The sequence below is a fragment of the Kineococcus aridisoli genome (genome assembly GCF_050871885.1).
Lineage (GTDB): Bacteria > Actinomycetota > Actinomycetes > Actinomycetales > Kineococcaceae > Kineococcus.
Genome location: NZ_JBJLSF010000010.1, coordinates 1 through 57671 on the forward strand (window position 1 = coordinate 1; position 57671 = coordinate 57671).

The 57671-nt window shown below is 75.9% G+C and carries 50 protein-coding genes and 6 riboswitches (1 of these 56 running past the window's edge); of the genes, 28 read left to right on the plus strand and 22 right to left on the minus strand.

The window, feature by feature from the left end; genetic code table 11:
- Positions 1-19: 19 nt before the first annotated feature.
- A complete protein-coding gene (locus tag ACRYM2_RS04620) occupies positions 20-1141 on the plus strand; it encodes an NAD(P)/FAD-dependent oxidoreductase (RefSeq protein WP_432520212.1) in 1122 nt (373 codons plus the stop codon).
- A 49-nt stretch (positions 1142-1190) separates the two neighbouring features.
- Here the strand turns inward: ACRYM2_RS04620 and ACRYM2_RS04625 are convergent, their stop codons facing one another.
- From ACRYM2_RS04625 to acs, 3 genes are all read right to left on the minus strand, one after another.
- The gene (locus tag ACRYM2_RS04625) at positions 1191-2507 is read right to left on the minus strand and encodes an RNA polymerase sigma factor (RefSeq protein ID WP_432520214.1); all 1317 of its coding nucleotides are present in this window, start codon (positions 2505-2507) and stop codon (positions 1191-1193) included.
- Between the two features lie 16 nt (positions 2508-2523).
- Entirely contained in the window at positions 2524-2853 is a 330-nt protein-coding gene (locus ACRYM2_RS04630; protein ID WP_432520216.1) for a YciI family protein, read from the minus strand.
- A 157-nt stretch (positions 2854-3010) separates the two neighbouring features.
- Entirely contained in the window at positions 3011-5005 is a 1995-nt protein-coding gene (acs, locus tag ACRYM2_RS04635; protein WP_432520218.1) for an acetate--CoA ligase, read from the minus strand.
- 284 nt (positions 5006-5289) lie between these two features.
- Between acs and ACRYM2_RS04640 the strand changes: the two genes are divergently transcribed.
- The 11 genes from ACRYM2_RS04640 (at position 5290) to ACRYM2_RS04690 (ending at position 16930) form a co-directional block, all read left to right on the plus strand.
- Positions 5290-6453, plus strand: a complete 1164-nt coding sequence (locus ACRYM2_RS04640; protein ID WP_432520220.1) for an LLM class flavin-dependent oxidoreductase — start codon at positions 5290-5292, stop codon at positions 6451-6453.
- Positions 6450-7805: an NtaA/DmoA family FMN-dependent monooxygenase gene (locus ACRYM2_RS04645; protein ID WP_432520222.1), complete on the plus strand. Its 1356-nt coding sequence runs from the start codon at positions 6450-6452 to the stop codon at positions 7803-7805. Before ACRYM2_RS04640 ends, ACRYM2_RS04645 begins: the two co-directional genes overlap by 4 nt.
- Before the next feature lie 8 nt (positions 7806-7813).
- Entirely contained in the window at positions 7814-8611 is a 798-nt protein-coding gene (locus ACRYM2_RS04650; protein ID WP_432520224.1) for a DUF1684 domain-containing protein, read from the plus strand.
- On the plus strand, positions 8608-9975 hold the full coding sequence (locus ACRYM2_RS04655) for a SufS family cysteine desulfurase (RefSeq protein WP_432520226.1): 1368 nt from the start codon (positions 8608-8610) through the stop codon (positions 9973-9975). The genes ACRYM2_RS04650 and ACRYM2_RS04655 overlap by 4 nt, the downstream gene beginning before the upstream one ends.
- An 18-nt stretch (positions 9976-9993) precedes the next feature.
- The gene (sufU, locus tag ACRYM2_RS04660; protein WP_432520343.1) at positions 9994-10434 is read left to right on the plus strand and encodes a Fe-S cluster assembly sulfur transfer protein SufU; all 441 of its coding nucleotides are present in this window, start codon (positions 9994-9996) and stop codon (positions 10432-10434) included.
- The gene (locus ACRYM2_RS04665) at positions 10428-10913 is read left to right on the plus strand and encodes a GNAT family N-acetyltransferase (protein ID WP_432520228.1); all 486 of its coding nucleotides are present in this window, start codon (positions 10428-10430) and stop codon (positions 10911-10913) included. Before sufU ends, ACRYM2_RS04665 begins: the two co-directional genes overlap by 7 nt.
- 45 nt (positions 10914-10958) lie before the next feature.
- Positions 10959-11051: riboswitch (SAM riboswitch) on the plus strand.
- Between the two features lie 177 nt (positions 11052-11228).
- Positions 11229-12830 (plus strand): ABC transporter substrate-binding protein, encoded by a 1602-nt coding sequence (locus ACRYM2_RS04670; protein ID WP_432520230.1) that lies wholly within the window; start codon positions 11229-11231, stop codon positions 12828-12830.
- Positions 12827-13846: an ABC transporter permease gene (locus ACRYM2_RS04675; RefSeq protein ID WP_432520232.1), complete on the plus strand. Its 1020-nt coding sequence runs from the start codon at positions 12827-12829 to the stop codon at positions 13844-13846. Before ACRYM2_RS04670 ends, ACRYM2_RS04675 begins: the two co-directional genes overlap by 4 nt.
- Positions 13847-13959: 113 nt before the next feature.
- On the plus strand, positions 13960-14772 hold the full coding sequence (locus ACRYM2_RS04680; RefSeq protein WP_432520345.1) for an ABC transporter permease: 813 nt from the start codon (positions 13960-13962) through the stop codon (positions 14770-14772).
- A complete protein-coding gene (locus ACRYM2_RS04685) occupies positions 14769-16436 on the plus strand; it encodes a dipeptide ABC transporter ATP-binding protein (RefSeq protein WP_432520234.1) in 1668 nt (555 codons plus the stop codon). The genes ACRYM2_RS04680 and ACRYM2_RS04685 overlap by 4 nt, the downstream gene beginning before the upstream one ends.
- On the plus strand, positions 16433-16930 hold the full coding sequence (locus tag ACRYM2_RS04690) for a GNAT family N-acetyltransferase (RefSeq protein ID WP_432520236.1): 498 nt from the start codon (positions 16433-16435) through the stop codon (positions 16928-16930). Before ACRYM2_RS04685 ends, ACRYM2_RS04690 begins: the two co-directional genes overlap by 4 nt.
- 70 nt (positions 16931-17000) lie before the next feature.
- Here ACRYM2_RS04690 and ACRYM2_RS04695 read toward each other — a convergent pair whose 3' ends face one another.
- The 10 genes from ACRYM2_RS04695 to ACRYM2_RS04740 all read right to left on the minus strand — a co-directional run bounded on the left by ACRYM2_RS04695 (position 17001) and on the right by ACRYM2_RS04740 (position 27320).
- The gene (locus tag ACRYM2_RS04695) at positions 17001-17531 is read right to left on the minus strand and encodes a riboflavin kinase (protein ID WP_432520238.1); all 531 of its coding nucleotides are present in this window, start codon (positions 17529-17531) and stop codon (positions 17001-17003) included.
- A riboswitch (SAM riboswitch) is annotated at positions 17493-17604 on the minus strand. (Overlaps the previous gene by 39 nt.)
- 81 nt (positions 17605-17685) lie before the next feature.
- The gene (locus tag ACRYM2_RS04700) at positions 17686-18657 is read right to left on the minus strand and encodes an ABC transporter substrate-binding protein (RefSeq protein WP_432520240.1); all 972 of its coding nucleotides are present in this window, start codon (positions 18655-18657) and stop codon (positions 17686-17688) included.
- Between the two features lie 95 nt (positions 18658-18752).
- A complete protein-coding gene (locus tag ACRYM2_RS04705) occupies positions 18753-19562 on the minus strand; it encodes an amino acid ABC transporter ATP-binding protein (RefSeq protein ID WP_432520242.1) in 810 nt (269 codons plus the stop codon).
- On the minus strand, positions 19559-20545 hold the full coding sequence (locus ACRYM2_RS04710) for an amino acid ABC transporter permease (RefSeq protein WP_432520244.1): 987 nt from the start codon (positions 20543-20545) through the stop codon (positions 19559-19561). The genes ACRYM2_RS04705 and ACRYM2_RS04710 overlap by 4 nt, the downstream gene beginning before the upstream one ends.
- A complete protein-coding gene (locus ACRYM2_RS04715) occupies positions 20542-22578 on the minus strand; it encodes an FAD/NAD(P)-binding protein (protein WP_432520246.1) in 2037 nt (678 codons plus the stop codon). The genes ACRYM2_RS04710 and ACRYM2_RS04715 overlap by 4 nt, the downstream gene beginning before the upstream one ends.
- An 89-nt stretch (positions 22579-22667) precedes the next feature.
- A complete protein-coding gene (locus ACRYM2_RS04720; RefSeq protein WP_432520248.1) occupies positions 22668-22757 on the minus strand; it encodes a putative leader peptide in 90 nt (29 codons plus the stop codon).
- A 6-nt stretch (positions 22758-22763) separates the two neighbouring features.
- Positions 22764-22857: riboswitch (SAM riboswitch) on the minus strand.
- A 92-nt stretch (positions 22858-22949) separates the two neighbouring features.
- Positions 22950-24281, minus strand: coding sequence for an NtaA/DmoA family FMN-dependent monooxygenase (locus ACRYM2_RS04725; protein WP_432520250.1), 1332 nt, complete (start codon positions 24279-24281; stop codon positions 22950-22952).
- On the minus strand, positions 24278-25351 hold the full coding sequence (locus ACRYM2_RS04730) for an LLM class flavin-dependent oxidoreductase (protein WP_432520252.1): 1074 nt from the start codon (positions 25349-25351) through the stop codon (positions 24278-24280). The genes ACRYM2_RS04725 and ACRYM2_RS04730 overlap by 4 nt, the downstream gene beginning before the upstream one ends.
- Positions 25352-25462: 111 nt before the next feature.
- Entirely contained in the window at positions 25463-25846 is a 384-nt protein-coding gene (locus tag ACRYM2_RS04735; protein ID WP_432520254.1) for a rhodanese-like domain-containing protein, read from the minus strand.
- An 82-nt stretch (positions 25847-25928) separates the two neighbouring features.
- Positions 25929-27320, minus strand: coding sequence for an aminotransferase class V-fold PLP-dependent enzyme (locus ACRYM2_RS04740; protein ID WP_432520257.1), 1392 nt, complete (start codon positions 27318-27320; stop codon positions 25929-25931).
- Positions 27321-27368: 48 nt separating this feature from the next.
- Positions 27369-27482: riboswitch (SAM riboswitch) on the minus strand.
- Positions 27483-27654: 172 nt separating this feature from the next.
- A riboswitch (SAM riboswitch) is annotated at positions 27655-27746 on the plus strand.
- 61 nt (positions 27747-27807) lie between these two features.
- Between ACRYM2_RS04740 and ACRYM2_RS04745 the strand changes: the two genes are divergently transcribed.
- The 6 genes from ACRYM2_RS04745 to ACRYM2_RS04770 all read left to right on the plus strand — a co-directional run bounded on the left by ACRYM2_RS04745 (position 27808) and on the right by ACRYM2_RS04770 (position 35179).
- Entirely contained in the window at positions 27808-28875 is a 1068-nt protein-coding gene (locus ACRYM2_RS04745) for a methylenetetrahydrofolate reductase (protein ID WP_432520259.1), read from the plus strand.
- Positions 28872-31229, plus strand: coding sequence for a 5-methyltetrahydropteroyltriglutamate--homocysteine S-methyltransferase (metE, locus tag ACRYM2_RS04750; protein ID WP_432520261.1), 2358 nt, complete (start codon positions 28872-28874; stop codon positions 31227-31229). The genes ACRYM2_RS04745 and metE overlap by 4 nt, the downstream gene beginning before the upstream one ends.
- A gap of 78 nt (positions 31230-31307) precedes the next feature.
- Positions 31308-31396, plus strand: a riboswitch (SAM riboswitch).
- Between the two features lie 5 nt (positions 31397-31401).
- Positions 31402-31821: a rhodanese-like domain-containing protein gene (locus tag ACRYM2_RS04755; RefSeq protein ID WP_432520263.1), complete on the plus strand. Its 420-nt coding sequence runs from the start codon at positions 31402-31404 to the stop codon at positions 31819-31821.
- Positions 31822-31916: 95 nt separating this feature from the next.
- On the plus strand, positions 31917-33071 hold the full coding sequence (locus ACRYM2_RS04760) for an O-succinylhomoserine sulfhydrylase (RefSeq protein WP_432520346.1): 1155 nt from the start codon (positions 31917-31919) through the stop codon (positions 33069-33071).
- A gap of 28 nt (positions 33072-33099) precedes the next feature.
- Complete coding sequence (locus tag ACRYM2_RS04765; RefSeq protein ID WP_432520265.1) at positions 33100-34341, plus strand: cobalamin-independent methionine synthase II family protein; 1242 nt, start codon at positions 33100-33102, stop codon at positions 34339-34341.
- Between the two features lie 4 nt (positions 34342-34345).
- Positions 34346-35179 (plus strand): class I SAM-dependent methyltransferase, encoded by an 834-nt coding sequence (locus tag ACRYM2_RS04770; protein WP_432520267.1) that lies wholly within the window; start codon positions 34346-34348, stop codon positions 35177-35179.
- On the opposite strand, the gene ACRYM2_RS04775 is transcribed toward ACRYM2_RS04770, so the two are convergent.
- On the minus strand, positions 35115-37136 hold the full coding sequence (locus ACRYM2_RS04775; RefSeq protein ID WP_432520269.1) for an FAD/NAD(P)-binding protein: 2022 nt from the start codon (positions 37134-37136) through the stop codon (positions 35115-35117). The genes ACRYM2_RS04770 and ACRYM2_RS04775 overlap by 65 nt on opposite strands.
- A 260-nt stretch (positions 37137-37396) precedes the next feature.
- On the opposite strand from ACRYM2_RS04775, the gene ACRYM2_RS04780 reads away from it, so the two are divergent.
- Positions 37397-38176, plus strand: a complete 780-nt coding sequence (locus ACRYM2_RS04780; RefSeq protein WP_432520271.1) for a sulfite exporter TauE/SafE family protein — start codon at positions 37397-37399, stop codon at positions 38174-38176.
- Between the two features lie 102 nt (positions 38177-38278).
- Here ACRYM2_RS04780 and ACRYM2_RS04785 read toward each other — a convergent pair whose 3' ends face one another.
- From ACRYM2_RS04785 to ACRYM2_RS04810, 6 genes are all read right to left on the minus strand, one after another.
- Positions 38279-39085 carry an MIP/aquaporin family protein gene (locus tag ACRYM2_RS04785; protein WP_432520273.1) on the minus strand — a complete coding sequence of 269 codons (807 nt, stop codon included), beginning with the start codon at positions 39083-39085 and terminating at the stop codon, positions 38279-38281.
- Positions 39082-39837, minus strand: coding sequence for a hypothetical protein (locus tag ACRYM2_RS04790; protein ID WP_432520275.1), 756 nt, complete (start codon positions 39835-39837; stop codon positions 39082-39084). The genes ACRYM2_RS04785 and ACRYM2_RS04790 overlap by 4 nt, the downstream gene beginning before the upstream one ends.
- 41 nt (positions 39838-39878) lie before the next feature.
- On the minus strand, positions 39879-40145 hold the full coding sequence (locus tag ACRYM2_RS04795) for a GlsB/YeaQ/YmgE family stress response membrane protein (RefSeq protein WP_432520277.1): 267 nt from the start codon (positions 40143-40145) through the stop codon (positions 39879-39881).
- Between the two features lie 161 nt (positions 40146-40306).
- Entirely contained in the window at positions 40307-40693 is a 387-nt protein-coding gene (locus tag ACRYM2_RS04800; RefSeq protein ID WP_432520279.1) for an ATP-binding protein, read from the minus strand.
- Positions 40694-40813: 120 nt separating this feature from the next.
- Positions 40814-41197: an ATP-binding protein gene (locus ACRYM2_RS04805; protein ID WP_432520281.1), complete on the minus strand. Its 384-nt coding sequence runs from the start codon at positions 41195-41197 to the stop codon at positions 40814-40816.
- Positions 41198-41258: 61 nt separating this feature from the next.
- Complete coding sequence (locus ACRYM2_RS04810) at positions 41259-42443, minus strand: ROK family protein (protein ID WP_432520283.1); 1185 nt, start codon at positions 42441-42443, stop codon at positions 41259-41261.
- Between the two features lie 162 nt (positions 42444-42605).
- Between ACRYM2_RS04810 and ACRYM2_RS04815 the strand changes: the two genes are divergently transcribed.
- The 4 genes from ACRYM2_RS04815 to ACRYM2_RS04830 all read left to right on the plus strand — a co-directional run bounded on the left by ACRYM2_RS04815 (position 42606) and on the right by ACRYM2_RS04830 (position 49784).
- The gene (locus ACRYM2_RS04815; protein ID WP_432520285.1) at positions 42606-44831 is read left to right on the plus strand and encodes an alpha-galactosidase; all 2226 of its coding nucleotides are present in this window, start codon (positions 42606-42608) and stop codon (positions 44829-44831) included.
- 102 nt (positions 44832-44933) lie between these two features.
- The gene (locus tag ACRYM2_RS04820; protein WP_432520287.1) at positions 44934-47903 is read left to right on the plus strand and encodes a glycoside hydrolase family 2 TIM barrel-domain containing protein; all 2970 of its coding nucleotides are present in this window, start codon (positions 44934-44936) and stop codon (positions 47901-47903) included.
- A 124-nt stretch (positions 47904-48027) separates the two neighbouring features.
- On the plus strand, positions 48028-48414 hold the full coding sequence (locus ACRYM2_RS04825; protein WP_432520289.1) for an ATP-binding protein: 387 nt from the start codon (positions 48028-48030) through the stop codon (positions 48412-48414).
- A gap of 23 nt (positions 48415-48437) precedes the next feature.
- Positions 48438-49784 carry an alpha/beta fold hydrolase gene (locus ACRYM2_RS04830; RefSeq protein ID WP_432520291.1) on the plus strand — a complete coding sequence of 449 codons (1347 nt, stop codon included), beginning with the start codon at positions 48438-48440 and terminating at the stop codon, positions 49782-49784.
- Between the two features lie 34 nt (positions 49785-49818).
- On the opposite strand, the gene ACRYM2_RS04835 is transcribed toward ACRYM2_RS04830, so the two are convergent.
- Positions 49819-50979, minus strand: coding sequence for an ROK family protein (locus tag ACRYM2_RS04835; protein WP_432520293.1), 1161 nt, complete (start codon positions 50977-50979; stop codon positions 49819-49821).
- 317 nt (positions 50980-51296) lie between these two features.
- Between ACRYM2_RS04835 and ACRYM2_RS04840 the strand changes: the two genes are divergently transcribed.
- Genes ACRYM2_RS04840 through ACRYM2_RS04850 form a run of 3 tightly spaced genes read left to right on the plus strand, consistent with a single transcriptional unit; the run spans position 51297 to position 54600 of the window.
- Positions 51297-52238 carry a carbohydrate ABC transporter permease gene (locus ACRYM2_RS04840; protein ID WP_432520295.1) on the plus strand — a complete coding sequence of 314 codons (942 nt, stop codon included), beginning with the start codon at positions 51297-51299 and terminating at the stop codon, positions 52236-52238.
- 35 nt (positions 52239-52273) lie between these two features.
- Positions 52274-53215 (plus strand): carbohydrate ABC transporter permease, encoded by a 942-nt coding sequence (locus tag ACRYM2_RS04845; protein ID WP_432520297.1) that lies wholly within the window; start codon positions 52274-52276, stop codon positions 53213-53215.
- An 8-nt stretch (positions 53216-53223) separates the two neighbouring features.
- Positions 53224-54600 (plus strand): ABC transporter substrate-binding protein, encoded by a 1377-nt coding sequence (locus ACRYM2_RS04850; protein WP_432520299.1) that lies wholly within the window; start codon positions 53224-53226, stop codon positions 54598-54600.
- Here the strand turns inward: ACRYM2_RS04850 and ACRYM2_RS04855 are convergent.
- Positions 54581-55420, minus strand: coding sequence for a helix-turn-helix domain-containing protein (locus ACRYM2_RS04855; RefSeq protein ID WP_432520301.1), 840 nt, complete (start codon positions 55418-55420; stop codon positions 54581-54583). The two genes, ACRYM2_RS04850 and ACRYM2_RS04855, sit on opposite strands and share 20 nt — an antisense overlap.
- 94 nt (positions 55421-55514) lie before the next feature.
- Between ACRYM2_RS04855 and ACRYM2_RS04860 the strand changes: the two genes are divergently transcribed.
- Both ACRYM2_RS04860 and ACRYM2_RS04865 read left to right on the plus strand, forming a co-directional pair.
- Positions 55515-56894, plus strand: coding sequence for an alpha-glucosidase/alpha-galactosidase (locus ACRYM2_RS04860; protein ID WP_432520303.1), 1380 nt, complete (start codon positions 55515-55517; stop codon positions 56892-56894).
- Positions 56895-56914: 20 nt separating this feature from the next.
- On the plus strand, positions 56915-57671 hold the 5' portion of the coding sequence (locus tag ACRYM2_RS04865) for an alpha-galactosidase (RefSeq protein ID WP_432520347.1). It continues 572 nt past the right edge of the window; 757 of the gene's 1329 nt are visible here — the first part of the coding sequence; the start codon lies at positions 56915-56917; its stop codon lies beyond the right edge, outside the window.

Genomic DNA, 57671 nt, shown 5'->3' on the forward strand with positions numbered 1-57671 from the left:
GGCGGTGGAGGATGGGGGCGTGCCCACCTCCACCGCCCGGGTCGTCGTCGTCGGCGCCGGCGTCCTCGGCGCCTCCGCGGCCGCGCACCTGGCCCGCGCCGGCGCGTCGGTCGACCTCGTCACCGAGGCCGGCGTCGCCTCCGGCGCCAGCGGCCGCTCGCTGTCCTGGCTGAACTCCGCCGGTGCCCGCAGCGACGCCTACCACCTGCTGCGCACGGTCGGCATCGACCGCTGGCGCACCTTCGCCGCCCGCACCGGCCTGCACGAGGGGTTGCGCTTCGACGGCGGCCTGACGTGGGCGGCGCCGGGGGAGAGCCACCGCGAGCGGCACGCCCACGAGCTGTCCATCGGCTACGACTCGGTGTGGCTGTCGCCGCAGGAGGTCGCCGCGTGGACCCCCGGGGTGGACCCCGCCGCCGTCGCCGCCGAGGGTGCGGTCTTCAACCCCGGTGAGGGCTGGGTGGACCTGCCGCTGGCCGTGGGCGCCCTGCTGGAGCGCTTCCGGGCCGCCGGCGGGCGGCTGCGCACCGGCGTCGGCCGCGCCCGCCCCGTCGTCGAGGGCGGGCGCGTCACGGGTGTGGTGACGGGCTCGGGCGCGAGCCTGCCCGCCGACGCGGTCGTGCTGGCCACCGGCCCGCGGGCCCCGCGCGACCTCGCCGAGCTCGGCGTCGTCGTCCCCGACGGCTCCCCGGTCGCGCTGCTGCTGCGCACCCGTCCCGTCGACGTCGCGCTGCGGGCCGTGCTCAACACCCCGCGCGTCGCGGTGCGCCCGGCACCCGGCGGGAGGCTGGTGCTGGACTCCGCGTGGTCGGAGCGGGAGGTCGTCGTCCACGGCGACGGCGACCACGAGGTGCGGGAGAGCACGGTGGAGGGCCTGCTGGCGGAGGCCTCGCGGGTCCTGGCCGGCAACCCCGTGCTCGAGCTCGACGGCTTCGGCGTCGGCCCCAAGCCGATCCCCGGCGACGGCGAGCCCGTCGTCGGGCCCGTCGACGGCGTCGACGGGCTGCACGTGCTGTTCACCCACAGCGGGGCCACCCTCGGGCTCGTCCTGGGCGAGTTCACCGCGCGGGAGGTCCTCACCGGGCGGCCGAACCCGCTGCTGGCCCCCTTCCGGCCCGGCCGGTTCGCCACCGGGGCCTGAGCGGCCGCTGCGCCTGCGCCCCCGGCGGCGCCGGGCCGGTCGGGGCCGGTCAGGGGCGGGTGGTGGGCGCGGTGCGGGTGCACCGGTCGGCGAGGGCCCGCTGCCGGGCGCTCAGCGCCGCGCGCTCACCCGCACCGGGAGCCAGTCCCGCGGCGCGGGCGTAGGCGCGTTCCGCCTCCGCGAGCTGCCCCGCCGCCTCCAGCAGGTCGGCGCGGGCGGCGTGGAACAGGTGCAGCCCCTCGCCGCGGCGGACGCCGTCGAGGACCTCCAGCCCTCGCAGGGGACCGTGCGCGCGACCGGCGGCGACCGCCCACGCGATGCGCTGCGCCGGCGAGCCGGCCACCCGGTCGAGCAGGCGGTGCAGCTCGGCGATGCGCACCCAGTCGGTGTCGCCGGCCTCCCGCGGCTGGGCGTGCTCGAGGGCGATGGCCGCCTGCAGCACGTAGCGGCCCACCGGCCGGCGGCGGTGCGCCGCGTGCTGGAGCACCTCGTCGAGCAGGTGCCGCGCCTCGGCGACGGCGTCCCGGTCCCACAGCGAGCGGTCCTGCCGGTCCATGAGGACCGGTTCGCCGTCGGCGTCGAAGCGGGCCCGTTGCCGCGAGCGCTGGGCGAGCATGAGCGCCAGCAGGCCGGAGGCCTCGCAGCGCTCGGGGGCGGCGGGTTCCAGCAGGTCCCGCACCAGCCGCCCCAGCCGCACCGCCTCCGCCATGAGCTCGGCGCGCCCGGCGTCGGCGTAGCCGGTGGTGAACAGCAGGTGCACCACCGCCAGGACGCCGTCGATCCGCCCGGGCAGGTCCTGCGGGGAGGGCAGGCGGTAGGGGATGCCGGCGTGGGCGATCTTGGCGCGGGCCCGCACCAGGCGCTTGTCGATCGCCGCCTCGGTGCTCAGCAGCGAGCGGGCGATCTCCGCCGGCGTCCAGCCCAGCACCGTGCGCAGGGTCAGGGCGACCCTGGCCTGCAGCGGCAGGGCGGGGTGGGCGCAGGTCAGCACCAGCCGCAGCCGGTCGTCGCCGATCCCCGGTCCGCCGCCGCCGTCGTCGCCGTCACCGCCGTCGTCGGGTGCGAGCAGCCCGCGCTCGAGCGCCGAGCCGTAGCGCTGCGCGGTCGACTCGCGCCCGGCGGCGCGGCGCAGCAGGTCGATGCCGCGGCGGCGGGCGGTCGTCACCAGCCACCCGGCGGGGTTGGCGGGCAGGCCGTCGTGCGCCCAGGAGGTCAGGGCGCGTTCGCACGCGTCCTGCAGGGCGTCCTCGGCCACCTGCCAGTCGCCGACGGTGGCGATGACGGCGGCCACGATCCGGGCGTGGTCGGCCGCGACCACCCGCGCCAGGGTGGCCGCGACCGGCGCCGCGGCGTCCGCGGCCGGCACGGGGGACCGCACCGGCTCAGAGGGGCCAGACGGGGCGGACCTCGATGCGCCCGAAGCGCGCCATCGGGTGCGCCGCCGCGATCTCGACGGCCTCGTCCAGGTCGGCGGCCTCGACGAGGTCGAAGCCGGCGATCCACTCGCGCGTCTCCGCGAACGGCCCGTCGGTGACGAGCTTCTCCCCGCCGCGCACGCGCACGGTGGTGGCGTCCTCGACCGGGCGCAGCCGGTCGCCGGCCAGGTGCTTGCCCTGCTCCTGCAGGCTGGTGAACCACGTCTCGACGTCGTCGGACGCCTCGTCGTAGGGCTCCCCGGCGGGGTCGGTGCAGATGAACAGCACGTACTGCATGATCGCTCCTCTCGACGCGGCGCCTGCCGCCGCTCGACCAGGTGACGCACCGCGACCCGGCCGGAGGACATCCGCACCGCGGGACCGCCGCGCTCCGTGCCGACGGCGCCGCGGCGGGTCCGCCGATCCTGCCACCGCGGCGCCGCCCGGGGAGGGGTCAGCGGGAGGCGGTGTACGCGGCCCAGGCCGTCTCGACGGCGGCGAGCGCCGTCTCGTCCTGCAGCGAGGTGACGTCGCCGCCCCCGCGGCCGGCGGTCATGTCCGCCATGAGCCGGCGCATGATCTTGCCCGAGCGGGTCTTGGGCAGGTCCGGCACCACGACGACGTCGCGCGGTCGGGCGACGGGGCCGATCTGCTGCGCCACGTGGGCGCGCAGCTGGTCGGCCAGCGCGCTCTCGTGCGGGTCGTCGGCGGGGCCGCCGCCGCGGGTGATGACGAAGGCGACGATGCGCTGACCGGTCGTCTCGTCGGGAGCGCCGACGACGGCCGCCTCCGCCACCCGCGGGTGCGAGACCAGCGCGGACTCCAGCTCGATGCTGGAGAGCCGGTGCCCGGAGACGTTGAGGACGTCGTCGATGCGCCCGCCGATCCAGATGTAGCCGTCGGCGTCCTTGGTGGCCGCGTCGCCCGCCAGGTACCAGCCCTGCGCGGCGTACGGCTCCCAGTAGGACTTCACGAACCGCGCGTGGTCGCGCCACACCGTGCGCGCCATGCCCGGCCACGGGCGGGTGATGACGAGGACGCCGGTCTGGCCGGGGGCGCACTCGTCCCCGGCCTCGTCGACGACCGTGGCCGCCAGGCCGGGCAGCGGCACGGTGCCCGACCCCGGCTTCAGCGGTGTCACCCCGGGCAGCGGGGCCACGACGGCGGCGCCCGTCTCCGACTGCCACCAGGTGTCCACGATCGGGCAGCGCCCGCCGCCGACCTCCCGGTGCAGCCACGTCCACGCCTCGGGGTTGATGGCCTCGCCGACGGAACCCAGCAGCCGCAGCGAGGACAGGTCGAAGCGCGCCGGCAGTTCCGGCCCGTGCTTCATGAACGTCCGCACGAGCGTGGGCGCGGTGTAGTAGATCGTCACGCCGTACTTCTCGATGACCTCGAAGTGCCGGCCGGGGTGCGGGGTCAGCGGCGACCCCTCGTAGATCACCTGGGTGACGCCGTTGGACAGCGGCCCGTACATCTCGTAGCTGTGCGCGGTGACCCAGGCCAGGTCCGCCTGGCACCAGTAGACGTCGTCGTCCTTGACGTCGAACACCGCCCAGTGCGACCAGGAGGTGTGCGTCAGGTAGCCGCCGCTGGTGTGCACCAGCCCCTTCGGCTTCCCGGTGGTGCCGGAGGTGTAGATGATGAACAGCGGGTTCTCCGCGTCGAAGCTCGGCGCGACGTGCTCGCTGCTCTGGCGGTCCACCAGCTCGTGCCACCACACGTCGCGGCCCGCCGTCCACGGCACGTCCGGGGTCCGCTCCCCGGTGCGGCGCAGCACGAGGACGTGCTCGACGTGGTCCAGCCCCGCCACCGCGGCGTCCGCGGCGCCCTTGACGGCGACCGCCTTCCCGCGGCGGAACTGCCCGTCGGTGCAGACGAGCAGCTTGGCCTGCGTGTCCTCCACGCGGAAGCGCAGCGCCTCGGCGGAGAACCCCCCGAACACCAGGGACACGACGGCGCCGATGCGCGCGCACGCCATCGTGGTGACGATCGTCTCCGGCAGCACCGGCAGGTAGAGCACGACGCGGTCGCCGTGGCCGACGCCGAGCTCCTCGAGCGCGTTCGCGAGCCGGCAGACCTCGTCCTTCAGCTGGGCGTAGGTGATCGTGCGCGAGTCCCCGGGTTCGCCCTCCCAGTGCAGCGCGACCTTGTCGCCGCGGCCGGCGGCGACGTGGCGGTCCACGCAGTTCACCGCCACGTTGAGCCTGCCCCCGGTGAACCACTGCGCGGTCGGCAGCGTCGAGCCGTCGAAGACCGTCGTGAAGGGCTCGTCCCACTGCAGCCGCCGGGCCTGCTCGGCCCAGAACGCCTCCGGGTCGGCGGCGGCGCGCTCGTACTCCTGCGCCCCGACGTTGGCCTGCGCCGCGAACTCCGGCGGCGGCGGGAAGACGAGGTCCCCGGTGCCGTCCTGGGCGCGGTCCTCGGCGGGCGTGGGCGCGGTGCTCATGCGGATGCAGTCCTCGCAGGGCTCGGGGAGGGGCCGTGGCCGGCTTGGTCGCCAGGGTAGCCGCGCCGTACCCTCGTGCCGTGCGTGCGCGGGGAACCGAGGGCGGGCGGTCGGTCGGCCGCTCCTTCCGCGCTGTCCAGCGCCGGCACGTCGACCTGTGCCGCACCCGCTCCGCCGTCTGTCGCTGACCGGCTCGTCCGCGAGCCGCCGCCGCCGGGGCTCCCCGGCGTCCCCGGGTGCCCGATCGGGCACCCGGCAGGTCACGACAGCCCCCAGGGGGTCGCATGTCCCGCACCACCGTGCCCAGCAGTCCCTCCCGCCCGCTGCGCCTGGGCGTCGAGCTCGACGGCGCCGGCCGCCACCCCGCCGCCTGGCGGCTGCCCGGTGCCCGCCCCGCGGAGCTGTTCACCGCCGCGCACTGGCGGCGCCTGGCAGCGACCGCCGACGCGGCGGACCTGGACCTGCTCGTCGTCCCGGACTCCTTCCGCCTCGGCTCGCCCGAGGAGCACGACCAGCGCGGCCGCCTCGACGCCGTCGCCGTCGCCGCCCACCTCGCGCCGCTGACGGCCCGCACCGGCCTGGTGCCGGTGGTCACCACCACGCACACCGAGCCGTTCCACACGAACAAGGCGATCGCCACCCTGGACTTCACCAGCCTCGGCCGCGCCGGCTGGCAGGTGGAGGTCTCCACCACGGCCGAGGAGGCCGACGCCTTCGGCCGCGAGGGCGTCCAGGAGACCGCCGAGCTGTGGCAGGAGGCCGCCGAGACGGTCGACGTCGTGCGCCGGCTGTGGGACAGCTGGGAGGACGACGCCGTCGTGCGCGACCTCGCCACGGGCCGCTACGTGGACCGCGACAAGCTGCACCACGTCGACTTCCGGGGCGGGCGCTTCTCCGTCAAGGGCCCCTCGATCACCCCGCGGTCCCCCCAGGGGCAGCCGCTGGTCGTCGTCCCCGTGCGCGACGAGGCCTCGCTGGCGGTGGCCGCCGCGCACGCCGACGTCGCCCGCGTGCAGGCGCCGGACGGGGCGAGCGCCGCCGAGCGGGCCCGGCAGCTGCGCGCGGCCGCCGGGCGCGACCTGCTCGTGCTGCTCGACGTGGAGGTCCTGCTGCGCCCCGACGCGGCCGCGGCGGTGGACCTCGCGGCCCGCCTGGAGGAGCTGAGCCCCGGGCACCCGCCGCGCGGTCTGCGCCACCTGGGGACGCCGGACTCCCTCGCGCGGGCGCTGGAGGAGCTGCCCGACGGCCTCGACGGCGCCGTCCTCGCCCCGCTGGACCTGCCGGCCACCCTCGAGCAGCTCGCCCGCGACGTCGTCCCGCGGCTGCGCGCGCGGGGGCTGCGCCCGCCCGCGCCGCCCGCCGGGGCCGCCGGCACGCTGCGCGAGCGCTTCGGCCTGCCCCGCCCCACCAGCCGCTACGCCCGACCCGTCGCGGGAGGAACCCGATGAGCCGCCGCATCCACCTCGGCGCCCACTTCCCGGGCGTCAACGCCACCACCGTCTGGCGCGACCCCCGCGCCGGCAGCCAGGTCGACTTCTCCTCCTTCACCCACCTGGCCCGCACCGCCGAGCGCGGGCTCATGGACTTCTTCTTCCTCGCCGAGGGGCTGCGGCTGCGCGAGCAGCGCGGGCAGATCTACGACCTGGACGTCGTCGGGCGCCCGGACACCCTGACCGTGCTGAACTCGCTGGCGGCGGTGACGACCCACCTGGGACTGGCCGGGACGATCAACGCCACGTTCAACGAGCCCTACGAGCTGGCCAGGCAGTTCGCCTCGCTGGACCACCTGTCCGGCGGGCGGGCGGCGTGGAACGTCGTCACCAGCTCCGACGCCTTCACGGGCGAGAACTTCCGCCGCGGCGGCTACCTGGCCCACTCCGAGCGCTACGCGCGCGCCCGCGAGGTCGTCGACGTGACCCGGGAGTTCTGGGACTCCTGGTCCCGGGACGCGCTGGTGGCCGACCCCGAGCGCGGCGTGTTCGCCTCCAGCGCCGGGATCGGGACCGTCGCGCACACCGGCCCGCAGTTCGACGTCCGCGCCCCCGGGCTGCTGCCGCGCAGCCCCCAGGGGCACCCGGTCCTCTTCCAGGCCGGGGACTCCGACGAGGGCCGCCAGTTCGGCGCCACGTACGCCGACGCCATCTTCACGATGCACGGCAGCCTGGAGGCCGGGCAGCGCTTCACCGCCGACATGCGCTCGCGGGCGGTGCGCGCCGGGCGTTCCGGCGACGACTTGAGGATCCTGCCCGGTGCGACGTTCGTCCTCGGCGACACCCCCGAGCAGGCGCGCGAGCGGGCGTACGAGATCCGCCTGCAGCAGGTCGGGCCGGAGCAGGCGGTGGCGTTCCTGGAACAGGTGTGGGGCCGCGACCTCACCGGTCTGGACCCCGACGGCCCGCTGCCGGAGTTCGACCCGGACCCGGCCTCCACCATCGTCCAGGGGCGGGTCAAGCACGCCAAGGACCCCGTCGCGGTGGCCCGCGGCTACCGCGAGCTCGCGCAGGCGCGGGGCTTCAGCGTCCGCGAGCTCGTCATCGAGGTCTCCGGCCGGCAGCAGTTCGTGGGCACCCCCGAGCAGGTCGCGCAGGAGATGGACGAGTACGTGCAGGCCGACGCCTGCGACGGGTTCATCCTCGTGCCCAGCCTCACCCCGACCGGTCTGGACGAGTTCGTCGACCGCGTCGTCCCGCTGCTGCAGGAGCGCGGCAGCTACCGCACCGCCTACAGCGGCAGCACCCTGCGCGACCACCTCGGCCTGCGCCACCCGCACCAGCACACCGCCCACCGCGCCACCGCCTGAGGAGCCCCGTGACCGCCACCACGCTCGACACCGCCGCAGCCCGCAGCCGCTGGGAGGACTGGCGCGCCCGGCGCACCGCCGAGCTGAGCCGTCCGCACGGCTGGCTCAGCCTCACCGGCCTGCACTGGCTGGACACCGAGCCGGCCGCCGTCGCCGACCTGCCCGGTCGCTGGGCATCGGCCGAGGGCGGGGTGCGGGTGCTGGCCGGCGCCGCCGACGGCCTGGTCGCCGACGGCGCCGCCGTCGACGGCGAGCTGTTCGTCCCCACCCCCGAGGGGGCGCCGGGAACCCTGCTCGAGGTCGGCGAGCGACGCGTCGAGGTCATGCAGCGCAGCGGGTTGCACGCGCTGCGGGTGCGCGACCCGCACGCGCCGGCGCTGGCCGCGTTCACGGGCGTGCCGGTGTTCGACTTCGACGAGCGCTGGGTCCTGGAGGCCACGTTCACCCCGTTCGAGCAGGTCCGCGACGTCGTCGTCGACGCCGTGGTGGAGGGGTTGCGGCACCACCAGGCCGGTGTCGGCACGATCCGCTTCGAGGTCGACGGGCAGCCGCAGGAACTGCTCGCCTACGGCGCCGCCGACGGGCTGACCGTCCAGTTCACCGACGCCACCAGCGGGGTCAGCACGACCGGCACGACCCGCTCGCTGAGCGTCGACGCGCCCGGCGCCGACGGCCGCCTCGTGCTGGACCTCAACCGCACCCAGAACCTGCCGTGCGCGTTCACCGACCACGCCACCTGCCCGCTGCCGCCGGCGGAGAACCGGCTGCGGATCGCCGTGGACGCCGGCGAGAAGGACCCCCGGTGACCACCGGCACGACGAGCGGGACGAGCGCGGCGAGCACGACCGGCGGGTCGGCGGCCGCGCCGTTCGACGAGGCGGAACTGGCCGCGCTGCGCGCCGACTTCCCGATCCTGGCCCGCACGACGCGCTCGGGCAGGCCGCTGGTGTACCTGGACTCCGGGGCGACCTCGCAGAAGCCGCTGGCCGTCCTCGACGCCGAGCGGCGCTTCTACGCCCAGCACAACGCGGCCGTGCACCGCGGCGCGCACCAGCTGGCCGAGGAGGCCACCGACGCCTTCGAGGCCGCCCGCGCCGCGGTCGCCGCGTTCGTGGGGGCGCCGGCGCAGGAGGTGGTGTTCACCAAGAACGCCACCGAGTCGCTGAACCTCGTCGCGCACGCCTTCAGCACCTCGACGGCCTACGCCCAGCGCGGGTCGGCGCCGGACGGCCAGCGCGTCGACCCGCGGTTCGTCCTCGCCGAGGGCGACGAGGTCCTCGTCACCGAGGCCGAGCACCACGCGAACCTCGTGCCGTGGCAGGAGCTGTGCGCGCGCACCGGTGCGGTGCTGCGCTGGGTCGGGGTCACCGACGAGGGGGTGCTCGACGCCGACGCGCTCGACCGGGCGGTCACCGGGCGGACCCGGGTGGTGGCGTTCGCGCACGCCTCCAACGTCCTGGGCGCCGTCGCCGACGTCCCCCGCTTCGTCGCCGCCGCCCGCCGGGTGGGCGCGCTCACCGTCCTGGACGCCTGCCAGTCGGTGCCGCACCTGGGGGTGGACCTGCCCGCCCTCGGCGTCGACCTCGCCGCGTTCTCCGGCCACAAGGCGCTCGGGCCCTCGGGCGTCGGGGTCCTGTGGGGGCGTGCGGAGCTGCTGGAGGCGATGCCGCCGTTCCTGACCGGCGGCTCGATGATCGAGCTGGTCCGCATGGAGCGCTCCACCTACGCGCCGGCGCCGCAGAAGTTCGAGGCCGGCGTGCCGATGGCCGCGCAGGCCGTGGGCCTGCACGCCGCGGTGGACTACCTGCGCGCCCTGGCCCCCGGCGGGCGCGGCATCGAGCGCGTCGAGGCCCACGAGCGCGCGCTGACGGAGCTGCTGCTGGGGCGCCTCGGCGAGCTGCCGTGGGTGCGGGTGGTCGGACCGGCCGCGGCCGCGGACCGGGTCGGCCTGGTCTCCTTCGTCGTCGACGGCGTGCACGCCCACGACGTCGGGCAGCTGCTCGACGACGAGGGCGTGGCCGTGCGGGTGGGCCACCACTGCGCCTGGCCGCTGCACCGCCGCCTCGGCGCCGCGGCCACCACCCGGGTGAGCTTCGGCCCGTACAACCAGCCCTCCGACGTGGACGCCGTCCTGCGCGGCCTGCACCGCGCGCACGAGCTGTTCGCCTGACGAGGGCCGCGTGAGAGCCTGGGCGCCGTGGACCTGTACCAGCAGCTGATCATCGAGCACTCCAAGCGGCCGCACGGCAGCGGGCTGCGGGAACCCTTCGGCGCCCAGGTCCACCACGTGAACCCCACCTGCGGCGACGAGGTGACGCTGCGGGTGGACCTGGCCGAGGACGGCACGGTGCGCGACGTGTCCTACGACGCGGAGGGCTGCTCGATCAGCCGCGCCTCGGCGTCCGTCCTGCACGACCTCGTCGTCGGCCGCCCGCTGGAGCAGGTGCAGCGCACCCGCGAGGCGATGCACGGGATGCTCACCAGCAAGGGCGCGGACGCGGGCGACGAGGACGTGCTCGGCGACGGGGTCGCCCTCGCCGGGGTGTCCAGGTACCCGGCCCGGGTCAAGTGCGCGCTGCTGAGCTGGAGCGCCCTGGCCGACGCGGTCCTGCGGGTGCGCCCGTGCTGATCCGCGCGTTCGCCGACGCGGACTGGCAGCAGGTGTGGCCGTTCTTCGACGAGGTCGTCGCCGAGGAGGAGGTGTTCGCCCTCCCGCGCGGGCTGACCTCCGAGCGCGCCCTGCGGGCGTGGGTGGGACCTCCGCCCGGGTGCACGGTCGTCGCGGTCGAGGACGAGCGGGTCCTGGGCACGGCGAGGGCCGCGCCGAACCTGCCCGGTCCGGGTGCGCACGTGGCGACGGCCGGCGTCGTGGTCGCCCCGCACGCCCGCGGCCGCGGCGTCGGCCGCGCGCTGGCCGAGCACGTGCTGGCGCTCTCGCGCGAGCAGGGTTTCCTCGCGGTGCAGGTCGACGCCGTCGTCGAGACGAACGCGCCGGCCGTCGCGCTGGGGAAGGCGCTGGGGTTCTCCATCGTGGGGACCGTCCCGGAGGCGTTCGAGCACCCGGTGCACGGCCTGGTGGGCCTGCACGTGATGCACCGGAGGTTGTGAGCGGGTTGAGCGCGGGCACCCGGTGTGCGTATGCTCGCTGGGAGAACACCATCCAGAGCGGCTGAGAGACCTGGCTCGGCGACGTCGCAGCAACCCCCCGGCAACGGGCGCGGGTGCTTCCGCCAGGACCGATGGAGGAGAACCGTGAGCGCGAAGTCCCACGTGCCGATCCTGCGGCGGGTCGTCGACCTGTGCCGCACCTGCTCCACCGGCTGTCGCTGACCACGAGCACCACCCCCCACCGGGCCCGTGGCCCGGTGCGCTGCGGCCTGCGCTCGTGCGGTCGCGGTCCCCCTCAGCCCTCCTGGAGCCCCCTTGCGCACCCGCACGCCCCTGCTCGCCGCCCCCGCCCTGCTCGCGCTGTTCACCGCCGCCGCCTGCGGCGGGGGCGGTGGGGGTTCCGAGCCCGCCGCCGGCGACGGCACCCCGGTCCGCGGCGGGAACCTCCGGTTCGCCATCTCGGTCGACTCCGGCTGCATCGACCCCCAGCAGGTCGGCAACAACGACGCGCTGAACATCGGCCGGCAGCTGGTGGACTCCCTGACGGTGCAGAGCCCCGAGGACGGTTCCGTCCAGCCGTGGCTGGCGCAGTCGTGGGAGGTCAGCCCGGACGCCACGACGTTCACCTTCCACCTGCGCACCGGCGCCACGTTCAGCGACGGCACCCCCGTCGACGCGGCGGCCGTCAAGGCCAACCTCGACGGGATCGTCGCCCTGGGCGCCAAGGCCTCCCTCGGCTCGACCTACCTGGCCGGCTACACCGGCACCTCGACGCCGGACGCGCAGACCGCCGTCGTGACCTTCGAGCGGCCCAGCGCGCAGTTCCTGCAGGCGACGTCGACGATGAGCCTGGGGCTGGTGTCGCCCGCCACCACCACCGCCGATCCCGCCGCCCGCTGCGACGGCAGCGCGCTGGTGGGTTCCGGGCCGTTCACCGTCGGGTCCTACACCAAGGACAGCGAGGTGGTGCTGGACAAGCGCACCGGGTACGACTGGGGTCCCACCGGTTCCCGGCACACCGGCGAGGCGTACCTGGACACCATCACCTACCAGGTCGTGCCCGAGTCCAGCGTCCGCACCGGCTCGCTGCTCTCGCGGCAGATCGACGCGACCGCGGGGATCGCCGCGCAGGACCTGCCGCAGTTCGACGGCGACGGCTTCTGGACGCAGCGCCGCGCCAACCCGGGGATCCCGTACAACTTCTTCCCCAACTCCTCCCGGCCGCTGTTCTCCGACGTGCGGGTGCGCCAGGCGCTGTCCAGGGCGATCGACCGCGAGCAGCTCGCCGCCATCCTCAACCCCGGCGACGTGGCGGTCACCTCGGCGCTGTCGGCCTCCACGCCCTCGGCCCCCGACGACGCCGACCTGCTGGTGCACGACCCCGAGGGCGCGGCGGCGCTGCTCGACGAGGCCGGCTGGAGCGAGGGCGCGGACGGGATCCGCACCAAGGACGGGCAGCGCCTGACGTTCACCGTGACGTTCTGGCAGCCCGTCTCGGCGGTGCTCGAGCTCGTGCAGCAGCAGCTGCGCGAGGTCGGTGTCGACCTGCAGCTCAAGCAGGCCACCGTCGCCGAGACGAACGCCGTGCAGGAGTCCGGCGACTACGACGTGCTGTTCTACAACCTCACCCGCTCCGACCCGGACGTGCTGCGCACCGTGTTCGCGCAGAGCGCCCGCAACGTCGCCCAGCGCCCGCGCGGCGCCGTCGACGACGCGCTGGACCAGCAGGCCGCGACGCTGGACGCCGCGCAGCGCTCCGAGCTCGTGGCGCAGGCCTCCCGGCAGCTGCTGACCGAGGCGCACTCGGTCCCGCTCGTCGAGCTGTCGACCGTCATCGCCGCGCGCGAGCAGGTCCACGACCTGCAGTTCGAGGGTTCCTCCCGGTTGTGGTTCTACGACGCCTGGATCCAGGCGTGAGCAGCACCCTCGCCGGGTACCTCGCGCGCCGGGTCGGGCAGGCGGTCCTCGTCCTGTGGGCCGCGTTCACGGTGACGTTCGTCATCCTCTACCTGCTGCCCAGCGACCCCGTCGCGGTGATGCTGGGCGGCGGGCAGGGCGAGCAGGTCGACGTCGACCCCGCGCAGCTGGCCGCGCTGCGCGCCGAGCACGGCCTCGACGACCCGCTGCCCGTGCAGTACGCCGGCGCGCTGTGGCGCACGCTGCACCTGGACCTGGGCACCTCGATCTCCAACGGCGCCCCCGTCACCCGGCTCATCGGCGACGCGCTGCCGCAGACCGCCCTGCTGGCCGCCGCGGCGTTCGCCCTGGCCCTGGTGCTGGGGGTCGGCACCGCGCTGGCCAGCACCTGGGCGCGGTGGGGCTGGGTGCGCAGCCTGCTGCTGGCGCTGCCCCCGCTGGGGGTCTCGCTGCCGACGTTCTGGGTCGGCCTGCTGCTGGTCCAGCTGCTGTCCTTCCGCCTGCCGCTCTTCCCCGCGCTGGGCAACGAGGGCGCCGCCAGCCTCGTGCTGCCGGCGGTGACGCTGGCCGTGCCGGTGTCGGCCTCGATCGCCCAGGTGCTCGCCCGCGGGCTGCGCACCGCCCTCGCCGAGCCCTACGTGGAGACGGCCCGCGCCAAGGGCGCCTCCCGGGCGCGCGTGCACCTGCGCCACGCGCTGCGCAACGCGACGATCCCCGCGCTGACGATCGCCGGCGTCGTCGTCGGCAACCTGCTCGCGGGCGCCGTGGTCGTCGAGACCGTCTTCTCCCGCGTGGGCATCGGCCGGCTGACGGTCACGGCCGTCAACGGCCAGGACATCCCGCTGGTGCAGGGGCTCGTGCTCCTGGCGGCGGCGGTGTTCGTGGCGACCAACCTCCTCGTCGACCTGCTCTACCCGGTCGTCGACCCGCGCATCCGCCTGCTCGGCGGCGCCCGCGCCTCCGCGCGGCGCACCGCGCGCGCCACCGCCCGTCCCGTCGTGGGGAGCACCTCGTGAGCAGCACCTCCCGCCCCGCCCCGCCGGAGTCGGTCCTCGACGTGCTGGAGATCGAGGAGCGCTACCGCCGCCAGGCCGGCGCGCTCGGCGCCCGGCGCGCGCGTCGCCGGGGGGTGCGCGTGCCGGCGTGGGCCCGCCGCCCGGACCTGCTGCTCGCGGTCGCCGTCGTCGCGCTGGTCCTGGCCTGGGCGCTGGTGCCCTCGGTGTTCACCGCGCAGAGCGCGATCGACGGCGTGCCCGCCGACCGCCTGCAGGCGCCCTCGGCGGCGCACCCGTTCGGCACCGACCACCTGGGCCGGGACCTGTTCGCCCGCGTCGTCCACGGCTCGCGGCTGACGCTGCAGGCCACGGTGCTCGCGGTGCTCATCGGGCTGGTCGTCGGTTCCGCGATCGGCCTGGTCGCCGGTTTCGTGCGCGGGCTCGTCGACGACGTCGCCATGCGCGTCGTGGACGTCCTGCTGTCCATCCCCGCGCTGCTGCTGTCGATGGCGCTCATCACGGCGCTGGGCTTCGGCACGGTGGAGGTGGCGGTCGCCGTCGGCATCGGCACCGTCGCGAACTTCGCCCGGGTGATGCGCTCGGAGGTCCTCAAGGTCGGCGCGGCCGTCTACGTGGAGGCCGCCCGGGCCGGCGGGGTGCGCACCAGCGCCGTGCTGCTGCGCCACGTCCTGCCCAACGCCGCCGGTCCCGTGCTGGCGCTGTCGGCCCTGGAGTTCGGCATCGCCGTGCTGGCCGTCTCCGCGCTGAGCTTCCTCGGCTTCGGCGCCCCGCCGCCCGCCCCCGAGTGGGGCTCGCTCGTCTCCGGCGGGCGCGACTACCTGGCCACCGCCTGGTGGCTGACCACCCTGCCGGGCCTCGTGGTCGCCGCCGTCGTGCTGTCGGCCAACCGCATCGCCCGCGCCCTGGAGCGGAGGACCGCCGCGTGAGCACCCCCCTGCTGCAGGTGAGCGACCTGCGCATCTCCTACGGCTCCGGCGACCGCCGGCGCGAGGTCGTGCGCGGCGTCTCCTTCGAGGTGCACCCCGGCGAGGTCGTCGCCGTCGTCGGCGAGTCCGGATCGGGCAAGAGCACCACCGCCCACGCCGTCGTCGGCCTGCTGCCCGCCTCCGGGACCGTGGACGGCGGGTCGGTGCGGCTGGAGGGCGAGGAGCTCGTCGGGCTGTCCGAGAAGGCGTGGCGCTCGGTGCGCGGAGCGCGCATCGGCCTGGTGCCCCAGGACCCCACGCTGTCGCTGAACCCCGTCAAGCGCATCGGCGAGCAGGTGGCCGAGGCGCTCGTGGTGCACGGGCTGGCCAGGGGCGCGGCGGCGCGCGCCCGGGCCGTGGAACTGCTCACCGCGGCCGGCCTGCCCGACGCCGGCGTGCGCGCCCGGCAGTACCCGGCCGAGCTGTCCGGGGGGATGCGCCAGCGCGTCCTCATCGCCGTCGGCCTCGCGGCCGGGCCCCGGCTGCTGGTGGCCGACGAGCCCACGAGCGCCCTCGACGTGACGGTGCAGCGCCAGGTCCTGGACCACCTGGAGCACCTGCGGCGCGAGAGCGGCACGGCGGTGCTGCTCATCACCCACGACCTCGCGGTGGCCGCCGACCGGGCCTCGCGGGTGGTGGTGGTGTCGCAGGGGCGCGTCGTGGAGACGGGCAGCGCGCGGCAGGTGCTCACCGCACCCCGCCACCCCTACACGGCCTCGCTGGTCGCCAGCGCACCCAGCCTGTCCAGCGCCCGCGTCACCGCCGTCCCGCGCCCCCTCCCGCGCGCCGCGGCGGGCGCCCCGGCGGTCCCGGCAGCGGTGGGACGCGCGGCGGCGGAACCCCTCGTGGAGGTCCGCTCGCTGGTCAAGGAGTTCGCCCTGCCCGGGCGCGGCCGCACCCAGCGCGCCGTGGACGGCGTCAGCTTCTCCATCGGGCGGGGGGAGACCGTCGGCCTGGTCGGCGAGTCCGGGTCCGGCAAGACGACCACGGCCCGCCTGGTCCTCGGCCTGGAACGCCCCACCTCCGGGCAGGTGCTCGTCGACGGCCGGGACACCACCGGTCTGCGCGGGCGCGCCTGGCGCGAGCTGCGCCGCCGGATGCAGCTGGTCTACCAGAACCCCTACGCCTCCCTGGACCCCCGGCTGGCCGTCGGCGAGACCGTCGCCGAACCCCTGCGCGCCTTCGGCGTCGGCGACCGCACGAGCCGCCGGCGGCGCGCGGCCGAGCTGCTGGAGAAGGTGCAGCTGCCGGCGGACGTGCTCGAGCGCCGTCCCGCGGAGCTGTCCGGCGGGCAGCGCCAGCGGGTCGCGATCGCGCGGGCGCTGGCGCTGGACCCCGAGCTCGTCGTCTGCGACGAACCGGTGTCCGCGCTCGACGTCTCCGTCCAGGCGCGCATCCTGGAACTGCTGGTGCAGCTGCAGGCCGACCAGGGCCTGAGCTACCTGTTCATCTCCCACGACCTCGCCGTCGTGCGCCAGGTCAGCGACCGGGTGGGGGTGATGCGCCACGGCGAGCTGGTGGAACTGGCGCCCACCGCCGAGGTGTTCACCCGCCCGCGGCACCCGTACACCGTCGAGCTGCTCGAGGCCGTCCCCGGCCGCCGGGCGATGGAGGAGGCGCGGTGACCGCGGAACCCGGCGAACTGGTGGTCCAGGTGGTCCCGGTGCACGACGACCTCGCCCGGCCGCTGTTCGACGACCTCGCCCGCGAGTACGGCACCCGCTACGGCGGAACCCCCGAGCAGGTGCGCCAGGAGCTCGAACGCTTCCCCGCCGGCGAGTTCGAGCCGCCGCACGGCGTGCTCCTGCTGCTGCTGGAGGAGGGGGGTGCCGTCGCCGGCGGCGCCTACCGCCGCTACGACGAGCGCACGGCGGAGCTCAAGCGCATCTGGACCCACCCCGCGCACCGCCGCCGCGGGCTGGGCCGGCGGGTGCTGGCCGAGCTGGAGGAGCGCGCCACCCGCGCCGGGTACTCCCGCCTGCACCTGACGACCGGCCCGCGCCAGCCGGAGGCGCGCACGCTGTACCTGCGCTGCGGCTACCGTCCGCTGTTCGACCTGGACGCCGACCCGCAGACCATCGGGCCGCTGGCCTTCGAGAAGGACCTGCCCGGCACCTGAGACGACGACGGGGCGGGTGGAGGGGAACCCCTCCACCCGCCCCGTCGTCGTCGGAGCGGTCCCGCCCGGCTCAGCCCGCGAGCGGTCGCGCGGCCTCCGCGGCCCAGGCGCGGGTGGCCTCGACGTCGCGGTGCATCTGCTCCACGAGCTCCTCGGACCCCGAGAACGCCAGCTGCGGGCGCAGGTGCCGGTGCAGCAGCACGAGCACCTCGCGGCCGTAGAGGTCGGCGCTGACGTCGAGCAGGTGCGCCTCCAGCAGGCGCACCCCGTCGGCGGCGTAGTACGTCGGCCGCCGCCCCACCGAGACCGCGGCCACGTGCACCGGGCCGTCGAGGGCGGGGTCCACCTGCACCGTGCCCGCCCACACCCCGTCGAGCAGGTGCTCGTCCTCGTCGGGCAGCGACAGGTTCGCGGTCGGGAAGCCGAGGGTGCGCCCCCGGGCGTCCCCGTGCTCCACCGTCCCGCGCACCTCGAGGACGAGACCGTCCCCCGCCGGCCGGGGCACCGGGATCCGCAGCTGCATGTCGAAGCTCCTCCACGTCGTCGGCAGGCGCCGGGCGGCGCCCACGCCTTGCCCGCGGCCTTCCGCGGACCTGGTCATCACCCGGGGCACCCCACGCACGGGAGAGGGTTGCCGGCCGACCAGCCGGGGCTTCGCGTCGGCGCTCGTGACCTGCTCCCAGGGTCCCACGCCCCCGTGAGGCGGTCAACGCGGTCACCGGCGGGGGTGTTCCCCCGCCGGTGACCGCGGGCGCTCAGCCGGCCTTCGGCAGCCCGGGCGGGTTGACCTCGGAGACCGGGACCGCCTCGTCGGCGAGGTTCCAGCGCTCCAGGGTGCTCGCGTAGGCGCCGGTCCCGATGAGGTGGTTCAGGGCGTCCGCCAGCGCCTGCACGAGGCCGTTGCCCTTCTGCGTCGTGGCGGCGATGTCGGCCTGCACCGTGCCGCCGCCGGGCACCAGGCCCACGACCTTCGTGTCCCCGGCGACGAGCGCGTGGTAGGCGGCGGTGGGGTTGGGTCCGAAGGCGGCCTGGATGCGGCCGGACCGCAGCGCCAGGTAGGTGTCGGAGGCCTGCTGGTAGTACTGGACGGTGACCGGTTCCCGGCCGGCGGCCCTGTTCTGCGCGTCCCAGTCGAGCAGCACCTTCTCCTGGTTGGTGCCCGAGCCGACCGACACCGTCAGGCCCGCGACGTCCGCCGGCCCGTCGATCGCCGTGATCCGCGAGTCCTGCGGCACCTCCCAGGCCAGCGTGTCCACGCGGTAGGAGGCGAAGTCGTACTTCTCCTTGCGCTCCTCGGTGACCGTGATGTTGGAGAACCCGACGTCGTACTGGCCGGACTCCATCGACAGGAAGAGGTTCTCCCACGACGTCGTGCGCACGTCGGGTTCGAGGTCGAGCACCTGCGCGACGAGCAGGGCGATGTCGGGTTCGACGCCGATGACGGTCTCGTCGTCGTCGGCGCGGAAGCTCAGCGGCGGGTTGCCGCTGCCGGTGGTCCCGATGACGAGCGTGCCGCGCTCGCGGATCTCCTGCGGCACCTTCGCGGCGATCTCCGGGACCGCCTCGACGGTCAGCCGGCCGGCCTGCTCGGGGCTGGTGTCCACCCCGCCGGAGGCCGCGGGCGTGGCGGCGGGGGCGGCGGCCGGGTCGGCCGACGCGCCGCTGCAGGCGGACAGCAGGGCGGGGGCGGCGGCGAGCGACACGAGCCAGGTCCTGCGGGTGATCACGGGGTCTCCTCGGGGGTCGGGCCTGCCGAGGGCAGGCCGGAGGGCGGTCCGGCGCTGCGCCGGACCGGGTTCGCGGGAGCGGGGTGGGGAGCGGGTCAGAGCACCTTGGCCAGGAAGGCGCGGGTGCGTTCGTGGCGGGGGTCGTCGAGGACCTCGGCGGCGGAACCCTCCTCGACGACGACGCCCTCGTGCAGGAACAGCACGCGGTCGGCGACCTCGCGGGCGAAGCCGATCTCGTGGGTGACCACGACCATCGTCGTGCCGGTGCGGGCCAGGTCCCGGACGACGTCGAGCACCTCGCCCACCAGTTCCGGGTCCAGCGCCGAGGTGGGTTCGTCGAAGAGCACCAGCGAGGGTTCCAGGGCCAGCGCGCGGGCGATGGCCACGCGCTGCTGCTGCCCGCCGGACAGCCGACGGGGGTACTCGTCGGCCTTGTCGGCCAGCCCGACCCGCTCCAGCAGCGCCCGCGCCTTGGGCAGCACCTCGCTGCGGCGGCGGCGCTGGGCCGACAGGGGCGCCTCGGTGACGTTCTCCAGCACCGTCAGGTGCGGGAAGAGGTTGAAGCCCTGGAAGACGAACCCGATGCCCGAGCGCTGGCGCAGCACCTCGCGCTCGTGCAGCTCGCGCAGGTGCCGGCCGGCGCGCCGGTATCCGATGAGCTCGCCGTTGACCTCGACGAGGCCGGCGTCCACCTTCTCGAGGTGGTTGACGGTGCGCAGCAGCGTGGACTTGCCGGACCCCGAGGAGCCCAGGACGACGGTGACGGTGCCGGCCTGCACGGTGAGGTCCACGCCGCGCAGCACGTGCAGGGCGCCGAAGCGCTTGTGCACGCCCTGCAGGCGCACGACGGGCTGCGGGGGCGCGCTCGCCGCGCCCGCACCGGGGGAGCTCGCGGTGGTGCTCACCGGGCCACCTCCGCCCGGTGGCCGCGGCCGGCCCGCACGGAGCGCAGCGCCCGCAGCAGCGCTGGCCGCCGGTCCTCGCGGGTGCTGCCGCGGCCGTAGTGGCGCTCCACGAGCCACTGCAGGGCCGAGAGCGCGGTCGTCAGGGCGAAGTACCACACCGCAGCCACCAGCAGCAGCGGGATCACCTGGCCGGTGCGGTTGTAGACGACCTGCACCTGGTAGAAGAGCTCGGGCAGCGCCATGACGTAGACCACCGAGGTCCCCTTCAGCAGGCCGATCACCTCGTTGCCCGTGGTCGGGACGATGACGCGCAGCGCCTGCGGCAGCTGGATGCGCCGGAACTGCCGGGCGCGGGGGATGCCCAGCGCGGCGGCGGCCTCCCGCTGCCCGGGGTCGACGGCGAGGAACCCCGAGCGCACGATCTCGGCGAAGTAGGCCGCCTGGTGCAGGCCCAGGCCGAGGAAGGCCGCGGTGACGGGGCCGACGAGGTCCTGGGTGGAGACCGTCCAGAACTGCGGGCCGAAGGGGACGCCGAACCCGATCCGGTCGTAGAGGATCGCCAGGTTGTACCAGAACAGCAGCTGCAGGATGAGGGGCACGGAGCGGAAGACGCTGACGTAGGCGAAGCTGACGCCCCTCAGCAGCGGGTTCGCCGACATCCGCATCAGCGCCAGCACGGTGCCGAGCACCAGGCCGATGGCGGTCCCGGCGAGCGTGAGGCGGACGGTCAGCCACAGCGACTCCAGGATGGTCGCCGAGAAGAGGAACTGCCCCACGGTCGGCCAGTCCCAGGCCGGGTTCGTCACCAGGGCGTTGACGGCCATCGCGGCCAGCACCGCGACGACGGCCGTCGCCGCCCAGCGCCAGGGGTGGCGCGCCGGCAGCACCTTGACCGGCTCCGCCGCCCGCGGTGCACCGGGTGCGCCGGGCGTCCCGGCGGCGGCCGCGCCGACCTGCGGCGGGGTGCTCGTGGGCGGGGTCATCCCTCGCGACCTCCGGGGGGATCGGCCGGCTGCAAGCCGGGGGTGGTGGTGGTGGGAGGGCTGCTGGCCGCGCTGGCGGACGCGAGCAGGCGGGCGGCGAGCCGGTCGTGGTGGCGGAAGAGCGGTGCGTCCGTGCCGGGGCGGGCGAACGCCGCTGCGGCGGCCTCCCCGCTCACCCAGGCGCCGGTGGCGAACCGGCGCGGGTGCACCGTGCCGTCGGCGTGCACGAGCCGGCCCTCGCCGTCGACCACGAGCCGGCCGTCGGAGAGCCTCGCCCCCTGCTGCTGCAGCTCGTGGGCGCGGACCTCGCCGCGCTCGCGCAACCGGGTCAGCAGCGCGTCGGAGGCCCGCTCCAGGTCCGGCTGCGGCAACCGGGCCTCCACCAGGGCGCGGGCGTGCAGCACGTGCGGGCCGCTGCCGGAGGTCACGACGAACGCACCCGCGTCCGCGTCGGCGCTGACGTGCACGTCGGCGCCGACGAAGCGCAGCAGCCCGGCCCGGGCCAGCGCCGCCAGCTGGCGCAGGCGCTGCGGCGGGGGGCCGGACGCGACGTGGCTGAAGAAGCCGTGCCACCACCCGTCGAGGTCCACGGCGCTGGAGCGGGCGTCCAGCCGGCCCGCCGCGTGCAGGCGGGCGGTGACGACGTACGCCGACAGCAGGGCACCGACGACCGCCGCGTCGGGGGAGTGCCGCGGGTCGCTGCGCCGGGCGCGGTCGGCCTCCAGGTGCTCCAGCACCCGCGCGTGCACCTCCTCGCCGGAGGTGCCCCACCAGCCGTCGAGGGGGCGGTCGAGCGCGCCGACGTCGAAGCGGTCCGCGGGGTCGGGGACCGCGCGGGCGACCAGCTCGTCGGCCTGGCCGCTGCCCCAGGGGGCGCGGGAGAACCGCGCGTCGAACCCGGCGGCCGCTCCCCGGGTGCGCTCGGGGTGGGCGTGGAACAACTGCCGGTAGTGCGCCCCGGCGAGCTCCTTGACCACCAGCGGCCACAGGTCGGCCCGCAGGTCCAGCGCCGCGTCCGGGCGCAGGGCGGTGGCCGCCTCGACCGTGTAGTACCGCGGCAGCCCGAGGTCGGCGGGCGCCGGGTAGCCGATCTTCGAGCGGTACGGCACATCGCGCCGCGACCCTGCGTGCAGCACGGGTTCCCGCCCGCTGGGCAGGTAGTCCAGGGACCCGTCGGCGCGTTCGGCGAAGCGCCCGCCGCGGCCCTCGGTGAGGCGGACCACGAGGTCGACGAACGCCAGGCCCATGCCCACCACGGCGACGTCCGCACCCGCGGGCAGGACGTCCAGGTCCAGGTCGCCGGTGTACCCGGGCGGCACGTAGGCGAGCCCGTGGACGTCGGCGAACGTGCGCAGCCTGCGCTCGCGCGGGCCGGGGCGCACGTCCAGGTGGCCCTGCACCAGCAGGACGGTGTCGACGGCCAGCGCTCGCTCGCGCCCGTCCAGGTGCACCAGCTGCCGGCCGTCCACCCCGTCGCGCACGTCGAGGGCGGCGTGCGGGTGCCGGTGCACGCGCACCGCGGGCGGCAGGCCGGCGAGCGTGCGCTCCCAGGCCCAGTGCAGGTAGCGGCTGGCCAGCCGCCGGGAGACGAAGGAACCCTCGTGGACCGCGAGCACCTCCCGGTGCAGCAGGTCGTCGCCCGCGGCGGCCGCCTCGGCCGCCAGTCGCGAGCGGTGCTCCTCGACCCAGCCGTGCAGCGACGGCCCGGTCGCCACCCGGCCGGTCAGGCCGGTGACGCTGTCGTCGGGCAGGACGGTGATGTCCGCCGCCCGCGAGTTCATCCACAGCAGGGGTTCCTGCTCCCGCCGCCAGACGCGGCCGGCGCCGGAGTCGAACGGGTCGGCGACGTGGACGTCCAGCGCGGTGCCCGACAGGGCCGCGCGGGCGCCGAGGCGCTGCAGCAGGCCGAGGGTCCGCGGCCCGGCGCCGACGACGCAGAGGCTGCGCACGGCGGCGGGGTCCCCGGTGAGGTCCTCGGTCGGTTCGTCGGTGAGTTCTCCGGCAGGGCTTCCGGTGGTGTTCCCGGTGGGCACGGGTGGGCTCCTGGGGTGCGCGCGTCGGCGACGCGGGGGACGTCCGGGGGTTCCGGGAGGCGCGTGCCTCCCGCCGCGGCGGACGCTGGTCAGCGACCCGGACAGGTGGCGGAGCTCAACCGCCCGAGGTCCACGTGACGGCGCCGGACGAGGGGCGTGCCGGTGTCGGTGCTGCGCATGTCCTGCTCCCATCGGCCTGGCGGGAGCACCCGCACCCGGAGTTCCGGGGGGTTGCTGCGGCGTCGTCGAGCCAGGTCTCTCGGCCGCTCTGGATGGATGGTGGAAACCTACCGCACCTGGAGCGCGCTGCGCCAGAGCCGTTGCGGGGCAGCGTGCTCCGGGTGTCGGGTCGGCGCCGGGTCGGCGCCGGGTCAGCGCCGGGTGAGCGGGGGCCGCAGCCCCAGGTGCTCGCGCAGCGTCGTCCCGACGTACTCGGCGGGGTACGCGCCGCGCTCCTGCAGCGCGGGCACGAGCTGGTCGACGATCTCGTCGAGCCCGCTCGGCACCAGGTACGGGGAGACGTTGAACCCGCTGCTGGCGCCCGTGCGGACCCAGCGCGTCAGCTCGTCGGCCACCTGCGACGGGGTTCCCGAGAAACCCCGCTCGGAGGAGTTGTGGATGACCAGCTCGCGCAGCGAGAACTTGTTCTCCTCCGCGACGGCGCGCCAGTGCCGGGCGATCTCGCGCGGGTCGTGCCCCTGCCGGGCGGCGCCGCGGGTCCCGTCGATGCCGCTGATGACCGGGTCGTGCGCGGGCAGCGGCCCGTCCGGGTCGTAGCCGGAGAGGTCCTCGCCCCAGACCTGCCCGACCAGCGACAGGGCGGTCGCGGGGGTCACCTGGTTCTCCACCACCCAGCGCGCCTTCTCCTCGGCCTCGGCCTCGGTGTCGGCGAGCACGATCTGGGTGCCGGGCAGCACGAGGACGTCGTCCTCGGGGCGGCCGGCGGCCACGACACGCCGGCGCAGGTCGTCGGCGAAGGCGAGGGCGTCGGCGTGGTGGGTGCCGTGCCGGGAGAAGACCACGTCCGCCGAGCGCGCCGCGAAGTCGCGGCCGGCGGGGGAGTCCCCGGCCTGGAACACCACCGGGTGCCCCTGCGGGCTGCGCGGCACCGTGGGGGAGATCTCCACGTCGAAGAAGGCGTCGTCGGCGCGCACCGGGGAGAACCCCGCACCGTCCCAGCTGTCCCAGACCCGGCGGGCCAGGGCGACGAAGCGCTCGGCGCGCTCGTAGCGGTCGGCGTGGTCCAGGTACCCGCCGCGGCGGAAGTTCTCGCCCGTCCAGGCGTTGTCGGTCGTCACGACGTTCCAGGCGGCCCGGCCGCCGGAGAGCACGTCGAGCGAGGCCAGCCGCCGCGCCAGGTCCGCGGGGTCGTTGTAGGTGGTGTTCTGGGTGGCGACCAGGCCGATGCGCTCGGTCAGGCCCGCCAGGGTCGCCAGCTCGGTGAGCGCGTCGGGGCGGCCGACGACGTCGAGGTCGTGCAGGCGCCCGCGCTGCTCGCGCAGCCGCAGCCCCTCCCCGAGGAAGAACGCGTCGAACAGGCCCCGCTCGGCGGTGCGGGCCAGCTGAACGAACGTGGAGTGGTGCAGCTGGGAACCGCTGCGCGGGTCCGACCAGATGGTCCCGTGGTTGACCCCCTGGAAGAACACCCCGAAGTGGACGGTGGCGTCGGGGTGGCGCAGGTCGTCGGTGGGTGCGGTGCTCACGCCTGGCTCCCGGAGAGGGTGGAGAACTGGTTGACCGGCCGCGGCAGGCCGAGGGTGGAGCGCAGCGTCGAGCCGCTGGGCGGCGGCTGCAGCAGGCGCGAGACGCGCAGCGCGGGCAGCGTCGTGCGCACCAGCTGGCGCAGGTCCTCGTCGAGGACGGCCGCGTGCAGGCGCACCCCGTCGACGCGGCCGGCCAGCTCCTGCAGGAACCGGGCGAAGGCCTCGCCCGAGCCGCTCCAGCGCACCCGCCCGCCGGCGGGGGCGGCCGCGTCGGCGTCCAGGGCCCGCAGCCGCTCGTCGGCCGGGGCGGCCTCGGTGTCGAGCGCGAACTCGACCTCGACGACGACCAGCGGGCCGCCCGTGCTGCGGTGCGCCTCGGCGTCGCCGGTGAGCACGACGTCGGCGACGCCCGCGGCGCCGGCCGCCGGCAGGTCCTGCGCCCGCACCGCCACGACCGGCTGGCCCTGCGGCGGCCGCGGGACGGTCAGCGGTCCCCGCACCGACCACCGGCCGGTGTCGACGTCCACCGGGTGCAGCCGGTCGCGGTCCACGTAGCGCCCGGTGGCCACGTCGCGGACGACGGCGTCGTCCTCCCAGGAGTCCCACAGCGCCCGCACCGTGCGGACGACGTCCGCGAGCTCGGTGCGCGCGTCCTCGCCGGCGAGCACCGGCAGGCCCACCGCCCGCGCCGCGGCGGGCGGCGAGGTGGAGGCGACCCACCCGGCGCGGCCGGCGGAGGAGTGGTCCAGCGAGGCGATCTGCGCGGCGAGGTGGAAGGGCTCGGAGTACGTCGTGGCGGCGACGGGCAGCAGGCCGATCGCCTCGGTGGTGCCCGTGAGGAAGGCTGCGCGCTGCACGGCGTCGAGGTGGCCGACGGGGTTGCGCGCGTCGGGCAGCGGGGAGTCCTCGAAGGTGAGCGCCGTCAGACCCTGCGCTTGGGCGGTGACCGCGGACTCGCGCAGCCGGGCGCCGGAGAACACGGCCTCGGGTGCGGTGCGCGAGCGGCGCCAGGCGGCGGGGTGCCAGCCGCCGCCGTCGACGTCGAGGAGGAGGTGGAACGGGGTGGGCATGGCGGCTCCGGTCGGTCGGCGGGCGACCCCGGTGCGCTCCGGCACCGGGGTCGCCCGCTGGGGTTTCGAGGGGTTCTCCTCAGAGGTCGCGGCGGGTCGCCGCACCGGCCGTCACGGCCGGGCGGCGGGTTCCGTGGTGGGCAGGCCGGCCGCCTTCCACGCCGGGAAACCGCCCGCCACGTGCACGACGTCGGTGAAGCCGGCGGCCAGCAGCTGGGCGGTGACCGGCCCGGACCCCGCGGGCGACCCGCAGATCACCACGACGGGCTGGTCCGGGCCGCGCAGCTGCTCCAGCGCGCCGGGAGCGCCCGCGGCGAACCGCTGCGCGACCTCGTCCTTGGCGACGACGACGGCCTGCGGCAGCCCGCCCGCCGCGGCGCGGCCGGCCTCACTGCGCACGTCGACGAGCAGTGCGCCGCCGTCGACGGCGCGCCCGGCGCTCGCGGCGTCGACGAGCGGCGCCTCGGTCGGGGCCTGGTCGGGGGTGGTGCTCACGGTTCCTCCTGGTCTCGCGGGTGGGGCCTCGCGGGTGGGGCCCGGCGGGTGGGGCCCGGCGGGTGGGGCCCGGCGGGTGGGGTCAGCGCGCCGGCGCGTGCAGGACGTCGTCGGGAGCGTCGAGGGGAGCGTCGAGGGGAGCGTCGTCGAGGACGAGCTCGAGGAAGTCCGCGGGGGCGGGCCGCGGGTCGTCCAGCGGGCCCCAGGCGCCGTCGACGACGCCGTACTCCAGCCGCGGCCCGCTCGCGAGGAACTGCTCGAGGGCGCCCAGGAGCCGCTCGACGTCCCGCGAGCTCGTGCCGACCCCGGTGGAGGCGCGCAGCCCGCCGGTGGGGATCCCCAGCGAGTCCGCGAACCGGTGGGCGCAGAAGCGCCCGTCGCGCACGCCGACGCCGTGCTCGGCGGACAGGTAGGCCGCGACGGCGGAGGCGTCGTGGCCGGGCAGCGTGAACGTCACGACGCCGACCGCGTCCGCGGGGTGCGGGCGCACGACCACGACGCCCTCCAGCGCGCCGAGCCCCTCGACCAGCTGCTCGCGCAGTGCGGCCTCGTGCGCCTCCAGCGCCCCGTCGGGCAGGGCGGACAGCGTGGCGCAGGCCTCGGCCAGCGCGACCGCCCCGACGACGTTGGGCGAACCCGCCTCGTGCCGGTCCGCGCCCACGGCCCAGCGCACCGCGTCCGCGCGCACGTCCAGCGTGGCGCCCCCGCCGGCCAGGTACGGTTCCGCGGCGTCCAGCCAGTCGCGGCGGCCGACGAGCGCGCCGGCGCCGAACGGCGCGTACAGCTTGTGCCCCGACAGCGCGATCCAGTCGATCCCCGCCGCGGCGATCTCCACGCGCCGGTGCGGCAGCAGCTGGGCGCCGTCCACCGCCACGCGGGCGCCCGCGGCGTGCGCGGCCCGGGCCAGCCGGTGCAGCGGCAGCACCTCCCCGGTGACGTTGGAGGCGCCGGTGACGGCCAGCAGCGCGTAGCCGCCGCCGGCCAGCTCCGCCGCCAGCGCGTCGGCGGTGGCCCGCGCGTCCGGGCCGCCGCGCACGACCGTGGTGCGCGCCGAGCGCTGCCAGGGCAGCAGGTTCGCGTGGTGCTCGACGTCCGCCACCAGCACCCGCCCGCCGTCCGGCACCGCGCGCGAGAGCAGGTCCAGCGCGTCGGTGGTGCTGCGGGTGAAGACCACCACGTCGTCCGGGCGGGCGCCCACGAAGGCCCCCACCCGCTCGCGCGCGGCCTCGAACAGCGCCGTGGAGACCCGCGAGAGGTACCCCGCGCCGCGGTGCACGCTGGCGTAGTGCGGCAGCAGCCGCGCCACCCGGTCGGCCACCGCCTCCAGCGCGGGGGCGCTCGCGGCGTTGTCGAGGTTGACGTACCGGGCCCGGCCACCGGTGGCCAGCGGGACGCGCGTGGCGGCGCCGACGACGGGCAGCAGCGGGCCGAGCGCGGTGGGACGGCAGGGGGTGGGCAGGGTGCCGAGGGTCACGGGGCCTCCAGGGACGAGGACCTGCCGGAGACCGGGGGCGCCCGGCCAGGTCCGCGCTTGCGGGCACCACCTCGGTGCCCACCAGGTCGTCACCCGGGGCACCCCGCCGCGGAGGAGGGTTGCCGGCCAGCGAGCCGGGGCTTCGCGCTGGCGCTCATGACCTGTCCGGAGAGTGCCACGACCGGGTGCTGCGCGGCAACACCGGCGCGGTGCCTGCGCGGCACCGGCGCGGCGCGGGCGGGTGGGCGGCGGGCCGCCGCCCCGGGTGGGCCGGACGGGGGTGCCCTCGCGCGGACCCTTGAAACCCGGCGACCTCCCGGTCTACTGTCGAACGACACCATCCAGAGCGGCCGAGAGTCCTGGCTCGACGACGCCGCAGCAACCCCCCGAGCCCGGGCGCGGGTGCTACCGCCAGGTCGATGGAGTTCGGAATGGACGCACCACCTGTCGCCGACGCCTGCCCGCCTGCGGGACGGGTGCCGCGGAGATGACCCTCGCTGCGCTCGTCGCCGGTGCGACGGGGCGGCCCACCCTCAGCCTGGAGCTGTTCCCCCCGCGCACCGACGCGGGACGCGGTGCGCTGCAGCGCTCGCTGGACGAGCTGCTGGCCGCGCGCCCCGACTTCGTCTCGGTGACGTTCGGCGCGGCCGGCGGAACCCGTGAGCGCAGCCGGGAACTGCTGGCGCACGTGCTGAGCACGACGGCGGTCCCGGCGATGGCGCACCTGACGTGCGTGGGTTCCTCGCGCCGCCAGGTCGTCGAGCTGGCCCAGGAGTTCCTGGACGCCGGGGTCCGCGACTTCCTCGCGCTGCGCGGGGACCCGCCGGCCGGGGCCCCGGACTGGCGGCCGCACCCCGACGGCGTGCCCACCGCCCGGGACCTCGTCGAACTCCTGCAGGTCGCCGACCGGCGGCGGCGGGCGCTGCGGGGAGCCTCGCTGCCACCGGGGGAGGGCGCGCTGAGCCTGGCCGTCGCCGCCTTCCCCCGTGCCCGCTGCGAGGCCGACCTGGCGGTCCTGCGCGCCAAGCAGGACGCCGGTGCGCATTTCGCGGTCTGCCAGGTCACCTTCTGCGCGCAGGAGTACGCCGCCTTCGTGCGGCGGGCCCGCGCGGCCGGGGTGAGCATGCCGCTGCTGCCGGGGCTGGCCGTCAGCGACGACCCCCGGCGGTTGCGCCGCATCGGCGAGCTCACCGGGGTGCAGGTGCCCGGACCGCTGCTGGCGGCTCTCGACGCGGGCGACGCGGCGCAGCGCCGGCGGGTCGCGACGGCGTTCACCGCGGCGCTGGCCCGCGGGCTGCTGGACGCGGGCGCCCCGGGTCTGCACCTGTACACCTTCAACGCCGCCGCCGCGGCCCTCGACCTGCTCGACCACCTGGACCTGCCCCGCTCCACGGGCCCCGCCGACCCCGCGCGCCCCGTGGACACCGGGAACCCCGGGAACCCCGGGAACCCCGGGAACCCCGGGAACCCCGGGAACCCCGGGAACCCCGGGAACCCCGGACACCCCCTGAACACCGAGAACCCCCGCGTCGCAGCGGTAGGAGGCCCCCGATGACCGGACCCACCAGCAGCCCGAGCAGCACGCCCGCCTGGAGCGCGACCGTGCTGGGCTACCCCCGCACCGGTGCGGACCGGGAGGCCAAGAAGGCGCTGGAGGCGCTGTGGGCCGGGCGGGCCGACCTCGCCGCCACCGAGGCCGCGCTGGCCGGTGTCCGGGCCGCGACCGTGCGCCGCCTGAACTCCCTCGGCCTGCCCGCCCACGACGCCTCCATCCCCTCGGCGTTCTCCGCCTACGACCAGGTCCTCGACGCGGCCGTCGCCCTCGGCGCGGTGCCCGACCGCTTCGCCGACGTCGTCGGCGGCGACGGCCGCGTGGACCTGGTGGGGTACTCCACGATCGCCCGCGGTCGCGGCGCCGACGCCCCGCTGGAGATGACGAAGTGGTTCGACACCAACTACCACTACCTCGTCCCGGAGATCTCCCCGTCCACCTCCTTCCGCTTCGCCGACGACCGCGGCGTGCGGGAGTTCTCCGAGGCGCTCGCCGACGGGTTCCTCACCCGCCCCGTGGTCGTGGGACCCGTGACGTTCCTGCTGCTGTCGAAGCCGGCCGCGGGCAGCCCCGACGGCTTCGCGCCGGTGCAGCGCCTGGACGACCTGCTCGGCGCCTACGAGGACCTGCTGCGCGCGTACGCCGCCGCCGGTGCCGAGTGGGTCCAGCTGGACGAACCCGCCCTGGTGAGCGGTTCGGCCACCGCCGGGGTGGCGGACCCGGCCGGTCTCGTCGCCACCGCCTACGAGCGGCTCTCGCGCTCGCCCGGCCGTCCCCGGCTGCTGGTCACCACCCCCTACGGCGATCCGGGCGAGCTGCTGGAACCGCTGGCGCGCACGGCGGTCGACGGCCTCGCGCTGGACCTCGTGCGCGGCTCGGCGCCGCGCGACACCTCGCTGCTGGCCGGCAAGACCGTCGTGGGCGGCGTCGTCGACGGCCGCAACGTCTGGCGCGCGGACCTGAGCGCCGCGCTGCGGGTGCTGCGCCCGCTGCAGGGCGCGGCCGCGCACGTCGTGGCCGGGACGTCCACCTCGCTGCTGCACGTCCCGCACGACGTGGACCGGGAGAGCGGGCTGGACGAGCGCCTGCGCGGCTGGCTGGCGTTCGCCGACCAGAAGGTCGCCGAGGTGGTCGTGCTGGGAACCGCGCTGCGCGACCCCGACGCCGTCGGCGAGGTGCTGACCGCCTCCGCCGCCGCCCGGGCCGACCGGGTCGGCGCCCCCGGGGTGGTGCGTGCCGAGGTGCGCTCGCGGCTGGCCGCGCTGACGCCGCAGGCCTTCCGCCGCAGCGACTACGCCGTGCGCCGCAACGCCCAGGACGAGGCGCTGGGCCTGCCGCTGCTGCCGACGACGACCATCGGCTCCTTCCCGCAGACCGCCGGCATCCGCCGTGCGCGCGCGGCGTGGGCGCGCGGGGAGTCCGACGACACCCGCTACGAGGACTACCTGCGCAGCGAGATCGACCGCGTCGTCGCCCTGCAGGAGGAGCTGGGCCTGGACGTGCTCGTGCACGGCGAGCCCGAGCGCAACGACATGGTCCAGTACTTCGCCGAGCACCTGGAGGGTTTCGCCGTCACCGCGCACGGCTGGGTGCAGTCCTACGGCTCGCGCTGCGTGCGCCCGCCGATCCTCTTCGGCGACGTCGTGCGCCCGGAGCCGATCACGGTGCCGTGGAGCGCGTACACCCGCAGCCGCACCGCGAAGCCGGTGAAGGGGATGCTGACCGGCCCGGTGACGATCCTCGCCTGGTCGTTCGTGCGCGACGACCAGCCGCTGGCCGACACCGCCTCCCAGGTGGCCCTCGCCCTGCGCGACGAGGTCGCCGACCTGGAGGCCGCCGGCATCGGGATCGTGCAGGTGGACGAACCCGCGCTGCGCGAGCTGCTGCCGCTGCGGGCCGAGGACCAGCCGGCCTACCTGCGCTGGTCGGTGGACGCCTTCCGGCTGGCGACCGCGGGGGCGGCCGACGCCACCCAGGTCCACACCCACCTGTGCTACTCGGAGTTCGGCGAGGTCATCGACGCCATCGACGGCCTGGACGCCGACGTCACGAGCATCGAGGCGGCCCGCTCGCGCATGGAGGTCCTGGCCGACATCGCCCGCGTCGGCTTCGCGCGCGGCATCGGGCCGGGCGTGTGGGACATCCACTCCCCGCGGGTGCCCTCGACCGAGGAGATCGCCGAGCAGCTGCGCGCCGCCGTCGCCGCGGTCCCCGCGCGCCAGGTGTGGGTGAACCCCGACTGCGGGCTGAAGACCCGCGGCTACGAGGAGACGACGGCCTCGCTGCGCCACCTCGTCGCGGCGGCGCACGCCGTGCGCGCCGAGCTCGCGGCCCGGCCGGTCACCGCCCCCGCCTGAGGGCGCGTCCCCACCGCCCCGCCGGGGGCGGGCTCGCGGAGCCCGCCCCCGGCGTCCCGGCCATGCCCTAGGCTGGCCCGACCATCCAGAGCGGCCGAGAGACCTGGCTCGACGACGCCGCAGCAACCCCCCGACGGGGAGGGTGCTCATGCCAGGACCGATGGGAGGACCTGTGGGTCGTGCCGGTGACCTCACCCCGCGTGAGGCCTACGAGCTCGTCCGCGACGACGCCGACGCCGTCCTCGTCGACGTGCGCACCGAGGCGGAGTGGCGCTACGTCGGCGTGCCCGACACGACGGCGACGGGCAGGCAGCCGGTGTTCGCCTCCTGGCTGCCGGTCGAGGAGGAGGCACCCGGTGCCCGGTTCCTCGCCGAGCTCGCCGCCGCGGGCGTCACCGCCGAGCGCGGTGGCCCGGTGGTGTTCCTGTGCCGCTCCGGGCAGCGCTCGGTGGGTGCGGCCGAGGCGGCCACGGCCGCGGGCATCGTCCCCAGCTACAACGTCCTCGACGGCTTCGAGGGCCCGCTGGACGCCGACGGGCACCGCGGCGGCGCCGGCTGGCGCGCCGAGGGCCTGCCGTGGCGGCAGTCGTGAGCCCGGCGGGCGGGAGCGGCGGCGGGAGCGGCGGCGGGAGCGGCGGCGGGAGCGGCGGGGCGGGCGCACCGGGCTGGCGCCCGGACACCCTCGCCGTGCGGGCCGGGCTCGCGCGCTCGGGGTTCGAGGAGACCGCCGAGGCGCTGTACCTGACCTCCGGGTACGTGTACGCCTCGGCCGCCGACGCCGAGGCCGCCTTCAGCGGCGACGCCGACCGCTACGTGTACTCCCGCTACGGCAACCCCACCGTCTCGGTGTTCACCGAGCGGCTGCGCGCGCTGGAGGGGGCGCAGGCCTGCTACGGCCTGGCCAGCGGGATGTCGGCCGTCTTCTACGCCCTCGCCGCGCTGCTGGGCGCCGGGGACCGGGTCGTGGCCGCCCGCAGCCTCTTCGGCTCCTGCTTCGTGGTCCTCGACGAGATCCTGCCGCGCTGGGGGGTGGTCACCGAGTTCGTCGACGGCGAGGACCTCGCCCAGTGGGAACGCGCCCTGGCCACGCCCGCGCAGGCGGTGTTCTTCGAGACCCCCGCCAACCCCATGCAGACCCTCGTCGACATCGAGGCCGTCGCGCAGCTGGCGCACGCCGCCGGTGCCGTCGTCGTGGTCGACAACGCCTTCGCCAGCCCCGTCGGGCAGCGGCCCCTGCTGCTGGGCGCCGACGTCGTCGTGTACTCGGCGACCAAGCACGTCGACGGCCAGGGCCGCGTCATGGGTGGCGCGGTGCTCGGCAGCAGCGAGTTCGTCGACGGCCGCTTCCGCGAGCTCACCCGGCACACCGGCCCCACGCTCAGCCCCTTCAACGCCTGGACGCTGGCCAAGGGCCTGGAGACGCTGGGGCTGCGGGTGCGGCACTCGGCCGCGAGCGCGCTGCGCATCGCCGAGCACCTGGAGGCCGCCCCCGGCGTGCGCCGGGTGCGCTACCCGCTGCTGCCCAGCCACCCGCAGTTCGACCTCGCGAAGCGGCAGATGGAGCTCGGCGGGACGACGGTCACCTTCGAGCTCGACGCGCCGGACGGGCGCGGGAAGGAACGCGCGTTCGAGGTCCTCGACGCGCTGCGCACGATCGACATCTCCAACAACCTCGGCGACGCCAAGTCGCTGGCCACCCACCCCGCGACGACGACGCACCGCCGGCTCGGCGCCGACGGCCGCGCCGCCATCGGCCTGGGCGACGGCGTGCTGCGGTTGTCGGTGGGCCTGGAGGACCCCGACGACCTGCTCGACGACCTCGACCGCGCCCTGCGCCGCTGAACCCGACCCACCCGAACGGAGCACCACGTTGTCCACCGCCCGGTCCACCGCCCGCCGGATCCCCGTCAGCCACGCCGGCAGCCTGCCCCGCACCCCGGAGCTGATCGCCGCCAACGAGGCCCGGCGCACCGCCGAGGACGGGTTCACCCTGGAGCGCACGCCCGAGTTCGAGCGCCTGCTCACCGACGCCGTCGTCGACCTCGTGCGGCGGCAGGCCGAGCTCGGCGTCACGATCGTCGGCGACGGCGAGTACGGCAAGGCGATGTCCAGCGCCGTGGACTACGGCGCCTGGTGGTCGTACTCCTTCCAGCGCGTCTCCGGGCTGGAGATCACCGGCGAGGACCTGTTCACCCAGCCCGTCGTGCGCTCCGAGCCGGGGAAGGTGCGGCTGACGAGCTTCCCCGACCGCCGCGACTGGACGATCTTCAAGGACGCCTACACCGACCCGACCTCGGGGATCTCCACCGGCAAGAACGCCACCGCGTTCCCCGCCACCACCGGGCCGCTGTCCTACACCGGCCAGGAGGCGATCGCCTCCGACATCGCCAACCTCACGGCCGGTCTGCGGGCGGCCGGGATCCCGCTGGAGCAGGGGTTCATCACCTCCCTGTCCCCGGGCAGCGGGGCGCGCATCTCCAACCGGTACTACGCCACCGAGGAGGAGCACATCTGGGCGTGGGCGGAGGTCATGCGAGAGGAGTACCGGGCCATCGTCGACGCGGGGCTGACGGTGCAGGTGGACGACCCGTCCATCGCGGAGAACTGGGACCAGATCAACCCCGAGCCGAGCGTGGAGGACTACCGCGCCTTCACGAGGATCCGCGTCGAGGCGCTCAACCACGCCCTGCGCGGCCTCCCGCCGGAGCAGGTGCGCTTCCACCTGTGCTGGGGCAGCTGGCACGGCCCGCACACCACCGACGTCGAGTTCAAGCACATCGTCGACCTCATGCTGCAGATCGAGGCCGGCAGCTACTCCTTCGAGGCCGCCAACGTCCGCCACGAGCACGAGTGGAAGGTGTGGAAGGACGTCCAGCTGCCCGCCGGCAAGAAGATCGTGCCCGGGATCGTCAGCCACGCCACGAACGTCGTGGAGCACCCGGAGCTGGTGGCCGACCGCATCGAGCGCTTCGCGTCGGTGGTCGGGGCCGAGAACGTCATCGCCTCCACCGACTGCGGCCTCGGCGGCCGCATCCACCCGCAGATCGCGGTGGCCAAGCTCGCCGCGCTCGGCGAGGGCGCGCGCCTGGCCGCCGCCCGCCTGTCCGGGTGATCCGGTGAGCGCGGAGCCGCTCGGCGCGCAGGCCGGGCGCGAGCGCGGGGAGTCCGCCGCCTGGGCCACCTGGCAGGCCTCCCCGTGGGGGCGGTTGCGCTACCGGGTCGTCGGGCGCGTCCTGCGCCGCTGGTGCACCGTCCTGGGACCCGGCCCGCTGCGGGTGCTGGACGCCGGCGGCGGCGACGGCCGCGACGCGCTGCAGCTGGCGCTGGCGGGGCACGCGGTGACGGTGCTGGACCGCTCGCCCGAGCAGCTGGCCCTGGCCCGCGCGGCGGCCGCGGCGGCGGGCGTCGGCGAGCGGCTGCACACCGTCGCCGCCGACCTGGAGGACCTCACGGCCCTGGCGGCGCTGACCCGCCACCGCGAGGGCGGCTCGGGCTCCTTCGACGTCGTGCTGTGCCACGACGTGCTGCAGCACCGCACCTCGCACGAGCAGGTGCGCGCCGACGTCGCCACGCTGACCTCCTCGGTGCGCCCGGGGGGACTGCTGTCCCTGCTGGCGCCGAACCCGGCCGCCGACGTCGTGGCGGCGGCGCTGCGGGAGGGGCCGGCCGCCGCGTGGGTGGCGCTGGAGGCCGAGCGCGCCCTCGACCCGGCGACCGGCCGCTCGACGCTGCGGCTGGAGGCCGCCTTCGCCGAGGAGGCGCTGGCGGCCGCGGGCTGCGAGGTGGCCGAGCGCGCCGGCGTCCTGGCCGTCACGACGCTGCTGGAGGACGCCGAGCGCGTCGACGAGCGGCTCGCGGCCGACCTGGAGGAGCTGGAGGTCGAGCTCAGCGGCCGCCCGGAGTTCCGCCCGACGGCACGCTTCTGGCACCTCGCGGGGCGACGACGCTGACGGCGGCCGGCGCGGCCCCGTCCGCGACCGCGTCCACGAGCGCCAGCAGGTCCACCGCGATCCGGTCGTTGAGCCGGAAGAACCCCGCGTCCAGCCGCGGCCGGGCGAAGGCCGCCGCCCAGCCGCCGCCGGCCACCCACGGGCCGACCGCGAAGCGCCGCGGGTGCGCCCGCCCCCACCGGTCGACGACCCGCTGAGCGGGGTCCACGACGAGGCGGCCGTTGGCCAGCTCGTGCCCGTCGCCGGTCGCGAAGCTCTGCTCGCCGACCTCGCCGCGGGCGGCCAGCGCCGACAGCAGCGGGTCGGCGCTGTCGCGCACGCTCGGCTGCGGCAGCCGCGCGTCGACCAGCACGCGGGCGCTCACCTCGTGCGGGCGCTCGGCCGAGCGCGCGCTCCAGCACCCGCGCTCCTCGTCGGCGCGGACCTCCAGCTCGCCGCCGAGGAAGCGCACGACCCCCGCGTCGGCCAGGGCCAGCAGCTGCCGCAGCCGCTGCGGCGGCGGGCCGGAGGCGACGTAGCTGAAGAAGCCGTGCCACCAGCCGTCGACGTCGACCGCCGCCGAGCGGGCCTCCAGCAGCCCGCGGCGCGTCAGCTCGGCGACGGTGGCGTAGCAGGACAGCAGCGCCGCGAACACCGCGGCGTCGGGGCTGTGGCGGGGGTCGGCGCGGCGCTCGACGTCCGCGGCGACGTGGGCGCGCACGCGCTCGTGCACGGACTCGCCGTCACCCGCCCCCCGGCCGGCCAGCGGCCGGTCCAGCGCCGGCAGGTCCAGGCGGTCCGCCGGGTCGGGCACCGCGGCCTCCACCAGGGCGTCCAGCTCGGCGCTGCCCCACGCGGCGGCGGCGAAGCGCCGGTCGAACTCCGCGGCCGGCAGGCGGGTCCGCTGCGGGTGCCGGGTGAACAGCTCGTGGTAGTGCGCCCCCGCGAGCTCCTTGGCGATCAGCGGCCACACGTCGGCGCGCAGGTCCAGCTCCCGCCCGCGCCGGGCGGCCGCCTCGGCGGTGAAGAAGCGCGGCAGCGGCGGGCGGCTCGCGAGCTCGTAGGTGATCTTCGAGCGGTACGGCACGCCGCGGCGGCTGCCCACGTGCAGCCTGGGCTCGCGGCCGCTCGGCTCGTAGCGCAGCGTCCCGCCCGGACCGGTGCGGAAGCGCCCGCCGCGCCCCTCGGCGACGAGCACCACGAGGTCGACGAACGCCAGGCCCATGCCGGAGACCAGGACGTCCTCGCCGGGCGGCAGCAGGTCGAGGTCGTCCTCCAGCCCCAGGTCGCCGGTGTACCCGGGCGCCACGTAGCCCAGGCCGTGGCGGTCGGCGAACCGCCGCAGCGCCTGCTCGCGGGGGCCGGGGAGCACGTCGGGGTGCCCCTGCGCGAGCAGCACCGCGTCCACCTCCAGCGTGCCGCCGTCGTCGAGCCGCACGAGCTGGCGGCCGCCGGCGCCCTCGCGCAGGTCGACGGCGCGGGCGGTGTGCTCGTGCAGCGCCACCGTCGCCGGCAGCGCCTCGCGCACCCGCTCCCAGGCCCAGCGCAGGTAGTGGCTGCCGAGCGCGCGCGAGACGAAGGTGCCCTCGCCGACGCCGAGCACCTCCCGGTGCAGCTCGTCCTGCCCCTGCTGCGCGAAGCGCTCCGCGAGCTCGGCGCGGTGGGCGTCCAGCCAGGCGAACAGCGTCGGCCCGGTGCGCAGCGGGCCGGACAGCGTGCACGACTCGTCCGGCAGCACCGTGACGTCGGCGGCGCGGGAGTTCATCCACAGCAGCGGGTGCTGCTCGGCGCGCCAGATCCGCCCGGACCCCGGCGGGTACGGGTCGACGACGTGCACGTCGAGGCGGCGGCCGCGCGCACCGGCGTGCGCGCCGAGGCGGTCGAGCACGCCCAGGGCGCGCGGACCCGCGCCGACCAGGCACAGGGAGGGGGCGCGGGAGGTGACGGGGGAGGTGACGGGGGAGGGCAGAGCGGGCACGGGGGCTCCTGACGAGGGGGTGGACCCACCGCGGGGGGTGGGCGCGCGGACCTCGTCAGGAACAGGTGCAGGTGTGCGTGCGGCACAGGTCGACGTGGCGACGGCGCACCAGCCGGCCGTTCGTCGTCCCGGGGATCCGCACGCGCCCACGGTACGGGAGGGCCCGCCCCGGCTCCAGCGGTGGACCGTCCGCCGTGCGCTGCGGGGCGGGCGCGATGATGGGCGCGTGAGCGGAACCTTCGCCCGGTGAGGCGCCCCCGATGACCCTGGAATCCCTCGGGCTGCTGACGGTGCTGCTCCTGGTCGCCGCGGCCTTCCTCGCCGGGTGGGTCGACGCCGTGGTCGGCGGTGGCGGGCTGGTGCAGCTGCCGGTGCTGCTGCTGGTGCCCGGCATGGACCCGGTGCAGGCGCTCGGCACGAACAAGCTGGCCGCGGCGATGGGGACCGCCACGAGCGCGGCGACCTACTACCGCCGGGTGCGGCCGAGCCTGCGCACCGCCCTGCCCACGGCCGCGGTCGCCGCCGCGGGTGCCGCCGGCGGGGCGCTGTGCGCCGCCGCGGTGCCCGACGGCGTGCTGACACCGGTGATCCTCGTGGCGCTCGTGCTCGTGGCCGCCTACACGCTGCTGCGCCCGAGCCTGGGGGAGCGCACGGCGCTGCGCTTCAGCGGTTCGCGGCACGCGGTGGTCGCCGCGGTGGTGGGCGCGGTCATCGGCTTCTACGACGGCATCGCCGGCCCCGGGACCGGCGCCTTCCTCGTCTTCACCCTCGTCGGCCTGCTCGGCTACGCGTTCCTGCAGGCCAGCGCGACGGCGAAGATCGTGAACCTGGCCACCAACGTCGGCGCGCTCGTGGTGTTCACCCGGCACGGCTCGGTGCTGTGGGCGCTCGGCCTGGTCATGGGGGTCGCCAACCTCGCCGGCGGCTACCTCGGTGCGCGCACGGCCGTGGCGGCCGGCAGCAGGTTCGTGCGCACCGTCTTCCTCGCCGTCGTCGCCGTCCTCATCGCCCGCCTGGGCTGGCAGGTGCTGCACGGCTGAGGTCCCGCCCGCCGCACGCGGACGACCCGCCCCCGCGCGGTGCGGGGACGGGTCGGGGACCTCGGACGGGACCTCGTGCGGGACCGGGGCGGTGGACCGGGGTCAGGACCCGTCGTCGGTGCTGGGCGCCTCGGCCGGTGCGAGCAGCCGGTCGTAGACCAGGGCGGCGAGGACGCCGCCGGCGAGCGGGCCCACCACGTAGGCCCAGAAACCGGTCCAGGTGCCGGACACCAGGGCCGGGCCGAACGCGCGGGCCGGGTTCACCGCACCACCGGTCAGCGGTGCCGCGATGAAGATCCCGACGGCGAGGGCGGCTCCCGCCGCCAGCGGTGCCGCCGCCGCCGGGGCCCGGTCGTCGGTGGCCACGGCCATGACGACCAGGACCAGCACGAAGGTGATGACGGCCTCGATCAGCAGCACCCGGCCGGTGGAGACGCCGGGGCTCGGCGTGGTGGCGGCCAGGCGGGCGACCTCGCGGGCCGCGTCGCCGTGGAAGGCCCACACGGCCAGCGAGGCGAGCACCGCACCGGCCAGCTGGGCCACGACGTACCCGGGCACGGCCTTGAGCGGGAACCGGCCGACCACGGCCAGCCCGATCGTCACCGCCGGGTTCAGGTGGGCGCCGGAGACGTGCCCGAAGCCGGCGGCGATCGCGGTGAGGGCCAGCCCGAAGGCGATCACGACCGCGGGCAGGTCGTAGGTGCCGGGAGCACCGGCCATGGTGACCACCGCGGTCGCGGTGCCGGCCAGGACGAGCACGAACGTGCCGAGCAGCTCGGCGGTGCAGGCGCGCGCGAGGTTGGTGCCGGCGGTGCTGCCGTACAGACCGCTGCGGTGCGAACCGCCGGTGGTCTGCACGCGCAGCGCGCCGGCCGGTGCGGAACCCACCCGCTCCTCCGAGGTGCTCACCGGCCCAGCCCCGCCCTGTCGACGCGGCGGTGGAAGCGCATGCCGGCCAGACCGCCGAGCACGGCGCCCAGCAGGCTGACGAGGGCGGCGGCGACGAGCGCGATGATCGACCCGCCCGTCAGGGAGGCGGCGTCGACGGGGATGCGCGGGAAGGCGTTGAGCTGGCCGAGGACGTCGAACCTGCTGCCGGCCACCGCGGCCAGGACCGCCACGACGACGGCGATGACCACGGCCCAGACCCACACCGCGACCCCCTGCTTGGCGCCGTCGAAGCGGGCCATGCGGCCGGCGACGTAGCCGCCGCAGAAGTACGAGACCAGCAGCACGACGAGCAGGGCGATCGCGCCGACGACGCCGATGGTGGCGGCCTCGCCCGCGGCCTGCTGCGCCACGCCGTCGACGGCCGCGCCGACGTCGTCCGTCGTCGCCAGGCCGACGGCGGTCCCCGTCGCCGCGAGCAGCGCGGTGAGCAGCACCGCCGTCCCGGTGGCGGTCAGCCAGCCGAAGAACGCCGAACCGACCTTGGTGCCGCCGTGGGCGTCGCGCTCGCGCTCGACGACGGACTTGCGGTCCAGGGACCGCTCGTCGCCGGGGCGGCCGTGGTGCACGGACAGGCGGTCCTGCTGCGCCTCGCGCACCGGACGTCCGTGGGCCCGCCCGGTGGCGGGGGTGGCTGCGGGGGTGGCGCCGCCGGGGGTCCGCCCGCCCTCGCGGGCGGAGCGGGCGCCGTCACTGCCGGTGGGGGTGCTCATGCCGTCCTCCTCGGACCTGGGTGCGTCGGGTGCGGGACGGTTCAGCGCCGACGGCCCTTGAGGGCCCCGACGACCGAGACGCCGATGGCCGCGACGACGACCTGGAAGACGAGTTCGATCCAGTCGAACCCGCTGGTGTCGGCGACGCCGGTGGCGCGCGCGATGGCGGTGCCGATCAGGGCCGCGACGATGCCGACGACGATCGTCAGCAGGATGGAGATGTTCTGCCGGCCGGGCAGGACCAGGCGGGCGAGGGCGCCGATGAGGGCGCCGACGACGATGGCGGTGATGATGCCGGTGATGGTCACGCGGTCCTCCGTGGGACGCCGAGGGGTCTCCACCTCCCGCCCGGTGGAGCGGGGGTGCGGCGCGACGACCTGCTCGTGGAGCGTTCATCCGGCGCGTGCTCAGGGTGGCACGCGCACCCCTGCCGCGCACCCGGAGCGGCGGGCCGCCGGCGGGCCGCGGGTCAGCTGCCGGTGAGCTCGAACCAGACGGTCTTGCCGGTGGCCGGGGGGCGGGCGGCGCGCGAACCCCACCGGGTGGCGAGGTGGTCGATGAGCGCCATCCCGCGGCCGCCGGTCGCCTCCGGCCCCACGTGCCGCAGCACCGGCGCGTCGGGTCCGGCGTCGGTGACGGCCACGCGCAGGTGCGCACCGTCGCAGGCCACGTCGACGGTCACGGGACCGCGGCCGTGGCGCACCGCGTTGGCGACGACCTCGGAGGTGAGCAGTTCCGCGACGTCCTCGTCGACGTGCACGCGCGAGTTCGCGCAGCACCGGGCGACGATCTGGGTGACCCAGCGCCGGGCGGTGGAGACGGCCGAGAGGCGGGGCTCCAGGACGAGCTGTTCCATGGTCCTCTCCCGGGTGCTCACCGGAGGTCGCCGCGCGCTGCTGCCGCGGTCCTCGCTCGAGCCCCTGCTGCCGTGGACCCACCATGCCCCCGCGGCGGGGCGGCGGCAACCGCAGGTCCCTCAGGCCGGCAGGTGGAACCAGACCGTCTTGCCGCTCTCGCCGGTGTCGACCCCCCACGCGTCGCTGAGCAGGTCCACCAGGGCCACGCCGCGCCCGGAGGTCGCCTCGGTGGAGGCCTCGTGCGCGACGGGCGCGCGGGGACTGCCGTCGCTGACGGCCACGAGCATCCCCGGGGTGCCGTCGCAGGTCAGCCGCAGGGTGATGGGGGGACCGCCGTGGGCGACCGCGTTGGTGACCAGCTCGGTGGCCAGCAGCTGCGCCTCGTCGAGCACGCGGGAGTGGTGCGCCGGGCAGTCGTTCTCCTCCAGGAACCGGCGGGCTTCGCGGGCGGCCTGCGGGTGCGGGGAGAGCTCCAGCAGGGCCGGGGGCGTGACGTCGCACATCAGGACATGATCGGAGCCCGCCCGGCGGTCGGCATGCCGACCCGCACCCGCCGGTGCGCGGTCAGCGGCGGTGCCCGAGCACGAAGGTGCGGATGGCGGTGACCGCCGCGCCGCGGGCCCACTCGGTGAAGCCCGTCGGCTGGACGTCGACGACGAGCTCGGAGGCGTGCTCGCTGCGGTGGGCGCGGATCCCCTCCCGGAGCGCCTCGCGCCCGACCTCGGCCAGGCGCACGCCCTCCCCGGACAGGATGACCTTCTTCGGCATCGTGAAGTTGCCGATGGCCGCGACCAGCGCCCCCAGCCCGCGCGCGGAGTCGTCGACGACGCGGCGCGCCAGGGGTTCCCCCTCCAGCGCCAGGTCCAGGACCTCCTCGTAGGGCACCGGGCGGCGCAGCGCGACCGAGGCGCGCGCCTCGACGGCCGCCACGGTCAGCAGCGCCTCCGCGCAGCCCGCGTGCCCGCGCGGGCACAGCGGGCCGCCCGGCAGCACGGGCACGTGCCCGACGAGGCCGACGCCGGCGTCGGGCCGGTCCACGACCTCGTCGTGGACGACGAGGCCGTAGCCCAGCCCCTCGCCGATCGTCAGCACGGCGAAGTGGTCGCAGCGGCGGGCGGCGCCGAACCACTGCTCGGCGCGCGTGAAGGACAGCAGGTCGTTGTCGACGACGACGGGCAGGCCGAGCTCGCCCTCCAGCAGCGTGCCGAGCGGCACGTCGTGCCAGCCGAGGAAGGCGGCGTCGACGACCCGGCCCCGCCGGTCGACGAGACCGCCCAGGCTGACCCCGACCGCGCGCACCCCGCCGCCCTCGCCGTCGAGGTGGCGGCCCGCCACCGAGCGCACGAGGTCGGCGACCACGGCGGTGGTGGCCTCCGGGGAGGTGTCCGGCAGCGGCGCCTCCTCGCTGGCGAGCACGGTGGCGCGCAGCGAGGTCAGCACGGCGTGCGCCGTGCGGGCGGTGAGCTTGACGCCGACGAAGCGGTGCGAGTGCTCGTCGACGTCGAGCGGGCGGGTGGGCCGCCCGCTCCTGGGGTCGTAGGCGCCGGCGGTCTCCAGCAGCAGGCCGGAGTCCAGCAGCGGCTTGGACAGGCGGGTGAGGCTGCCGGCGGACAGCTCCAGGCGCCGGGCCAGCTCGCTGCGCGGCAGCGGCCCGTCGAGCAGCACCTCCAGCGCGATGCTGTGGGCCGCGCCGGTCAGCGGCGTCCACGCCACCGGCGCCGGGTCGGCGCCGCTCCCGTGCGGTTCCATCGTCCTCCTCCGCGGGCCGGGGCCGCGGAGTGGGTATCGCCGCGGAAGTCTCCATCCCGAGACGCCGAGGGTGCCACACGGCGGCGCGGGTGGTTGACGCCTCCGAGAGTTTCGGCGTAGAAGTGACGCGCCCCGTCACACCGATGTGCAAGTGGAGCCCCCGTGACCCTGCCGCCCGACCCGGCGCCGACGTCCACCGCGTCCGAGGACACCGCGCTGGACCAGGTGCTCCACCTGCGCGCAGCCGGCGTGAGCCTCGTGCTCGAGCTGCAGCCCGACGCCCTGCCCAGCCTCGTGCACTGGGGCGCCGACCTCGGCGACCTCGACGAGCGGGCCCTGGGCGAGCTGGCGCGCACCGGGCGCACCGCCCGCGCCAACAACGACCTCGACGTGCCGCAGCCGCTCCGGCTGCTGCCGGAGCAGTCCCGGGGCTGGAGCGGCAGGCCGGGGCTGGCCGGGCACCGCGCCGGCACCGCCTGGTCCACCCGCTTCGTGCCGGTGCGCGCCGGCCTGCGGCGCGGGTGGGGCGGCGGGCAGGACGGCGGGCAGGACGGTGAGCGGGACGGCGGGCGCCTGGAGCTGGAGGCCGCCGACGAGGAGGCGCAGCTCGCGCTGCTGCTGGAGCTGGAGGTGCTGCCCTCCGGTCTGCTGCGCCACCGCGCCACCGTGACGAACACCGGCCAGGACGACTTCGAGGTCGGTGAGCTGGCGCTGGCGCTGCCGCTGCCGCCGGTGGCCACCGAGGTGCTCGACCTCGCCGGCCGCTGGGCCAAGGAGCGCATCCCGCAGCGGCTGCCGCTGCGCTTCGGCGCCCACGTGCGGGAGAACCGGCGCGGTCGCACCGGCCCGGACGCCCCGCTGGTCACCGCCGTGGGCACCGCGGGCTTCGGCTTCCGCCGCGGCGAGGTGTGGGCCGTGCACACCGCCTTCAGCGGCAACCACCGCAGCAGCGTGGAGAAGCTGTCCAGCGGGACCACCACCGTCTCGGCGGGGGAGCTGCTGCTGCCCGGCGAGGTCCGGCTGCGCTCCGGCGCCTCCTACCGCAGCCCGTGGGTGTTCGCCGCGCACTCGGCGCAGGGCCTGGACGGCGTCGCCGCCCGCTTCCACCGGTACCTGCGCTCGCGCCCGCACCACCCGGCGCAGCCGCGGCCGGTCATCGCGAACACGTGGGAGGCCGTCTACTTCGACCACGACCTCGAGCGGCTGCTGGAGCTGGCCCGCGCGGCCGCGGACGTCGGTGCCGAGCGCTACGTCCTGGACGACGGGTGGTTCCGCCACCGCCGCGACGACTCGGCGGGGCTGGGGGACTGGTACGTCGACGAGGAGATCTGGCCGCAGGGGCTGCACCCCCTGGTCGACGGCGTGCGCGCCCTCGGCCTGGAGTTCGGCCTGTGGGTGGAGCCGGAGATGGTCAACCCCGACTCCGACCTCGCCCGCGCCCACCCGGACTGGATCCTGCGCACCGGCGGGCGCACCCCGCTGCTCTCGCGCCAGCAGCTCGTGGTCGACCTCGGCAACCCCGACGCCTACGCGCACCTGCTGCAGCGCCTCGACGCGCTGCTGAGCGAGTACGACATCGCCTACCTCAAGTGGGACCACAACCGCGACCTGCTGGAGGCCGGTTCCGGCCCGCAGGGCCTGCCGGGCGTGCACGCGCAGACGCTGGCGGTCTACCGGCTGCTCGACGAGCTGCGCGAGCGGCACCCCGGGGTGGAGATCGAGTCGTGCTCCTCCGGCGGTCTGCGGGTGGACCTGGAGATCCTCGAGCACACCGACCGGGTGTGGGCCAGCGACTGCATCGACCCGCTGGAGCGCCAGCAGATCCAGCGCTGGACCACGCAGCTGCTGACCCCCGAGCTCGTCGGCTCGCACGTGGGGGCCTCCCCGTCGCACACCACGCACCGCAGCAGCGACCTGGCCTTCCGGGCCGCGACGGCGCTGTTCGCCTCCTTCGGCATCGAGACCGACATCAGCCGGATGCCCGCCGCGGAGCGCGCCGAGCTCGCGCGGTGGGTGTCGCTCTACAAGGAGCTGCGGCCGCTGCTGCACACGGGGACCCTCGTGCGCGCCGACGACTGCGACCCCGCGCTGCTGGTGCACGGGGTGGTGGCCGCCGACGGTTCCGACGCCCTCTTCGCCCTCGTGCAGCTGGACACCCCGGACGCCGCCGTGCCGGGCCGGGTGCGCCTGCCCGGGCTGCTGCCCGACGCCGAGTACGAGGTGGCCGCCCAGGCGCCGGGGGACCGCCCCGCGCTGCGCAGCCCCGCCGCGCTGCCCTGGCTGGGCGAGCCGGCCCGCCTCAGCGGCCGGGCGCTGGAGGCCCTGGGGGTCGCCGCGCCGGCGCTGCAGCCGCAGCAGGCGCTGCTGCTGCGGGCGCGGCGGCGGTGAGCGGTCCGGGCGCGCCGGCGGGCGGCGGTCGCCCGGTGCCCGCCGTCGCCTGCGCGCCGCAGCAGCAGTCCACGTCCGCACCACGTCGGGAGTGATCGAGGGATGAGCCACTGGTTCGAGGACTTCGCCGTCGGCCGGGGCGCCCGGCCGGCGCGCGCCCGCCTCGCGAGCGACGCACCGGCGCTGTCGCTGAACGGGCGGTGGCGCTTCCGCTTCGCCGAGCGCGCCGACGCCCCCGCCGACCTGGCGCAGGTGGACCTGGACGACGGCAGCTGGCCGACGATCGCGGTGCCGGGGCACTGGCAGCTGCAGGGCTGGGGCGCGCCCGCCTACACCAACGTCCGCTACCCCTTCCCCGTCGAGCCGCCGCACGTGCCGGACGAGAACCCCACGGGTGACCACCGCCGCACGTTCGCGCTGCCCGACGGCTTCCTCGCCGGCGGTGCGCGGGCGGTCCTGCGCTTCGAGGGCGTCGACTCCGCCTGCGTCGCGTGGGTCGACGGCGTCGAGGTCGGGCGTTCCACGGGCAGCCGGCTGCCCGTGGAGTTCGACGTCACCGACGCCCTGGACGGCACCCGCACCGAGCACGTGCTCACCGTCCGGGTGCACCAGTGGTCGGCCGCCAGCTACCTCGAGGACCAGGACATGTGGTGGCTGTCGGGGATCTTCCGCGACGTCACGCTGCTCTCGCGCCCCGCGGGCGGGGTCGAGGACGTCTTCGTGCACGCCGGGTTCGACGCGGCCGCGGGGACGGGCCGGCTGCGCGTCGACGCCGTCGTGGACGGAGGCGACGGCGGTGGTGGCGGTGGCGCCCGGGTGCTCGTCCCCGAGCTGGGGGTCGACGCGGCCGCCGGCGAGGAGGTCCTCGTCCCCGGCGTGCAGCCGTGGTCGGCGGAGGTCCCGCGGCTGTACGAGGCGGAGGTCGTCACCGCCGCCGAGCGCGTCCGGCTGCGGATCGGCTTCCGCACGGTCGCGATCGTCGACGGGGTGTTCACCGTCAACGGGGCGCCGGTGAAGCTGCGCGGCGTCAACCGGCACGAGTTCTCGCCGGACACCGGCCGGGCCGTCGGCGAGGCGGACATGCTCGCCGACGTCCTGCTCATGAAGCAGCACGGCGTCAACGCCGTCCGCACCAGCCACTACCCGCCGCACCCGCGCTTCCTGGACCTGTGCGACGAGCACGGGTTGTGGGTCGTCGACGAGTGCGACCTGGAGACCCACGGGTTCTTCTTCCTCGACTGGCGCGGGAACCCCTCCGACGACCCCCGCTGGCGCGAGGACTACCTCGACCGCGCCCGGCGGACGGTCGAGCGGGACAAGAACCACCCCAGCATCGTGCTGTGGTCGCTGGGCAACGAGAGCTGGACGGGGAGCAACCTCGCCGCCATGTCGGCGTGGATCAAGGACCGGGACCCCTCGCGGCCGATCCACTACGAGCACGACTGGGCCGTGCCGTACGCCGACGTCTACTCGCGCATGTACGCCACCCACGCCGAGGTGGCCGCCATCGCCACCCGCAGCGAGGAGGCGCTGCCCGACGCCGCCGCCGACGCCCGCCGCCGCGCGATGCCGTTCGTGCAGTGCGAGTACGCCCACGCCATGGGCAACGGCCCCGGTGGGCTGGCCGAGTACCAGGAGCTGTTCGAGAGCTCCGAGCGCTGCATGGGCGGCTTCGTGTGGGAGTGGATCGACCACGGCCTGCGCCAGCGCGGCCCGGACGGCCGCGAGCGCTTCGCCTACGGCGGCGACTTCGGCGAGGAGGTCCACGACGGGGCGTTCGTGGCCGACGGGCTGCTCTTCCCCGACCGCACGCCCTCGCCGGGGCTGCTGGACTACGCCGCCGTCATCGCCCCCGTCCGGCTGCGCCCGCAGGCCACGCCGTCCGGGGAGCTGCTGCGCCTGACCAACCACCACGACGTCCTGGACCTGGCGCACGTGCGGCTGGCCTGGACCGTCACCGACGAGGGCGTCGAGGTGGCGCGCGGGGAGCTGGTCACCCCGGACCTGCCGCCGCGCGCCTCTGCGCTGCTGGAGCTGCCCGAGGAGGCGTTGCGGCTGCAGTCGGCCACGGCCGAGCGGTGGTTCACCGTGACCGCCCACCTGGCCGCCGCGACGTCGTGGGCGCCCCAGGGGCACGTGCTCGGCCGCGGCCAGGTCCTCCTGGCCCCCGCCCCGGCGCCGGAGCGGCCCGCCGCCCTGGCCCCCGTGCGCCGCGGACCGGACCTGCTGCTCGGCGCCGCCGTCCTCGACGCCCGCACCGGTGCGCTGCGCTCGCTCGGCGGCCTCGACGTCGACGGCCTGCAGGTGGCGCTGTGGCGCGCGCCCACCGACAACGACCGCGGCGAGCACGGCGAACCGCTGGAACCGGTGTGGCGCGAGCTCGGCCTCGACCGCCTGCGCCACCGCACCGCGTCGGTGACCGTCGGCGAGGACGGTGTCGTGGTGGCCGGGCGCACCGCCGCGGCCGGCACCGACGCCGGGTTCGCCACCGCGCTGCGCTGGAGCGCCGACGCGGACGGCGGCGTCCGGCTGGAGGTCGACGTCGTCCCCGAGGACCCCGCGGGCTGGAGCGTGCCGCTGCCGCGCGTGGGCGTGCGGCTGCGCCTGCCGCGCCGGCTGGAGGAGGTCACCTGGTTCGGCCGCGGGCCGGGGGAGTCCTACCCCGACACGGGGGCCGCGACGTGGACGGGCCTGTTCTCGCGCACGGTCGACGAGCTGCAGACGCCGTACGTGCGCCCGCAGGAGAACGGCCAGCGCTCGCAGGTGCGGTGGGTCTCGCTGACCGCCCCCGACGGCAGCGGCCTGCTCGTGCGCGGGGAGCCGACGATCGGGGTGGGCGTGCGCCGCTGGAGCACCGAGGCCCTCGACGCCGCCGCGCACGACGCCGAGCTGCAGGACGAGGGGTGCGTGTGGCTGCACCTGGACGCGGCCCAGCAGGGCATCGGCACCGCCTCGTGCGGACCGGGGCCGCTGCCGCAGCACCTGCTGAGCGCCGCGCCGACGAGGTTCGCCGTGCGGTTCGCGGCTGTTCGCGGCGGTGCGGGGGTGAGCGGCGCGGCCGCGGCGGGGTGAGGGTGGCGTTTGGCCGCGCCGGGAGGGGGGTACCGCCCCACCGGGTCCTGCAGGAGGCCCTCCGGTCGTCGCCCGTGCCGGTGCCCGCGGGCACCGGCGGCGCCGAGCACCCAGGAGTGAACCCGTGACCACCCCGTTCCCCTCCGGCGACCACGTCCGCCTCGCCCTGGCGGACGACCAGGACGCGTCGGCGCAGCTGCGCCGCTTCGTGCGCCTGTTCGCCCAGCAGTCCGGGATCGACGGCGACCGCGCCGACGACCTCGTGCAGGCCACCGCCGAGCTGCTCAGCACCGGTGAGCAGGGGCAGCGCGCCACGGCGGTGGAGGTGCAGGAGCACCCGCACGGGATCACCGTGGTCGTCGACCTGGCCGGTCCGGACCAGGAGCAGCTGCGGGTCCCGCCCGCGGCGGACGCCCTGCTGTCGGGCCTGAGCCGGGACTGGGGCTGGCGCCGCACGCCCGACGCGCTGCAGGTCTGGTGCGCGGTGGACGCGCGCGAGCCCGCGGGCTGACCGGGACGGGGAGCGGGGACACCGTGGACGAGACCACCGGCAGCACCACCGGCGGCACCGCGCAGGGCGTGGCGGGGGCCCTGTCCGTCGAGCACGGCCAGGGCGCCTCCGGCAGCGGGGTGGAGGGGGCGGGCCCCGCGCCACGCACCGAGCGGGTCCCGGTGCCCGCGCTGGGGGTGGAGGTGTTCACCCGCACCTGGGACGGCGGCATCGGCGCGAGCGCCCGGCCGCCGGTCGTCCTCGTGCACGGGCTGGGCCTGTCCGGCCGCTGCTTCGTGCCCCTGGGGCGCCGGCTGGCCGCGCTGGGCCACCGGGTGCTGGCGCCGGACCTGCCCGGCTTCGGCCGCACGCCCCCCGAGCGCGGTGCGCGGCGGCCGGCGGGCCCGACGGCGCGCGAGCAGGCCGAGCACCTGCTCGCCTGGATGGACGCCGCCGGCCTCGAGCGCGCCACCCTGTTCGGCAACTCCGTCGGCGTCCAGGTCGCCCTGGAGGTCGCGGCGCGCCGCCCCGAGCGCGTGCAGGGCCTGGTGCTGGAGGGCCCCACCCCCGACCCGGCGTACCGCTCGCCGGTGCGCCAGTACGCGCAGGTGCTGCGCAACGTGCTCTTCGAACGGCCCGCCGTGAGCTCCATCTACCAGCTGGACCACCTCTCCGCCCGGGTGGTGCGGGTGTTCGCCCAGCTGGTGCGGACCGCCGACGACCGGATCGAGGAGCGGCTGGCGCAGGTGCAGGCCCCCGCCCTCGTCGTGCGCGGCGGGCTCGACCAGACCCTGTCGCAGGAGTGGGCCGAGCAGGTGGCGGGGCTGCTGCCGGACGGGCGGCTGGTGGTCGTCGAGGGCGCGGCGCACGACGTGCACCACGCCGCCCCGCACGTCGCCGCCCGCCTCGTCCACGCGTTCGTCACCGGCTCCCTCGAGGCCGCGGCCGCCGGGGACGGGGTGGTCGTGCCCGCCGACGGCGCGCAGCCCGACCCGCTGGGCCCGCAGCAGCCGATCTCCACCCGCACCCACGGGCTCGTGGACTACGCCAGCGCGCTGGCGTGCCTGCTGGTGCCCAGCGCGCTGGGCTGGGGACCGCGCACGCGGGCGCTGCTGGCCGGGGTCGGGCTGAGCACGACCGCGTACTCCCTGCTCACCGACTACGAGCGCGGCCTCGTGCGCAGGATCCCGGTGCCCGTGCACCTCAACGTCGACGCGGGCACGGGGCTGCAGCTGGTGCTCGCCGCGGCGACGCTGCTGCGCGGGGAACCGGCCGCGGGGCGGTGGGCGACGGCGGCCTTCGGGCTGTTCGAGGTGGCCGCGGCGAACGCGACCCGCACGCCGGCCGGCCCGGCGCACGTGGTGCCCGCGCGCCCCGCGCGGGGGAGCTGACCGGGCCGCACCGGCAGCGGGCGCGGCCGCGCCCTCAGCGGCGCCGGCCCAGCACGAAGGTCTGGATGGCCGTGACCGCCGCCCCGCGCGCCCACTCGGCGAAGCCCGTCAGCTGCACGTCGACGACCAGCGGCGAGGCCAGCCGGTGGCGCCCGGCGCGGATGCCCTCCCGCAGCGCCTCGTGCGCCACCTCGGCCAGCCGGGCGTTCTCCCCGGAGACCACCACCTTCTCGGGCATCGCCGTGTTCGCGACCGCCGCGATGAGGGTGCCCAGGCTGCGCCCGGCGTCGTCGACCACGCGCCGGGCCAGCGGGTCGTGGTCCGCCAGCTCCAGCACCTGCTCGAAGGTCACCGCTCGCCGCAGCGCCAGCCCCGCGCGCAGCTCGATCGCCGCCGTCGTCAGGACCGCCTCGGCGCAGCCGACGTGCCCCTCGGGGCACAGCGGCCCGTGCGGGTCGACCGGGTGGTGCCCCAGCAGGCCGACGCCCGCGTCGGGGCGGTCGAGCACCTCGCCGTGGACCACGAGGCCGTGGCCGATGCCCGCGCCGACGACGACGACGGCGAAGTGGGCGCAGCGGCCCGCGGCGCCGAACCACTGCTCGGCCCGCGTCAGCGACAGCACGTCGTTGTCGACGACCACCGGCAGGCCCAGCTCCGCCTCCAGCAGCGCCCGCAGCGGCACGTCCTCCCAGCCCAGGTAGAGGGCGCTGCGCACGACGGCGCCGTCGGTGAGCCCGCCGAGGCCGACCCCGACGGCCCGCACCCGCTCCAGGGCGTCCCCGGCGAGGTCGCGCACCAGGCGGGCGACCGTCGCCGCGACCGCGGCCGGGGCCCGCCCGTCCAGCGGGGCCTCGACGGCCGCGACGACACCGGCGCGCAGGGTGGTCAGCACCGCGTGGGCGGTGTCGGCGGTGAGCTTGACCCCGACGAAGGTGTGCGCCGACTCGTCGACGTCCAGCGGGCGCGTCCAGCGGCCGGAGACCGGGTCGCAGACGCTGTCGGTCTCCACGAGCAGCCCGGTGTCCAGCAGCGGCTTCGACAGCCGGGTCAGGCTGCCGGGGGACAGCTCCAGCCGCCGGGCGAGCTCGATGCGCGGCAGCGGCCCGTCGAGCAGGACCTCCAGGGCGATGCTGTGCGCCGGCCCCGTCAGCGGGGTCCAGGCGGTCCGCCGCCGCAGGTCGCCGGGAAGGGGCACGGGTTCCTCCACTGCGGTCACCGGGACGGGCGGCGGCGTCGGTGCCGCACCTGGCGGACTGTAGCTGATTGCCGCGGTGAAAATCAGATCGCCGGCGACGGAGTGTCTCGACGCTCGGGAACACCCCGGTCCGGGTGTTGACGGCCTCCTGAGTATTGCCGTAGAAATCGACCACGCGATGACCCCCGACCACGACGACGTGAGCACGGAGATGACGTGAGCGACGCACAGCTGCCGCAACCCCCTGCCGCCCGACCACCCACCGCCCCGGCGCCACCCGCGCCGTCCCCCGCCGCGCCGTCGGTGGGGGCCTCCTGATGGCGGTCGTGAACCGCGCCGACCGGCTGCGGGCCGCCGGCACGGACCAGCGGCTGCGCCCCGACGTCAACGGCTCCCCGCGCGAGCGCCTCACCGCCCTGGCCTTCATCGCCCCGGCGCTGCTGGGCTTCGCGGTCTTCTACTTCTGGCCGACCCTGCGCGGCTTCTACTTCAGCTTCACCGAGTACGACGTCTTCAACGCCCCGGTGTGGGTGGGCCTGGACAACTACCGGGCGGTCCTGGCGGACGCCACCTTCTGGAACTCGATGAAGGTGACGGTGCTGTACGTCGCCATCAACATCGGCACCCAGACGGTCCTCGCGCTGCTGCTGGCCGTCCTGCTGCACCGGCTCACCCGCTCGGTGCTCGTGCGCAGCGTCATCGTGCTGCCGTACCTCATCTCCAACGTCGTCGTCGCGCTCGTCTTCTACTGGATGCTCGACGCGCAGATCGGCATCGCCAACCAGTTCCTCGGCTGGCTGGGCGTCGACCCGGTCGCCTTCTTCGGCGACCAGAACTGGGCGATCCCGACCATCGCGCTCGTCAACACCTGGCGGCACCTGGGGTACACGGCGCTGCTGCTGTTCGCCGGCATGCTCATGATCCCGGGCACCGTCTACGAGGCGGGCCGCGTCGACGGCGCCTCGGAGTGGCAGATGTTCTGGCGCATCACGCTGCCGCTGCTGCGGCCGGTGCTGGCCCTCGTGCTCGTCATCACCGTCATCGGCTCGTTCCAGGCCTTCGACACCGTCGCCGTCACCACCAGCGGCGGGCCCGCCGAGGCCAGCAACGTCATCCAGTACTACATCTTCGACCTCGCCTTCCAGAGGTACCAGTTCGGCTACGCCTCGGCCGTCTCGGTGGTGCTCTTCCTCATCCTGACGATCGTCGCGTTCTTCCAGCTGCGCCTGATGCGCGCCGACCAGTCCGACATGGCCTGACGCCGCCCACCCGAACCACCGAAGGAGGAGGCGACGTGGCCGCCACCGCGACACCGCTCGAGACCGACCTGAGGATCGAGAGCACCCGGCCCCCGCGGCAGGGGCGCCCCGGCCTCGGGCGCGTCCTGGCCTGGACCGCCCTCGGGCTCATCATGGCCGTGACGCTGTTCCCGTTCTACTGGATGCTGCGCACGGCGTTCTCCAACGGCGCCTTCCTGGCGACCGAGCCGTCCAACCTGCTGCCGGTCGAGCCGACGATGGGCGCCTTCGAACGCGTCTTCGGCCTGGCGACCACGCAGGAGGCGCAGGCGCAGGCGGGTTCGGGGGCGGCCGTGAACATCGGCCGCTACCTGCTGAACTCCGTCGTCGTCGCCACCTGCATCACCGCCGGCCAGGTCTTCTTCGGCGCGCTGGCGGCCTACGCGTTCGCCCGGCTGCGCTGGCCCGGCCGGGACGCGGTGTTCTTCCTCTTCCTCACCGCGCTCATGGTCCCGCCCATCTTCACCCAGCTGCCGAACTTCCTGCTCATGCGCGACCTGGGCCTGCTCAACAGCTACGCGGCGATCGTCCTGCCGTTCTTCTTCATGACCCCCTTCGCGATCTTCTTCCTGCGCCAGTTCTTCATCGGCATCCCGCACGAGGTGGAGGAATCGGCCCGCCTGGACGGTGCCGGGCCGCTGCGGCGGTTCTTCAGCATCATCCTGCCGATGGCGTCCGGTCCGCTCATCACCCTGGCGATCCTGCAGTACGTGCAGGCGTGGGGGGAGTACTTCTGGCCGCTGCTCGTCGGCAGCGAGGAGAGCGTGCGCGTCCTGACCGTCGGCCTGGGCATCTTCCGCGCCCAGACGCCGCAGGGCTCGCCGGACTGGGCCGGTCTCATGGCGGCCACCCTGCTGGCCGCGCTGCCGGTCCTGGTCCTCTTCGCGGTCTTCAGCCGCCGCATCGTGGACTCCATCGGCTTCTCCGGCATCAAGTGAGGACCAGCATGCGCTCGCACCGCACCCCCCGCCGCCGCACCCGCACCGGTGCCGTCCGCGCGGCCGCCTTCGCCGGCGCCGCCGTGCTGCTGTCCGGCTGCGCCAGCTACGGCGTCTCGCCCGGCGCGGACGGCGACAGCGGCACCGTCACCTACTGGCTGTGGGAGTCGGCCCAGCTGCCGGCCTACCAGCAGTGCGCCGAGGACTTCCAGGCGCAGAACCCGGACATCGACATCAAGATCGAGCAGTTCGGCTGGGACGACTACTGGCGCAAGCTGTTCACCGGATTCATCAGCGACTCCGCCCCCGACGTCTTCGCCGACCACACCTCGCGCTACGGGGAGTTCGCCGACCGCGGGCTCATCGTGCCCATCGACGAGCAGGTGCAGGAGGCGGGCATCGACCTCTCGCAGTACGTCCCCGGCACCACCGACCTGTGGATCGGGCCGGACGGCAAGCGGTACGGGCTGCCCAAGGACTTCGACACGATCGGGCTCTTCTACAACCGCGAGATGGCCGAGGCGGCCGGGATCAGCGCCGAGCAGATGTCCCAGCTCACGTGGAACCCGACCGACGGCGGCAGCTACGAGCAGGTCATCGCCCGCCTCACCGTCGACGAGAACGGCGTCCGCGGGGACGAACCCGGCTTCGACAAGAGCAAGGTGAGGACCTACGGGCTCGGCCTGGGCAGCGCCGGTGCGCCGTTCGGGCAGGTCGAGTGGTCCTACCTGGCCATGACGACCGGCTGGTGGTACATGGACGAGCAGGCGTGGGGCACGAGGTTCAACTACGACGACCCGCGCTTCCAGCAGACGATCTCCTGGTGGCGCGGTCTCATCGACAAGGGCTACATGCCGCCGCTGGCCTTCACCGAGGGCGGCTCCCCGGACCAGCAGATGCAGGCCGGCCGCTACGCGATCGTCTCCGAGGGGTCCTGGCAGACGGCCAACTACGGGGCGCTGGAGGGGGTGGACCTGGCCCTGGCGCCGACGCCGATCGGCCCGAACGGCCGGCGGGCGGCCATGCAGAACTCGCTGGCCGACTCCATCTCGACCTCCTCGGAGGTCAAGGGCGCGGCGTGGAAGTGGGTCGCCCACCTGGCCTCCGAGGACTGCCAGTCGGTCGTCGCCGACGCCGGGGTCGTCATGCCGGCCATCGCCTCCACCGTCGAGGCGTCCAAGGCCTCGCTCGGCGAGACCGGCTTCGACATCACGGCCTTCACCGACCAGATCGACGCCGGCACGACCTTCCCCTACCCGGCGATCCTGCGCGCGGCGGAGGTCCAGGCCGCCACGACCACCGGCCTGGAGAACGTCATGTCCTTCAACACCGACGTCTCGTCGCTGACGCAGATGAACGAGCGGGTCAACGCGCTGTTCGAGTGAGGGTGCCGGTGCTCGCCCGGGAGTCCCGGTAGGCCCCGGGCGAGCACCCGCAGGCGCGGCCGAAGTGGGCGTACAGGCTGCTCTGCGAGCCGAACCCCGCCGCGTGCGCGACGGCCGCGGTCGTCAGGGTGGTGGTGAGCAGCAGCCGCTGCGCCTCCGCCACCCGGTGCCGCACCAGCTGCTCGCCCAGGGAGACGCCCACCGACTGCCGGAACAACGTCGTGGCGTAGTTGGGGTTGAGGTTCGCCGAGCGCGCGACGTCGGCGGTGGTCACGGGTTCGCGGAAGTGCTCGGCGATCCAGCTGGCCATCCGCGCGACGGGGCGCAGGTCCGCGCGCGGGCGCTCCGGCCCCTCCGCCGTGCGTCCCAGGATCCTCAGCACGAGCGCGTTGGCCTCCAGGAGCATCGGGCCGGTGTCGGCGCCGGCGGCCAGGTCGCGGCGCCAGTCCTCGAACAGCGCCGGCACGTGGGTTCCGACGGCCTGCGTCGGGACGACGACGGTGCGGTGGCCCAGCACGTGCGTGGTGAAGGCGTCCGGCAGCGACCACTGCAGCACCGCGGTCAGCGGGACGTGCACCCAGCACACGTCGCTGCGCTGCTGCGGTTCCGTGGCCAGCAACCGGTGCGGGGCCGCGGCCCAGAACATCGCCGTCGTCCCCGCCGGCACGTGCACCCGGGTGCCGCCGAACAGGTAGTCCAGGCCGCCGGAGAGGACGACGTTGATCTCCAGGTCGTCGTGGCGGTGGAAGGTGGGCATGGGCGGTGCGGCGCCGCGGTGCACCCACAACGCCGGGTCGACGACCTGCAGCCCACCGCTCACGCTCTCCACTGTAGACGCAGCTCGCTGAGGATCCTGGAACCGTCGGCACGCGCCGCGGAGGACCCGGCGGCCGGGGGGGACCTAGCCTCGCAGGATGACCGCGACGCGCAGTCCCAAGATCACCATCATCGGTGCCGGTGGTTACGTCTTCCCCTTCCGCCTCATCGGCGACCTCGTCAGCTTCCCCGCGCTGCGCTCGGCGCAGCTGTGCCTCATGGACATCGACCCCGGCAAGCTCGCGCCCGTCGCCGACGCCGCGCGCAAGCTCGTCGCCCACCACGGCTTCGACGCCGAGGTCGTGGAGACCACCGACCGCCGGGCGGCGCTGGAGGGCGCCGACGTCGTCATCATCACCTTCCAGGTCGGGGGAGTGGCCTCCTACCGCCACGACGTGGAGATCCCCCGCAGGTACGGCGTCGACCAGACCGTCGGCGACACCGTCGGCCCCGGCGGGGTGTTCCGCTTCCTGCGCTCGGTGCCCGCCTACGAGGCCATCGCCGCCGACGCCCACGAGGTGTGCCCCGAGGCGGTCTTCATCAACTACGCCAACCCCATGGCGATGGCCACCGCGTTCCTCAACGCCAAGGGCCTCAAGACCGTCGGCCTGTGCCACAGCGTCCAGGGGACGACGCGCATGCTCGCCCGCACCCTCGGGGTGCCCTACGAGGAGGTCGACTACCTCTGCGCCGGCATCAACCACCAGGCGTGGGTGCTGCGCTTCCGCCGCGGTGGGGAGGACCTGTACCCCCGGCTGCGGGAGACGATGACCGAGCGCCACGTCGTGGGGCGGGCCGCCGCGCAGCTGGCCGCCGACGACGGCGACCACAGCGAGGCCGCGCAGGCCGCCAGCACCTACGAGGGCGGCAACGAGCAGGTCCGCACCACCCTCATGAACGCCTTCGGCTACTTCGAGACCGAGTCCAGCCACCACGCCTCGGAGTACCTGCCGTACTTCCGCAAGAACCCCGGGATGGTCGAGCAGTACGTCCCCGAGCGCTGGGACTACTACGAGATCTGCTCCGCCCACGACGACCAGGGCGACATCGACGCCCAGCTCGCCAAGCTCAAGGAGGACCTCGCGCCGAGCGTCGAGTACGGCGCGAGCATCGTCAACTCGGTCGTCACCGGCACCCCCAGCGTCGTCTACGGCAACGTCCCCAACGCCACGGGCCTCATCTCCAACCTGCCCGCCGACGCCTGCGTCGAGGTGCCCTGCCTGGTGGACCGCAACGGCGTGCAGCCCACCGCCGTCGGTGCGCTGCCCCCGCAGCTGGCCGCGCTGAACCGCACCAACGTCAACGTGCAGACCCTCGCCGTGCAGGCCGCGCTCACCGGCGACCGCGAGCACGTCTTCCACGCCGTGGCCCTGGACCCGCTGACCGCCGCGCTGCTCACCCTGGAGCAGGCCCGCGCCATGACCGAGGAGCTGCTGGCCGCGCACGCCGACCTGCTGCCGCAGGCGCTGCGCCCGTGAGCACCGCCCCCCGGCCGCCGATGGGCTGGAACAGCTGGGACTGCTACGGCACCAGCGTCACCGAGGCCGAGGTCCTGGCCAACGCCCGGTTCATGGCCGAGCACCTGCTGCCGCACGGCTGGGACACCGTCGTCGTCGACATCGACTGGTCCGACCCCACCGCCCGAGCGCACGGCTACAACGCCGGTGCGCCGCTGCAGCTGGACGAGCACGGCCGGCTCCTGCCCGACCCCGGCCGCTTCCCCAGCGCCGCCGGCGGCGCCGGCTTCGCACCCCTGGCCGAGCAGGTGCACGCGCTGGGCCTGCGCTTCGGCATCCACACCATGCGGGGGGTGCCGCGGCTGGCCGTCGAGCGCGCGACCCCCGTCCTGGGCACCGGCGCGACCGCGGCCGACGTCGCCGACCCGCGCAACGTGTGCGAGTGGAACCCCGACATGCTCGGCCTGGACCACGGCCACCCGGCGGCCCAGGCGTACTACGACTCCACCCTGGCGCTGTACGCGCAGTGGGGCGTGGACTTCGTCAAGGCCGACGACATGCTGTGGCCCTACCAGGCCGCGGACGTCGAGGCGTACGCGCGGGCGGTCGCGCGGTGCGGCCGGCCGGTGCAGCTGAGCCTGTCGCCCGGGCGCGACCTGTCGCTGACCCGCCTGGAGCACCTGCGCGAGCACGCGACGATGTGGCGCATCTGCGACGACCTGTGGGACCGGTGGGAGGACGTCGAGGCGAACTTCGCCCGCTTCGCGCGCTGGGCGCCGTTCGCCGGCGAGCACGGCT

What these genes read in the sequence shown, in the direction of transcription:
- ACRYM2_RS04630 (WP_432520216.1), bottom strand. Translation starts at nt 2,853, where the DNA reads ATGCAGTACGTGCTGTTCATCTGCACCGACCCCGCCGGGGAGCCCTAC.
- acs (WP_432520218.1), bottom strand. Translation starts at nt 5,005, where the DNA reads ATGAGCACCGCGCCCACGCCCGCCGAGGACCGCGCCCAGGACGGCACC.
- ACRYM2_RS04640 (WP_432520220.1), top strand. Translation starts at nt 5,290, where the DNA reads ATGTCCCGCACCACCGTGCCCAGCAGTCCCTCCCGCCCGCTGCGCCTG.
- ACRYM2_RS04645 (WP_432520222.1), top strand. Translation starts at nt 6,450, where the DNA reads ATGAGCCGCCGCATCCACCTCGGCGCCCACTTCCCGGGCGTCAACGCC.
- ACRYM2_RS04695 (WP_432520238.1), bottom strand. Translation starts at nt 17,531, where the DNA reads ATGACCAGGTCCGCGGAAGGCCGCGGGCAAGGCGTGGGCGCCGCCCGG.
- ACRYM2_RS04710 (WP_432520244.1), bottom strand. Translation starts at nt 20,545, where the DNA reads ATGACCCCGCCCACGAGCACCCCGCCGCAGGTCGGCGCGGCCGCCGCC.
- ACRYM2_RS04720 (WP_432520248.1), bottom strand. Translation starts at nt 22,757, where the DNA reads ATGCGCAGCACCGACACCGGCACGCCCCTCGTCCGGCGCCGTCACGTG.
- ACRYM2_RS04730 (WP_432520252.1), bottom strand. Translation starts at nt 25,351, where the DNA reads ATGCCCACCCCGTTCCACCTCCTCCTCGACGTCGACGGCGGCGGCTGG.
- ACRYM2_RS04745 (WP_432520259.1), top strand. Translation starts at nt 27,808, where the DNA reads ATGACCCTCGCTGCGCTCGTCGCCGGTGCGACGGGGCGGCCCACCCTC.
- metE (WP_432520261.1), top strand. Translation starts at nt 28,872, where the DNA reads ATGACCGGACCCACCAGCAGCCCGAGCAGCACGCCCGCCTGGAGCGCG.
- ACRYM2_RS04780 (WP_432520271.1), top strand. Translation starts at nt 37,397, where the DNA reads ATGACCCTGGAATCCCTCGGGCTGCTGACGGTGCTGCTCCTGGTCGCC.
- ACRYM2_RS04790 (WP_432520275.1), bottom strand. Translation starts at nt 39,837, where the DNA reads ATGAGCACCCCCACCGGCAGTGACGGCGCCCGCTCCGCCCGCGAGGGC.
- ACRYM2_RS04800 (WP_432520279.1), bottom strand. Translation starts at nt 40,693, where the DNA reads ATGGAACAGCTCGTCCTGGAGCCCCGCCTCTCGGCCGTCTCCACCGCC.
- ACRYM2_RS04805 (WP_432520281.1), bottom strand. Translation starts at nt 41,197, where the DNA reads ATGTGCGACGTCACGCCCCCGGCCCTGCTGGAGCTCTCCCCGCACCCG.
- ACRYM2_RS04810 (WP_432520283.1), bottom strand. Translation starts at nt 42,443, where the DNA reads ATGGAACCGCACGGGAGCGGCGCCGACCCGGCGCCGGTGGCGTGGACG.
- ACRYM2_RS04820 (WP_432520287.1), top strand. Translation starts at nt 44,934, where the DNA reads ATGAGCCACTGGTTCGAGGACTTCGCCGTCGGCCGGGGCGCCCGGCCG.
- ACRYM2_RS04840 (WP_432520295.1), top strand. Translation starts at nt 51,297, where the DNA reads ATGGCGGTCGTGAACCGCGCCGACCGGCTGCGGGCCGCCGGCACGGAC.
- ACRYM2_RS04850 (WP_432520299.1), top strand. Translation starts at nt 53,224, where the DNA reads ATGCGCTCGCACCGCACCCCCCGCCGCCGCACCCGCACCGGTGCCGTC.
- ACRYM2_RS04860 (WP_432520303.1), top strand. Translation starts at nt 55,515, where the DNA reads ATGACCGCGACGCGCAGTCCCAAGATCACCATCATCGGTGCCGGTGGT.